The sequence below is a fragment of the Lwoffella lincolnii genome, from assembly GCF_002014765.1.
Taxonomy (GTDB): domain Bacteria; phylum Pseudomonadota; class Gammaproteobacteria; order Pseudomonadales; family Moraxellaceae; genus Psychrobacter; species Psychrobacter lincolnii.
In genome coordinates this window covers 1-57671 of record NZ_MUYT01000008.1, presented here as the reverse complement: position 1 = coordinate 57671, position 57671 = coordinate 1, and the positions used below count along the sequence as shown (strand labels likewise).

The following is a 57671-nucleotide window of genomic DNA, read 5'->3' as shown; positions in this document are numbered from 1 at the left end:
CTTGGGCAAGCAGCGGCCCTCTTGCACCTGCGGTCATTGAATTTTGGTTGTCAATAACAGGCGCGCCATTACTCATGGTCAAGTTGGTATGGTCATAAGGGCATTTCATATTTTGCATGGTGTTCTCCACTTTAGGTTTCATGACTTTAAGTTTTATCATGTTGGGTCTATCGATGTAGACAAGCTCACGTAACTTTTTTACGTAATTTTTTACATAACTTTCTCACGCACCTTTTTATTAATAAAGACTTTTCATTAATAAAAACTTTTAATAAAGCTGTTGATAAACTTGATACATGAGCAATGCCATACTTTTATTATAGTTATTTATTATGAATTTGAAAAATTTAATTATTTCATAAATTAGATTTGTTTTTTTAAACATACAAGACTCAATCCATCTGTAAAAGATTGCTCTTGCTTGGTAACAATGTAATAATAGCAACAATGTCATAACAGCGAATGTCATAACAGCGAATGTCATAACAGCGAATGTCATCAACAATATGTCTTGGTATCTAAAACATTGATGATGACTAAAATTGATGATGACCAAATAAAATATAACCGAATGCAAATAGGTAACATACTTATGGCTCAATACATTTACACCATGAACAATGTGTCAAAACTCATTCCACCCAAGCGTGAAATTCTTAAAAACATCAATTTATCCTTCTTCCCAGGAGCAAAAATTGGTGTTTTGGGTTTGAATGGGGCGGGTAAATCCACCTTATTACGCATCATGGCAGGGGTTGATACTGATTATTCAGGAGAAGCTCGTCCACAACCTGGCATTAAAGTGGGCTATCTGCCACAAGAGCCACAACTTGACCCAAATAAAGACGTGCGTGGTAATGTGGAAGATGGTGTGCGTGAAGCTTTAGATGCTTTAGACCGCCTTAATGAAATCTATGGTGAATATGCGCTGCCAGATGCCAATTTTGACAAACTGGCAGAAGAGCAAGGCAAAATGGAAGACATCATCACTGCTTGGGACGCTCACAACCTAAATACCCAACTCGAAAAAGCTGCCGATGCCTTGCGTCTACCACCTTGGGACGCAGATGTCAGCAAGTTATCAGGCGGTGAAAAACGCCGTGTTGCCCTGTGTCGTCTGCTGTTGTCTAAGCCTGATATGTTGTTGCTTGATGAGCCAACCAACCACTTAGATGCCGAAAGTGTCGCTTGGCTTGAGCATTTTTTGCATGACTATTCTGGCACAATTGTAGCGATTACCCACGATCGATATTTTTTAGATAATGTTGCCCAATGGATACTTGAGCTTGATCGTGGTCATGGTTATCCTTACCAAGGCAACTATACCGAATGGCTTGAACAAAAAAATAAACGCCTAGAAGAGCAACAAAAGCAAGAAGAAGCCTTTGCTAAAGCCTTAAAAAAAGAGTTGGAATGGGTTCGCAAAAACCAAAAAGGACAGCAAGCCAAGTCCAAATCTCGTCTGCAACGCTTTGAAGAATTGAACTCAAAAGAATTCCAGCAACGCAACGAAACTGCCGAAATTTATATTCCACCAGGACCCCGTTTGGGCAATAAAGTCATTGAAGTTAATAACATCTCAAAATCTTTTGGCGATCGTTTGTTATACGAAAACCTAAGCTTTGTTGTGCCACCGATGGCGATAGTTGGTATTATCGGTCCTAACGGAGCGGGTAAGACCACATTATTTAATATGATTACTGGCAAAGACATGCCAGACTCAGGCTCAGTTGAATTGGGTGAGAGTGTGAAAGTCGCTTATGTTGGGCAAGTGCGTGATGAGCTTGACGACAATAAAACCGTATGGGAAGAGGTTTCTGACGGTTTGGACATGATTACCGTTGGTGAATACACCACACCTAGCCGTGCTTATATTGGACGCTTTAACTTTAAAGGGCAAGACCAACAAAAACGAGTGGGGAGCTTATCAGGGGGTGAGCGTAATCGTTTGCAACTTGCCAAAACCTTAAAACAAGGGGCGAATGTCTTGTTGCTCGATGAGCCATCAAATGACCTTGATGTTGAGACTTTGCGTGCTTTAGAAGAAGCAGTGGAGGTATTTCCTGGCACGGTCATGGTGGTGTCGCATGACCGTTGGTTCTTAGACCGCATTGCCACGCACATTTTGGCATTTGAAGAAGAAGGTCCAGTTTGGTTTGATGGGAACTATTCAGAATATGAAGCCTACCGTAAGAAACAGTTGGGCGATGATGCCACGCCCAAGCGTGTGAAACATCGTAAGATTGGTAATTAATGTAAGATTGGCAATTAATCTTATTGACATGAAAAATTAATTGTCAAAATTAACTGCCAATAACCCATTAGCCATCATGTCACTCTTCAATCCATTTACCTTGACGATACACAAGGGTGAATTTGGTGGCTTTGCCTGTCTTGGAATTTTCTGAGCCGATGTATTGTTCTTGGTTTTTGCGAGACCAACGCAAAATGGTGGGGTTATCATCTGGGTCAGTGTCTGGAGCAGTGAACAGATATTGAAATTTATCTTCCATTTGTGATTGAACGCCACGCAGTTCGGCAAGTTTGGGTGGGCGGGTTTCTCGGATTTTAGGAAATTTAGATGCCGCTAAAAATAGCCCCGCTGCCCCTTCACGTAAGATAAAGTGGTCATCGTGTTTATTGGATTTAAGCTGAGGCAGGTCAATGGGGTCCATGCGTGGCGGAGCAGGTTCGCCATTTTTGAGTACTTTGCGAGTGTTGTCGCATTTTTGGCAAGCAAAATAAGGACCAAAGCGACCAGTTTTTAGTGCCATTTGTCCGTTACATTTGTCGCAGTCGATGGTGGGTGCATCGCTACCGGGGACTTCAAATTTGCCTTCTTCGAGTACATGGCCATCACAGTCAGGGTTGTTACCACAGATGTGCAACTTTAATCCGCCATCGACGATGTAGCCATTCATGGCAGTGCCACATTTGGGACAGCGTTTTTTCTCCATTAAGTCTTTGACTTCAGCGGTGTCATCGTCTGCATCTGCCAGCAGATTAAAGGCTTCGACAGGCATCAAGTTTTTTGTGCCTTTACAGCGTTCTTTTGGCGGTAGGTTGTAACCAGTACAGCCCAAAAATACGCCTGTTGAGCCAGTTCTCAGTTGCATGGGGCGACCACACAAATCACAATGCACGTCTGGCACATCGGTGGGGTCATTGGGTCTCATGCCGTTAGGCTGTTTGGCGTGTTCTAGTTTGTTTTTAAAATCGCCATAGAATTCATCAAGCACTGTTTTGTATTCTTTGTCCCCTTCGGCAACGTCATCAAGCTTGTCTTCTAACCCTGCGGTAAAGGCATAATCCATCAAATCAGGGAAACTATGAATCAAGCGATTGGTAACGATATCGCCCATTTTTTCGGCAAATAAGCGTTTGTTTTCTAGCTTGACATAGCCACGGTCTTGTATGGTGGAGATGATGGCAGCATAGGTAGATGGGCGACCGATGCCACGTTTTTCTAATTCTTTGACCAGACTGGCTTCTGTGTAGCGTGCAGGGGGCTTGGTAAAGTGCTGGCTGGGGTCAAGTTTGTCTAGTATCAGCTGTTCGCCTGCTTGGACTTCAGGCAATAAGGTGTCGTCATTTTTAGCAGGGGGTTGAATTTTAGTATGGCCGTCAAAGGTCATGGTGCGTCCACGAGCCTTGAGCTCAATGTCATCTGCTGTAACCAATAGCGTTACTGATTGGTATCTGGCAGGGGGCATTTGACACGCCACAAACTGTCGCCAAATCAGTTCATATAATCGGCTGGCATCTCGCTCCATGCCTTTTAGCTGAGTGGATTTGACTTTGACATCAGATGGGCGAATGGCCTCATGAGCTTCTTGGGCATTTTGTTTGTTGCCATAAAAGTTGGGTTTGTCGGTCAGATATTTGTCGCCAAAATTGGCTTGGATATAGTCTCTGACACCAGCTAACGCATCGGCGGATAAAAATGTTGAGTCGGTACGCATGTAGGTGATGTGACCTGCTTCGTACAGTCGTTGTGCCAGCATCATGGTTTTTTTGACCGAAAATCCCAAGCGAGTGCTGGCGGCTTGTTGTAGCGTTGAGGTGATAAAAGGGGCCGACGGCTTGGACTGTGTGGGTTTTTCTTCTCGCTCTTTAACCACGTAATCGGCTTTTTTTAGTATGGCTAACACGGCATCGGTTTGTTCTTTGTTGCCAAGTGTTAGGGGTTTACCTGCTTGTTTGATGGCTTCTAAGCGTATGGCAGTGGCATTTTTGCCAGTTTTACGATGGGTATCGGCATGGATTTGCCAATATTCTTCTGGGATAAAAGCTCTGATGTCATGCTCTCGCTCAACCACCAAACGAGTGGCAACCGATTGCACACGCCCTGCTGATAAGCCCCGAGCGATTTTTTGCCACAATAAGGGTGATACCATAAACCCAACCACCCTATCTAAGAAACGGCGAGCTTGTTGGGCATTGACACGGTCAGTGTTAAGCTTGGTGGGGTGCTTAAAGGCATTTTGAATGGCGGATTTGGTGATTTCGTTAAACACCACTCGTTGATACTTGTCATCACTGCCACCGATGACTTCTTTTAAATGCCATGCGATTGCTTCACCTTCTCTGTCTAAGTCGGTTGCCAGATAAATGGTGTCGGCATGCTTGGCGAGTGATTTGAGTTCCTTGATGACTTTGGTCTTGTTTGGCAACACTTCATAAACTGCTTGCCAGTCATGTTCAGGGTCAATGCCCATGCGTCTGACCAAGGCTTGGTGGGCTTTTTCTTCTTTGGTAAGATTTTTGCTGAGGCTGTCGTTGGCTTTAGATTGGCTGTTTTTTTTACCCCCACTGGTGGGCAAGTCTCGCACATGCCCTACGCTTGAGCAAACGATGTAGTCACTGCCCAGATATTTATTAATGGTTTTGGCTTTAGCGGGCGATTCGACAATCACCAAAGATTTGCCTTTGGCAGAAGTGGTTGGTTTTGTGCTAGATTTTTGTTTGGTATTTGTTGGCATAAGGGTCAAATTTTACCGAGTGGTCAGTTGGGTATGGGAAAAAGCTTTTAAAAGCTACCTTGGTTTTAATGATGCTGTCAACCAGAATTTTCAAGAAATTTTTTAAAATGGTCTATGGCGAACAATTTGCTTTGACTGCCATATCAGTCAAATGGCTTGACTTAAAGGGCTTGGTTTATAACCTTTGCCCAAGTTTGTAATGCTGTTTTGATGGCAAGCATGTCCGATTCGATGGCATTGGCATGATAAGTGGGGTTGCTGATGGGCTTAACATAGGCATCATCTTGCCAATACAGTACGATGTGATTGGCTTTTGTCTCAAGCCCTTTGCTATGGTTGGCAATCACATCAGGCAAATCAATGGCAGTTTTATCCAACACAAATAACTGCTGGTCATAAATTGTGTTTTTAGTTATTTGATGATTGTCATGATTGCCTGTCAGGGTATTGTCAATCAGTACTCGCCATTGTCCGTCGATGTTTTGATAACGGCTGTGTGGCAAAGTAACGCCGTCTATCAATAAACCATATTGCCCCACCATGCCCTTGCCAAGCTCGTCATTTCTCCCCCTCAGCCAGTTAGGGCAAGCGACCAATTTGGGGTTTAACCCAACTTGTCTTGCTCCCATACGCAATTTATCAAGGCGTTGTTCTACGCCACTGGGTTTTAGTGCCATGATGCTACCAACCACAAACAGCACAATGCCAATGCTGATCCACAGACCCATAAAATACCTTTCCTTTTATGGCGATGACTAAACACAATGAACGATAAACATAAACGATAAAAATGATGCACAAACATAATGACTAAAATGTGGCATCAAACAACGTGGAATCAAACGTATCAATGCCACCACGTGGTTATGGTGGCCATGTGTGTCATCATGCGTTTTAATGCGATGTTTTTTAATAGCATAACAGAAAAAGACCGCCAGTGTGATATTTGCTATAATTTTGCAAATTGTCATGGCATGTTTTAACGACAACGCCATTTTTTGTTGTTGTGTTGTGCATGTTGAAGTGTTTTATTTTTAGGCAGAGCCATTTTAGCAGAGCCATTGTATGAACCAATCCAGCAATGATATCAATGATAATGATACCAATGATGATACCAAGCCTATTTATACCAAAGTGCTGTATCCAGGCACGTTTGACCCCATTACCAATGGGCACATCGATTTGGTATTAAGAGCCAACAAACTGTTTGATGAAGTGGTGATTGCGGTGGCAGCAGGGCATCATAAACGCCCCACATTTAGCTTAGAAGAACGCATTGGATTTGTGAATACGGCGTTTGCCGAGTATGCCAATGTGTCGGTGGTGGGTTTTGAAGGGCTGTTGGTGACGTTCATGCGTGAGCAGGGAGCGACAGCGGTGTTAAGAGGGTTGCGGGCAGTGTCTGATTTTGAATATGAGTTTCAGCTTGCTAATATGAACCGTCAGCTAGATGATGAGTTTGAAGCGGTATTTTTAATGCCATCACAAGACCATTCATATTTGTCATCTACTTTGGTGCGAGAAGTGGCAAAACTTGGCGGTGATGTGAGCCAATTTGTCCCTGACTGTGTGCAAATGGCATTTGCCCAAAAGTTGCAACAATAAGCAACCTAACGCAAAATGTCTGAATAAAAAATGTCTCAACAACAAAAAGCATCTGAACAAAAAGCATGCTTTAAATCGTGTTTTATAAGAGGTCATCTATGGCATTAAAAATCACTGATGAATGTATCAACTGTGATGTCTGCGAGCCTGTCTGTCCCAATGATGCCATTTATATGGGTGAGCTGATTTATGAAATTAATCCCAATCTGTGTACCGAATGTGTTGGGCATCATGACAAACCACAATGTGCGCTGATTTGTCCTGTTGATTGTATTCCCAAAGACCCTGATTATGCTGAAACTCAAGATGAGCTGATGGCAAAATTTAAACGACTGACTGGCAAATAAAGCCGACTGGCAAATAAAGCATGACGGTGAGTGTTAAAGCCAGTATAATAGATGTCTTGGCAGACCAGACGAACGCTGTGCCGTACGATGACATCAAGCGGTAGGGAGGAAAGTCCGGGCTACATAGGGCAGAGTGCCAGCTAACGGCTGGGCGGTGTAAGCCGACGACTAGTGCAACAGAGAGCAGACCGCCCCGCCATGTCTGTGACGTAGCGGGGTAAGGGTGAAAGGGTGGGGTAAGAGCCCACCGCATGACTGGTAACAGCTCATGGCAAGGTAAACTCCACTCGTAGCAAGACCAAATAGGTGTCCGTATGGCGTTGCCCGCGTTGGACACGGGTAGGTTGCTTGAGCGTATTGGTAACGATACGCCTAGATGAATGTTCGTCCATGACAGAACCCGGCTTATCGGTTTGCCAACCAATTATTTATCATGAAACTTAATTTTGGAATTTATGCCAGTTTGGGCTTGACGGACAGGCATGGCTTGGGCATAATACCCACCTTAATTAAAAGTGAAGCGAATTTGCTCAGATTTTTGGCGATGTAGCTCAGCTGGTTAGAGCGCACGACTCATAATCGTGAGGTCGAGAGTTCAAGTCTCTCCATCGCCACCATATCAGTCAGCATATTGATTTTATTGATGATGTTATTTTATTTAAATTGATTGTGTTATTTAAACATTGTTTTATTATTGTGCCATCCTATGCGTAGGGTGGTTTTTTATGCCCATCATTTTCTATCATAAGATTTTTGATCATAAGCTTTTGGTAAGTGGCCATCGTCAATTGTTGTTGTATGCACAGCAATTGACCAGTTACTTAACATAACATACATTAATATTTAACATACAATTAATTGGCTAAATCTTAACAAGAAAATCAAAATTAATCAGTATGATAAGCAACGCTTATGATTTACTTTAATTTGCTTTTTGGGCAACAAATAAAATATAAATTAGGTCGTTATTCTCCACCAACTTTAACTTGTTCGTGCTGTGGAAAATAACCGACAGTATTCCAAAAGATAGAGTAAATTGTAAAATAAGACAATGGGCTTGTGGTGCTTGTAACGCCACGTATGACAGAAGATAGTCAATGTAGCTTAATTTGGCTTAATACAGCCAAGAGTATTTTGTGTCTGGAACGTCAGACGCTAGCGGTAGGAAGCTCCTTGCTTGAGCAAGGGAAGTACGTCACTCAACAATCAAAAGGATGATCACATATGAGTATACAGACCATTCCAGCACGTCGCCCATCATGGCGGGGTATTTTTGCAGGTCTTATTATGGGACTTGTGGTAACGATGATTATGCTTGCAATATCGCTTATCGTTGGGTCTTTTTTAAGCCTTGATTTGCGTGGTGCAGGCATTGCTGCTGGCATTTATGCCATTATCACGGCATTGATTAGTGCTTATGTGGCAGGTTTTTTTGCTGTCAAAGCATCTGCACCTGAAGCACTGTTTGGCGATGGCACAGATATTTTGCCAAAAGATGCGGCACTAACAGGCATGTTAACAGCAGCCTGTATCGTGCTGTTGACCAGTTATGGTGCGATGAACAGTGCCACCAATATTTTATCAGGGGCATCAAGTGCCGTGGCCAGTACAGCATCGGGTGCGACCAGTGTGGTAGGTTCAGTTGCAAGTGGTGTGGGTGGTTTGGCAGTGGCAGGTGGTACAGCAGCCACACAAAATAATGAAGTCAGCTCTCGCATTGAATCTGCTTATCAAAGTGCCATGGGTAAGGTTAGCCGTGAAGACATTCAAAACTGGCTTGCTAAAAATACCGAACTTGATAATACTGAGATTGATGCCACCACCAGTGTGATTGAGCAAATGGTTAATCGTGAAGTACAAAGTCTATCAGCAATGGATTTTACGAACATTGACACATGGCAGAATCTTGATGAGCATCTAAAGTCTCGTGCTGCGTCTATTGAAGAGACGCTAAAAGGTGATGAATTGATTGCCAAATTACAAGCACAAGGCTTAAGTGAAGAAAAGGCCTTGCATGTACGCCAAACGGCAGTGGAAGCTTATAACGATGTGCGTGTCAGCACAGAAGAAAAAATTAACACTGCTAAAGCAGAAGTGTCACAAGCGATTGAAACAGCAAAAGACACTGCGCGCAAAACCGCTCTTTATGGTGGCTTATTTTGGTTGATCAGCACAATTTTGACCTTTGTGATGAGCATCACAGGCGCAAAAAATGCTGCCACCAAGTATCGCTTGACGTCACCATTAGTGGCACGTCGTGAAACACATTAATGATATATTGATGATACATTGATGACAAAGCGTCATACAGTAAACGTTTGATGTCATCAGTAAATCAGTCAATGGGTAAAAAACCTTTCTAAATGAAAGGTTTTTTTATTTATGGCTAAAAAGCTTTGGTTAAATATGCTATGATACTGAGCCAATTTACCCATTGTTGATGAGATGCCATTCATGTCTGTGCAACTTCCGCCTTATCGTCCTGTTAAACACCGCAGTGGCTTAAAGGTCATGGGTGCAGCGTTCCATGCTCTTTTGATGCGTGAGCTGCAGACTCGTTTCGGTGGTTACCGCTTGGGATATCTATGGGCACCTTTGGAAGTATTGTTTCAAGTCATGGTGTATCTTGTGATATTTGGTACATTAATGCAACGGGTATTGCCAGGCATGGATTATAAACAGTTTTTGGTAGTAGGCTTAGTGCCTTTTCAAATGATGTTGCGTATTGCTAATCGCTCATTGGGGGCGGCTGATGCCAATCAAGGTCTACTTATGTATCGTCATATTCGGCATTTTGATGTAATATTTGCCCGTTCTTTTCTTGAGTTGGTCATTTATTTTTTTACATTTGTATTATTGCTTGTGATATTTGCTTTTTTTGGTGTGTCATTTAGTTTGGCAAATTTACATATGGTTTTGTTTGCTTGGTTAAGCTTATTTTTATTTTCGTTTGGTTTGGCATTGATTTTGATGATTGTGGGATTTTATGGTGGTGAAATTAGTAAAATTATTGGCTTGATATTTACAGTTCTTTATTTTGCATCTGGTATTATTTATTCTATTCATATTGTGCCAAAGCCCTATTTAAATTATTTATTGTGGAATCCATTTATTCATAATATTGAAATGATGCGTCATGCAATATCTCCAAGCTATCCTGCTTATCATATTGATATGGTGTACTTCTTAAAATGGATGATTGGTATGAACTTTACTGGTTTATTGTTATATAAAGCATGTGAAAAAGATTTGATTAGAAGTCGATAAAATCAATAGTAGTAATTTATGATAAAAGTTAATCATATCACCAAATCTTTTATGACCTCTAAAGGTCGCCATTATTTGTTTAAAGATTTGAACTTAGTTATTGAAGATAAACAAAGTGTGGGTTTGCTCGGTCGTAATGGTGCAGGTAAATCTACTTTGTTGCGCATCATTTGTGGCTTAGACAAGCCTGATAGTGGCGAGGTGTGGACAAACTCAACCATTTCGTGGCCTGTGGGCGTGGCAGGTGGTTTTCAAGGCAGTTTGACAGGGCGCCAAAATGTGATGTTTGTATGCCGTTTATATTCCAGCAGTGATTTTATTGACGAAAAAATCAACTTTGTGCGAGAGTTTGCTGATATAGGTAAGTACTTTGACATGCCTGTTAAGAGCTATTCATCGGGCATGAAGGCCCGTTTAACTTTTGGCTTAAGCTTGGCGTTTGATTTTGATTATTATATGCTAGATGAAGTGGGGGCGGTGGGTGATGCCGCCTTTAGAAAACGCAGTGAAGAGATTTTACAAGCCAGACGAGAGCAAGCTGGATTTTTGGTGGTATCACACAACTTAGGTGATATTGAACGTAATTGTGATATCGGCATTGTCCTTATGAACCAAACTGCACAGGTATTTACTGACACAAAAGAGGCCATAGAGGTGTATCAAAATCATGTCCATCAAGCCAAAAAATAAAAAAATCATCAGCTTCTCTATATTTATTGGCTTGGTGATTATTCCGTGGGTGTTCATCATCGTTTATGTATTGATGATGGCTCATCCAAGATATGTGTCCACATCTAATGTAGTGGTTAAACAAGTCAGCGAGGCACAAGTACCAATGGGTACAGGAATTGCTGCATTGCTCGGAGCGAATAATACCAGTGTCGAAGATGCCAATTATCTGACTGAGTTCATCTTATCCAATGACATGGTTAAAAAGTTAGACAGTCGTTTTCATTTTCGTGAGACATATTTTATCGATGGTTCAGATCCTATCTATGAAATTGACCCCAATGCTACCCAAGAAGAGTTGCTTGAGTACTTTAAAAGTCGAGTACATATTGATTTAGATGAACAAACTCATATACTAACTGTCAGTACCGAAGGCTTTAATCCAAAATTTGCATTGGATTTAAACCAAGCCATCTTATCGGAATCTGAGCAGTTTGTGAATGCCATCTCTCAAGATATTGCTCAAGAGCAGTTGAAATTTGCTCAAGACCAATTAGACGAAGCAAAAGAACGCCTTGATGAATCCAAACAAGCTTTACTTACTTATCAAAATGAAAACCAAATATTTGACCCACAAATTAATGCGCAAACCATCAATCAGCTGATTGGGGGGCTACAGGCACAGCTGGCAAGTTTGCGTACAGAAGAACGACAACTGCTTAGTTATCTTAATCCAGATGCCCCACAAGTGGTATCCATTCGCAGTCAAATCAGTTCTGTTGAGACACAGATTGAAGAAGAAAAAGCCAAACTAACTTCGCCTAGTACCACCAAGCTTAACCGTCAGGCAATACAGTTTGAGAGTATTAAGGCAGATGTTGAGTTTGCTGCTGAATTGTACAAAATTGCTTTGTCTTCTCTTGAAAAATCACGTCTTGAAGCCTTTAGAAAAATGAAAAATCTCATTGTTTTATCTGCTCCGCATGAAGCACAAGAAGCACGATATCCCAGACAAGCTTATATTGTTTGGATATCATTGGTCTTATTATTAATATTTTATGGGTTTGTACGCTTGCTAATGGCGGTAATACGAGACCATAGTAACTGATGAACAATAAAGTTTTAATCATACGAGCGATTGTTATGGAAACTACCTTTTCTTATTCGTTGGCATTGGCGGTTACTTGGACAGCTACTTTGATGATACTGCCATCTATTAGTGCAAATGCTACCACAGCTACTCAAATAGCAGCCACTAATAACTATACTAGTGCTAATTATGCTACTTTTGCTAACCATATGCGTCAAAATGGTCAGGTAGGTCAGTATGATGTTGCCAGTGTTGTGCCAAACACCAGCGGCGTATCAACCCAAATAGCCTCTCAAGAGGCGATTGGTGCTACCAGTTTACCATCGCAGTCAACAATCAACACGGTTTATCCTTATCAAACGGTGGGCATTGAAGACAAGGTATTTGGTGAGCAGTTGTTTCGTGGGGCATTTGCCACCACATCAGGGTCTACTTTTAATAATAGTTATGTCATCAATCCTGGTGATAATGTACAAGTGCGTATGTGGGGGGCTTATCAGTTTGCATCAACCATGACGGTTGACCCACAGGGTAACATATTTTTACCTAATGTTGGACCTGTCAAGGTGGCAGGGGTACAAAATGGTAACTTACAACAGGTAGTTAATACCGCTGTCAGTCGTATTTACCGAGCGAATGTAGGAGTATATGCATCACTTGAGCAAGCCCAACCTGTTAAGGTGTTTGTGACAGGGTTTGTCAATCAACCTGGCTATTATGGAGGATTGGCAGCAGACTCGGTGCTGTCATATCTTGATCGTGCTGGTGGCGTTGACCCCAAACGTGGTAGCTATATTGATATTCAAATTCGCCGTAATGGACAAGTTATGCAACAGGTAAATCTATATGAGTTTTTATTAGAGGGTAATTTGTTGCCATTTTCGTTCCAAGATGGTGATGTCATCACCGTGGGAGCACAAAATAAAACGTTTACAGTCTTAGGTGAAGTGCAAAATCCTTATACTTTTGAGTTTGATTTAGATAATCTAACTATCGATAATGTGCTAAATGTTGTCAAACCTAAGCCAACTGCTACTAATGTTGCCATTACTCGTAGTTCAGGCAAGGCTAAAAAGTCTGAGTACTATGGCTTAAAAGAAGCTAAAAATGTGCCTGTTTATGATGGTGATGAATTGGTGATTACGTCTGATCGTTATGTAGACAGCATTGCCGTACAAGTGGTAGGGGCTCATACGGGTAATGGGGCAATGATTCTGCCATATGGGGCTAAACTACAAGATGTTGTGCCACAATTACAACCTAATTCATTGGCTAATCTATCACATTTAACTATCTATCGTGAGTCGGTTAAACAGGAACAAAAACGGCTGTTAAATAAATCATTAGACCGCTTAGAGCAAATAACATTAGCGACTCAATCAACCACTCGAGAAGAAGCGGCTCTGAGACAAGATGATGCCAATTTGATTAAGCAGTTCATTGCTAAAGCACGTACCATAGAGCCAGATGGGCGTGTTGTGGTTGTCCCAAACTCTTGGCAGGATATTATTTTACAGCAAGGTGATGTCATCGAAATTCCTGAACAAACATCAGTAATCATGGTCAATGGTCAAGTCAGGTCGCAAGGGGCATTAACTTTTAACGCTGATTTAACAGTGGGGGATTATATTGCTAAATCTGGTGGTTTTGATGATAATGCAAATACCAAAGAGATTTTAGTCATTCACCAAAATGGTGAAAATCAAGTAGTGAATGTTGCTTATCGTATCCAACAAGGCGACCAAATCATGGTTTTACCAAAAGTAAAAACCAAACATGTGGAGATTGCTCGAGGCATTACCCAAATTATTTATCAAATGGCAGTGGCAGCTAAAGTCATCTTAAATTTGTAACATGGTGTTAGCTTATTCCTGTGATTGCCATTAGAAATGATGCCATGACTGACTATAATGTAACCCATCAGCTGAATTTACCAGCGTGTCTTGCGGTGGTTGGTGATGGTATTTTAAAAAATAATGTCCTATTGCCCATTGCGTTAAGATGTCGATTGCAACGCTGGTATCCTTGGCATATGATCAATCCAAAGCCACAAGGTTTTATTGGTTGGGGAAGAAAAAAAAGTTTCCAGAGAGCCAGTACCATTGCCAATTTGATGCAAATGCCTGTATACAGTATTGAAGATGGTTTTTTGCGCTCACTTGATGGTGGTGTTAGCAGTCGCTATGGGGCAAGCTTTGTGGTCGATGACGTAGGCATCTATTTTGATTTAACCCAATCATCTCGTCTTGAAAAGCTTATTGTCCAGCGACTGCATCAGTTTGATAAAAAGCATCAGCAATATGCTAAACAGCTTATTCGAACTGTCTGTTCCTATCAGCTATCTAAGTATAACCATACATTATCTTGCCCCAATCTTGATACTTTGGTCAATGTTCAGCATTCTGCTGGTACCGTTCGTCATATTTTGTTGATTGATCAAGTGCAAGGTGATGCCTCCGTTACTGGGGCAAGTGCTGATGCCAATAATTTTGCTAAGATGTTAACCACCGCCATACAGCGTCATTCCAATGCCCATATTTGGATAAAGGCTCACCCTGCTGGTCGTGGATACTTTGCTAATCAAAATTTACCTAAACAGGTCAGACTCATCACTGATACAGTCAATCCGATTGCCTTGTTAGAGCAGGTCAGTGATGTTTATACCGTCAGTTCACACATGGGTTTTGAAGCGTTAATGTTAGGTAAAACCGTACATTGTCATGGCATGGCGTGGTATGCAGGATGGGGGTTGACTGATGATAGCCATATTAACCAAGTGGTGTTAGCAGAAGTAATACAAAGGCGACAAAAAATATGGACGGCTTTATATACACCAAACTTATATCATCAAAGTGTGAGTGTTGAACAATTATTCTACGCTGCTTATGTAGATTACAGTGTATATGCCGACCCTGCCAGTTTTCAAGCATGTGGCATTGAGGAAGTTATGGCATGGCTAATCACCAACCGACAATGGCAATTCAAATGGCAACGTATTTCACCTCAAAAAACAACAAAAAACGTGTTGGTCTATCATGTTAGCCGATGGAAAAAGCCATTTATTCAGGATTTCTTTTGCTCTACTCAAGTGCAACTGATGTGGCATGATCGCCCCAAATTCAGCATGTTGCAAATCCCATTAATACATCAGTCAATCACTAATATAATCAGAAAATTGATAAATTTTCTGTCGTCAAAGCATATCGATGCGTTAGTGGTATGGGGTATGGAGAAACGGTTACAAGTGGCGAATATTAAACAAAATATCAAACCAAAAGATGGCCACCAACAATTAACTATTTATTGCATGGAAGATGGCTTTATCCGCTCCAATGGGCTGGGAGCAACATTGCTTGCTCCTTTATCTGTGGTGGTTGATGGTCAAGGTATTTATTACAATGCCACCACTGCTTCTGATTTAGAAGAGTTGTTAATAAATTGTAATCCATTAACACCTCACCAAACCGCAAGAGTACAGATACTTTGGCAAACATTGCTTGAGCAAAAAGTGAGCAAATACAATGTGGGGCAATCGCTTGGCAGTAAACATACTTGGGTTCAACAACTTAAACAAAGCAAGCAAAAAAAGCTGCTTATTGTTGGACAGGTAGAAGATGACTTATCCATTAAATACTGTGGCTCAGTCATTACTACCAATCAAGATTTGATAGCCAGAGTACGACAAGATAATCCCCAAGCTTATTTATTATACAAACCGCATCCTGATGTGGAGATGGGGTTGCGTATGGGAAAGGTTCATCAGGTAGAGCTGTCATTGGTAGATGCAGTAGCAACAGATGTCTCTATTAATGATTGCTTGATGTGGGTAGATGAGGTGCATACCATCAGCTCACAAACAGGATTTGAAGCGTTATTACGTGGAAAAACAGTGGTGTGTTATGGCTTGCCATTTTATGCAGGGTGGGGGTTAACGGTAGATAAAGACATCAATCAATCACCAAAATGTGCCTATCTGGCAAGGCGACAAAAAAAACGAGACAAAGCATGCAATAATACCATACTGACCATGGAGCAACTGCTATATACGGTACTGATAGATTATCCTTTATATCGACTGCCAAATGGCTACGGATTGGCACAGGTAGAGCAAGTTATTGCTTATTTGTATGCTCATAATGCCGATGCGTTGCATAAGACAGGCATCAGCACAACCACCCATAAATCACGCAATGCCATGCGCTCAGTTGCAACCCAATTGATGATATTACGCCAACGTTTGCGTTAGCTGATTACTGATTGCTGATTAAAGATATCTGAGTTGTATGTGTATTGTGTATTTTAACTGTAAATAATGCCATCTAATGATATTAATATGTGGTACAATTTCTCCTGTTCTCCTGTTCTAGGCATACGTGTATTTTTAAAATGTATGTCTGCTAATATAACTTACATGTTTCTATAACAAAAGTATCTAATGAAGACAACCGCCATGCAGGCCTTATTAACCCATCGGCATGTGCTATTATTGCAGGGTAAGATGGGCATTTTTTTTCATCGTTTTGCCAGTTTCTTGCATACCCAGCACATTCAAGTGAGCAAGGTTAATTTTAATGCAGGTGATGCGTTTTTTTATCGGCACAAACCTGCTTATGATTATACTGGTACTGTGGCAGAGTTTGGTGACTGGTTGGCTCGGTTAGTGGCAGAACAACAGATTGATGCCATTGTCTGTTTTGGCGATTGTCGTCCTCGTCATGCAGTAGCTGCCCAATTCTGTCGGCAATCTGGTGTGTCTTTTTTTGTATTTGAAGAGGGCTATTTGCGTCCTGATTATATTACCTTTGAAGCTCATGGCATCAATGGATATTCTAAACTTGATGTCAATTCGGTAAAGCAATTATCAAAAATCAAATATCCATCTCCTATCTATACAAATAATTGTTTTTATCGGCTCATCATGGCGGCCATTTTGTATTATATATTGGTGTATTTTAGGCAACAGCGTTATCCACACTATCATCATTACCGTGATATGACTGTGTGGCAAGAAGCCACTGCTTGGCTGAAGGCTTTATGGCGTAAGCTTGTGTATTATGCTCATGACAAACGTTTACAAAGATATTTAAAAAGTCAGCAAAGTCATGCGTATTTTTTGGTTACCTTGCAAGTACATAATGATTCACAAATTACTCATCACAGCGATTATGATGATGTTCATGAATTCATAAGCGAGGTGATGGCAAGTTTTGCCAGCCATGCCGATGCCAAACACAGTTTGGTGTTTAAGCACCACCCGCTAGACCGTGGGCATCGCAATTATCGGATATTTATTGATAATTTGGCTAAACAACATGGATTGATGGGTCGGGTATTTTATGGTTGTGATATGCACTTGCCAACTTTGATTAAGCACAGCATTGGTATGGTAACAGTTAATAGTACCACGGGGCTACAATCCATTTATCATAAAAAACCTACCAAATTGATGGGTAGAGCCATTTATAATATACCTAAGCTTACTGATCAGCAGTCTTTAGATAAATTTTGGCAATACCCTACTCCTCCTGATGGTAATTTTTATTTGTATTTTCGTGCATATCTTATTCAAGAAACTCAGTTAAACGGCTCATTTTATGGACGTTCTGTTTGGATGAATGACTATCTTGAATGAATATTAGCGGTGATTAAGTACAAAATCTCTCCCCAGCCATCTTTTTCCTTGTTATAATCATGCCTATTTTGTTGGGCGTTTGCCCACAGTACTTGATTAATGTACTTTATCAACAGATTAGGCAGTATCCGTGACCGCATTAGCTCATATTCGAAATTTTTCTATCATTGCCCATATTGACCACGGTAAATCCACATTAGCGGACCGTTTTATTCAGATGTGTGGGGCATTACAAGACCGTGAAATGCAGGCTCAAGTACTCGATTCCATGGACATTGAGCGTGAGCGAGGCATCACCATCAAGGCACAGTCAGTAACTTTGTATTACAATCATCCCAATGGTGAACGTTATGAGCTGAATTTTATTGATACCCCAGGGCATGTGGATTTTTCTTATGAAGTGTCACGTTCATTGGCGGCGTGTGAGGGGGCGTTGTTGGTGGTTGATGCCGCTCAAGGGGTTGAAGCTCAATCAGTCGCTACCTGCTACACGGCAGTTGAACAAGGGCTTGAAGTATTGCCTGTGCTGAACAAAATTGATTTGCCCCAAGTTGAGCCTGAGCGAGTCATTCAAGAGATTGAAGACATCATCGGTATTGAAGCCATCGATGCCCCAAGAGTGTCTGCCAAATCTGGTGTGGGGGTTGATGAACTGTTACAACGGTTGATTGACTTTATTCCATCTCCTGTGGGTGATCGTGATGCGCCTTTGCAGGCGTTGATTATTGATTCTTGGTTTGATAATTATTTGGGTGTGGTGTCGTTGGTGCGTGTGCGTCAGGGGCGGGTCAAAAAAGGCGATAAAATCTATATTAAATCGACCAAAGAAGCTCACCCTGTGACGTCCATCGGTGTGTTTACACCGAAACCGCTTGAGACTGATGTCTTAGAAGCAGGTGAAGTGGGCTTTGTGATTGCAGGCATCAAAGACATTCATGGAGCACCTGTTGGGGATACCATCACCCATGAAAAAACGCCAGATGTTGACCGTATTCCAGGGTTTAAGCAAGCCACACCTCAAGTCTATGCAGGCATGTTTCCTGTTGACTCAAGTGATTTTGAAAAATTCCGTGATGCCTTACAAAAGTTACAAATCAATGATGCGGCATTGTTTTTTGAGCCAGACACATCAGATGCTTTAGGCTTTGGGTTTCGTTGTGGCTTTTTGGGCATGTTGCACATGGAAATTATTCAGGAGCGTCTGGAACGTGAGTACGATTTGGATTTAATCACCACTGCCCCATCGGTCATTTATGAAATTAAAAAGAAAAATGGTGACATTATCCATGTGGATAACCCATCAAGATTGCCTGATACAGGGGTGATTGATGAATTTCGTGAGCCCATCGCTCGCTGTCAGATACTTGTGCCACAAGATTATTTGGGCAGTGTGCTTACTTTATGTATTGAGCGTCGTGGTGTGCAGATAGACATGAAATTTATGGGAAAACAAGTGCAACTGATTTTTGATATTCCCATGGGTGAGGTGGTCATGGATTTTTTTGACCGTTTAAAATCGGTATCTCGGGGATTTGCATCACTTGATTATGGCTTTAACCGCTATGAACCTGCCAAACTTGTGCGTGTGGATGTGCTGATAAATGGCGATAAAGTCGATGCCTTGGCGATGATTTGTCATCATGACAATGCTCGTTATCGGGGCAATCAGCTGGTTGAAAAAATGAAAGAGCTTATCCCGCGGCAAATGTTTGATGTTGCCATTCAAGCCGCCATTGGCAGTCAAATCATCTCTCGCAGTACCGTCAAGGCCATGCGAAAAGATGTGTTGGCAAAATGCTATGGTGGTGATGTGTCTCGTAAGAAAAAACTACTGTCCAAGCAAAAAGAGGGTAAAAAACGCATGAAACAAGTGGGCAGTGTGGAAATTCCCCAAGAAGCGTTTTTGGCAGTGTTAAAGGTAGATGGTTGATGGTTTGTGATGCCATACATACTTTAACCCAATGATAACATAGGCTGGTTATGGATTTTGATTTTAATCTGATATTGGTGCCTGTCACCTTAATTTTGGGGTTAATTTGGCTTGCTGATAAGCTGATTTTTAAACAACGTCAGCAAAAAGGCAAAGGCAATGAAAACTTTGCCATCACTTGGGCGTATGATTTTTTTCCTGTATTGGCGGTGGTGTTGGTGGTGCGTTCGTTCATCATTGAGCCGTTTAACATTCCATCATCATCTATGGTGCCAACGTTATACACAGGGGATTTTATTGCGGTCAATAAATACGCCTATGGAATCAGATTGCCACTTATTTACAAAAAAATCATGGCGACAGGCAACCCTGAGCATGGTGATGTGGTGGTGTTTCGCTATCCTGAACAACCCAGTATTTACTATATCAAGCGTGTGATTGGTTTGCCAGGTGATACGGTGAGTTATGACAATGGCGTGCTAAGCATCAACGGCACTGCTTTATCAACGCAAGCGGTCAGTCATCAGCCACCAACTGAGCTGACTGAACAACTGTATCCTGCAGGTCAAGACATGGGAGGTCATCAATTAACCCAAGAAGAAGCGGTTCAGTTGGGTGTATTAGAAGAAACACATACTGAATATAAAACAGAAAAACTTGGTCAGCATGGTTACCGAGTACGCTATTTAGAGGGTATTAATAGCTCACAATATGGTGAATTTTTACAGCAGGCATCGCCAGAGGTGCTTGCCAGTGGGGGTAAGAGTTGGCAAATTAGCGTACCAGAAGGGCATTATTTTGTCATGGGTGATAACCGAGACCGCAGTCAAGATGGGCGTTTTTGGGGATTTGTGCCTGATGCTAACTTAGCAGGTAAAGCCGTGTATGTCTGGATGCACAAAAAACCAGGGTTCAACTTACCAACGTTTACTCGTAATGGGCAGATTGATTAGGAAATGCTTAAGAGCGTGCTTGGCACAGGCAAACCAGCAATTGCATAAAAATGGCATAAAAGATGCAATCATAAAAGGTATCATCATATATCATATAAAGGTGCAATGGGCTGAAACATCAAGAGACTAAAATTGCAATTGACTGAGAGACACGCCACAGTGCGTATCATTGACAGCAACCGCAAATATTGATTTTAACGATATGTTTGATAAAGGGGAGAAAATGCCATGAATGCAAATTTTAATTTACAATTGCCCAGCCAACAGCAAGGAGCAAGTGTGACTGGTGTTGTGTTTGGCATCATTGCTGTTGTGGTGTTTGTTAAATTGGGCATGGCAATCATTCCTGCCCATATTGGTGATTATCAACTCACCAAAGCCTTAGCAATTGAGCTAAAAAAAGCCAATGATAACAAAGAAACCAAACAGCAATACTTAACCAATATCCAAAGACAGTTACAAATCAACGCCAACTATGATACTAAGGCTGAAGATGTGATTAAATTCATCAGCGATAAGCCAGGTAATCTAAAAATCAAAAAAGACTATACCGTGGTGAATAATTTTTTTGCCAATGTGGACATTGTGAATCATTTTGAAGGTGAAATCACCGCTGCCGATGCGTCTAATTAAGTGTCCATGGTTAGCTAAATATGATAACGCATTTGTGGTGCTGATTTTTTTATGAGTTATCAAATTTTTTTGTTATCGTTGTTTTTATGAATAAATCGCCTGATAAAATACCCAAAGAGTTTGTGAACAATCTGTCTGCTTTGATGGCAAAACTTGGTTATGAATTTGTTAATCAAGCCTTGCCATATCAGGCCTTGATGCACCGCTCTTATGATTCTGTTCATAACTATGAGCGGTTGGAGTTCTTGGGTGATGCTTTGTTGGGCATGATTATCGGCGAAGCCTTGTATCAGCGTTATCCTGAGCATAAGGAAGGCAAACTCACCCGCATGCGTGCCACTTTGGTGCGTCAAGAGACGCTGGTACAGATTGCTCATCGGTTGTGTCTGCCTAACCATTTGATTTTGGGCGTGGGTGAACGTAAAGGTGGTGGGCGTAAGCGTCCTTCTATTTTGGCAGATGTGGTTGAGTCACTGATAGGGGCGATTTATCTTGACAGTGGGGATATTCATGTGGTGCGTGCGTGCGTGCTTGAGTGGTATGGTGATTTGATTGACAGCGTCAGCGAACAAAAAGTGCTTAAAGATGCCAAGAGTCGTTTACAAGAATGGTTACAAGCCAAACAAATGCCATTGCCCATTTATGAGTTGGTAGAAACTCAAGGCAATGCACCGAATCAAGTGTTTTTGGTCAGTTGTCAAGTGGGCATTAGGGGCTGTTCAAATGTTGTACAGTCTGGTGAAAGTCGCCGTATTGCTGAGCAAAAAGCAGCTGAGCTGATGATTAACCAGCTTAACAAATTACCTAAGGCATTACTTAATTCAAATGCCAAGTCCAAAATTTTAATTTAAACTTATCTTTGTGATTGCTTATTTTATTCCCATACAAGAAACCATCAGCCAATGACTAACCAATCTCAACAAACACATCATCAAATCAATCATAACGACTTTCGTGCAGGGTATGTGGCGATTGTCGGTCGACCGAATGTGGGCAAATCGACTTTAATGAATCATTTGCTTGGGCAAAAGCTTTCCATCACGTCTCGTAAACCACAGACCACCCGTCATCGCATTCACGGCATTTTGTCAACCGACAACATGCAAGCGGTGTTTGTTGATACACCTGGTATTCATCATAACCAAGTTCGTGCCATCAATGAACGCATGAATCAAGCGGCTGTGTCGGCGTTGGTGGACGTGGATTTGGTGCTTTTTGTGGTGGACTCTGACCAGTGGCGAGAAGATGACTTGCTCACCTTACAAAAAATTGGTAATACTGACCTGCCTGTGGTATTGGTGATTAATAAAGTAGATACCTTAACCGATAAATCAGCATTATTACCACTGATGGATACTTTTCAAGAAAGCTTTGATTTTGCTGACATTGTGCCTGTCTCTGCCCTTAAAAACCAAAATACCAATCGTCTGGTACAAATCATCAAAAGCCATTTGCCTAAGTCTGCTCCCATTTATGACACCGAGCAGATTACTGACCGTTCGGAACGGTTTTTAGCAAGTGAGATTATCCGAGAAAAAATCATGCGGTCAGCAGGCGATGAAGTGCCTTATGATTTGACGGTACAGATTGACATCTTTAAAGATGAACCTGCCCATAAAGATGCCAAAACAGGCAAAATGCGTCAAGCAGTGACCTTTATTGATGCCACCATTTTTGTTGAGAGAAAAGGGCAAAAAGCCATTGTCATCGGTGATAAAGGCAGTCGCATCAAGCAAGTGGGTATTGAGGCACGCCAAGACATGGAGAAGATGTTTGACAAAAAGGTGATGCTCACCCTTTGGGTCAAAGTCAAACGTGGCTGGTCTGATGATGAAAGAGCCTTGAGTAGTTTGGGTTATTAGCATCATCACACACCATGCGTCATCAAGCACTCATCGGCTATGTGTTGCATCATAAGGCTTATCAAGAAAAGCGTGCTTTGTATCACCTATTTACCCCAACGCATGGGGTGGTACATGGTGTGGGCAAAAAAGGCATGCCTTTACTCACTCGCATGACCTTGTTTGCCACTGGCAAAGGTGGACTTAAAACGTTTAGTCAGCCACAACCACAACACAACCGCACAAACTTAGGGCAAATCACAGGGCAGAATCTGTATGGAGCGTTGTATGTCAATGAACTGCTTTGGCGAGTATTGACTGTAGAAGACCCCATGCCTATGCTGTGGTGGGCTTATGAACAGACGCTGATGTTATTGGCAAATGCTTGTCAAAACAGCCATAACAGTCAAAACAACCATAACGGTCAAAACAGCCACACACTGTTGCCATTGGCGTATATATTACGTTGTTTTGAAAGTCTGTTGTTTGCTGAATTGGGCTATGGCATCAGTTTTGTGATTGATGAAAAAGACAATGCCATTTTACCCACACAACATTATTGCTATCATGTGAATAAAGGCTGGGTGCGATTGACCAAATTTGAAGCGTCATCATCTGGCAGTTGCCAAAGAGCTTGGCTGGGTGCAGATGTCTTGAAGTTGGCAATGGTTAACGAGAAGTTAGCATATTTTCGTTTGTGTCATGTTGATGACTTTGGTCGTGATGATGTTGGTTGTGATGATGTGCCAAGTCATGCGATGATAGACGCTCAATTTGTCGAGATGTTACATGCTTGGTTTGCCTTGATACAGCCAGTGATGCCTGCTTGGACACAACTGCATCGGCAAGTGGTGGACAGTTTGTTAGATGATAAGCCTTTGCAAAGTCGCAAACTCTGGCAACAGCAACGCCGTTTTTTATCGCCCTAATTTTCTTTTATAAAATCATCTTGGTATAAAAAAAGGATTTGTTATGAACAGCCCCAATCTTGGTGTCAATATCGACCACATTGCCACCCTACGCCAAGCCCGTGGGGTGAATTACCCAGACCCTGTACAAGGTGCATTAATCTGTGAGCAAGCAGGGGCAGATGGCATCACCCTGCACTTAAGAGAAGACCGCCGTCATATCCAAGATGATGATGTCAAACGCATAAAAGATGCCATTAGCATTGCCATGAATCTTGAAATGGCGGCGACTGATGAGATGCTGATTATCGCCAAGCAAATCCAGCCCGATTGGGTGTGTCTGGTGCCAGAAAAACGAGCTGAGCTGACCACAGAAGGGGGGCTGAATGTGGTGGGGCAGTTACAGTATTTGCATGGCTATGTGGCAAATTTGCAAGCAGTCGGTTGCCAAGTGTCTTTATTTATTGATGCTGATATCGCTCAGATTGATGCTGCCGCAACCATAGGGGCAAATGCGATTGAAATTCATACAGGGGCATATGCCGAAGCAGGGCTGGCAGGTAATCAGCACTTACAGACAGCTGAATTGACTCGCATCATCAATGCAGTCAACCACAGCAGACAGATTGCCCCTAACATGTTGGTGAATGCAGGGCATGGGTTAACTCGAGATAACGTAACCGCCATCGCCCAAATTGATGGCATTAATGAGTTGAATATCGGTCATGCGTTAATCGCTGATGCGGTATTTATGGGACTTAGCCAAGCCGTACAAGCGATGAAAAAAGCGATGAATAACGCAGATAATGATGAATTTGGTTGATGCAAACTTTTAGTTCATTTAGATGCGATGGCTTAGATGGATAACTTGTGCTAACTAGCCATGTCTAAGATGTCTTGGGCGAAAGCCTGTGATAAGTAGCACCACCCCATACACCATTGCCCCCAAGGCACTGATGATAAGTACCGCAAGTAAGCGTTGCCACTGCATCGCATGGGTTGGGAAGTAGGGCATCAACAGATACAGACTGCCCACCATCGCCAATGTCGCCACAGCAAATTGAGCAAATAATTTATACCAATGACGCTCAAAACAAAACACCCCACGCCGATGTAAAAAGTAATACAACAACCCAGCATTGACAAACGATGCACCTGTGGTTGCTAACGCCAATCCACCATGTAGTGGCAGTTTGAGATGATGATAAATCGCAATGAACAGCACGCTAAACAGCATGTTGGCAAAGACTGAAGCGATGCCTATTTTGACGGGCGTTTTGGTGTCTTGACGAGCAAAAAATGCAGGGGCAAAAATCTTAATCAGCATAAAACCTAAAATACCCCCTGACAGACTTTTTAGGGCAATGGCACTCATCTTGGCATCGTGCAAGGTGAACTCACCACGCAAAAACAACGCCTGCATGAACACATCTGACAGCACCCACATGGCGACACTGGCAGGCAGCCCCACCAGCACAATCAACCGTGCTGCCCAATCCAGCGTTTTTTTAAAATTCATATCGTCTTTTTTGGCTTCGCTGGCAGACAAGCTTGGCAATATCACTGTGCCTATCGCCACACCGATTAGCCCAAGTGGAAGCTCACTCATTCGCTCAGCGGCATACAACCACGACACCGAACCACCCACCATCAAAGACGCAAACACGGTATTTAACAACAGATTTATCTGGGTTACTGACACACCAAAAATGGCAGGCAACATCAGCTTTAAGATGCGTTTGACCCCTTCGTGTTGAAAGTTAATTTTAGGGGCGACCAACAACTGTTGTTGCCAAAGTTGAGGCAGTTGGATAAGCAGTTGTAACAAGCCAGAAACGGCAACCGCATAACCCAATGCCATGATGGGGGTGGCAAACATCGGAGCAAATATCAACGCCCCTGCAATCATACATAAGTTAAGCAACACAGGGGCAAAGGCAGGAGCAGCAAAACGCCCATAACTTTGTAAAATACTGCCAGCAAACGCCGTCATGGAGATGAACAACAAATAGGGGAACGTCAACCGTAAAAGCTGACTGGCGGCAGTAAATTTATCTGGTTCAGCCACAAATCCAGGAGCAAATAAGGTAATCACCCAAGGAGCAAGCAAGATGACCACTGCCGTCAACAGGGATAATATCAACATCAACGCCCCAGACACACGGCTAATCAGCAGTTGCACTTCGATTAGGTTATATTTTTCTTTATATTCGCTGAGTACTGGCACAAAGGCTTGGCTAAATGCCCCTTCAGCAAACAAACGTCGCAAAAAATTGGGTATTTTAAAGGCAACCAAAAACGCATCCATCAAGCCACCTGCTCCAAACACACCCATCAGCACCATGTCTCTGACCAGCCCTAGGATACGTGATAACATGGTCATGGAGCTGACGACCATAGTTGAGCGGAATAAATGACTTTTTGCCATGATGACCTTTTTTGTTCAAAATTAGGTGATTATAGCATTTCTATGGGTGGTGCGATTTGGTTTCATTTGGCTGTTTATCTGAAGTTTGGGCAGCCAGCCTTTTTGCCACTTGCTGACGCAACCGCCCCCAATCAAAATGTTCCCCTGGGTCGGTTTTGCGATTGGGAGCGATGTCGCTATGTCCTGTCAGATGTCGGCGTGTGGCAGGATAGCTGTCGTATATCGCCACAATCAGCTGGGCCAGCACATCGTATTGCTTGGGGGTGAATGGTTGATAATCACTGCCTTCAAGCTCAATACCGATGCTAAAATCATTACACTGAGTTTGCCCAAGATAAGCGGAATGTCCTGCGTGCCATGCTCGCTTATCCAAATTGACAAACTGAGTCATCATGCCATCTCGTTCAATAAACACGTGGGCAGATACTTGTATGCCTTTGATGGATTTAAAATAAGGGTGGGAATCCCAATGAAGCTGATTGGTAAACAGTGCCTTGACATGATGCAGACCGTTGGCATCAGTTTGAGCAAATTCATCTGGTGGTAGGCTGATGTTGTGAATGACAATGGCTCGGATACAGGTATTGTCTGGGCGGTCGTTGTGGTTGGGGGACGGCAATTGTTTGGCGGTGCTGATGATGCCATCTTCAATATGGATAATAGACATAAGTTTTGTAATCCTAAACATGCGTTTTTTAGTTTGTCATCATTTGCTGAGCCACAATCACCTGATATCATCGCCTTGTTGGTGTCAATGATTGGTGTTAATGATTGGTGTCAAGGTAACAACAAATGTTAAGATAACAACAAAATTGTGGCAGACCACATTTAGGGCGACAGATTGGCAATCGATTGCCAAGATTGGTGTGTGATATGATACCATACAAGCAGCAAGGCACAATCACCACAGCCATACCATTATTTGTCTGACTACCCATGATGAATCATCAACACGCTTTCATATCAACACACTTTAATTTTAATATAGAAAAACCATGGCAAAGACCCATGGCAAAAAGATAGGAAAACCCATGACCAAATCAGCTGACCATACCACACAAGACTTTACCCCATCTGCTTTTATCCAAACTGCCCTAGACAATGATGTGTTAAAGTTTGGTGAGTTTACTTTAAAATCAGGGCGAGTTAGCCCTTATTTTTTTAATGCTGGACTGCTTGCCACAGGACAAGCATTAAGCCTATTGGCTCAAGGTTATGCCAATGCGTTAGCCAAAGTTACACAAGACTCAAAACAGTTGGTGATATTCGGAGCGGCATATAAAGGCATTCCGTTTGTTGCTGCCACCGCCCAAGCACTTTGGCAACACCATGGCATCAATGCCCAATGGGGATACAACCGCAAAGAAGCCAAAACGCATGGCGAAAGTGGCAATTTGGTGGGGGCGAATTTGACAGGCAAATCAGTTTGGATACTCGATGATGTCATCACCGCAGGCACAGCAATGCGTGAAGTGATGGCACTATTAGATGGCGTGGGGGCAAGTGTGGCGGGCATCATTGTCGCCCTTGACCGCAAAGAAAAAGGACAAACGGACACATCTGCCATGCTTGAGTTGCAACAACAGCTGAATGTGCCTGTACAAGCATTGGTAAGCATTGATGACTTAATAAACCACCTACAAACCCATGAACAAACTGAGCATTTACAAAAGATGCTGGCATATCGTGAGCAGTATGGCGTTTGAAGTTGGCTTTTATCGTCTCAACGTTATGGTAAAAAAAGCCCTAACCACACTTGGCTAGGGCTTTATCAGTCATTGCTTTTGGCTTATTTTTGCCAAGAAGCTATTTTTACCATAAGGTTTTACCATAAGGCTATTTTTGACAAGAGACTGAGTACTCGTTGCCATCAGTGGCAACGATGCTTAAAATGCCTATGTCGCCTTTGGTGTGCCACTCATAAGTAGAGTTGGGGTTGGTGTCATTGACAAAACGCATGCCACTGGCAGTAACGGCATTTTTTAAAGTAACGGCTTGATTGTCTAAGCCTAGCTCTGGCATGGTGATGGTCAGGTTTGCCCAGTCGCCATTGGTGGCATATTGAGCGTTGACGTTAGCGTCGTTTTCACAAGTGAAACTTTCTATTTGACCAACCGTGGTGGCAACAGGTGGCGTGGTGGCACAAGCGGCTAATAAAGCAACCGCAGGGGTGGCGATGATAAGTTTGGTTAAGTTTTTCATCATAATGACCTCAATGATTAAAGTTGTTGGTTAACGTTGTTTATGATTGACATACTCCCACCACCAAACCTAGCGGTTATGATGGGGGAATCTTTGCGACCCATAACAACCCAAGCTTAGATTGAGTTGCTACCTTTCGTCATGCCACCATCGCTGAATAGTATCGGCATGAGAGAACTCTTTATACAACACTAAGTCCTAGTGCATCAGCTAACGCTTGCTTTTTATGGTTCTTTACCATGTTTTTTACACCCAAATCTTAAAGTGCATGACTGGTAGCTTGGTTTTCGCAAATCAGTTTATGCGTGAATTTATGGTGTTTATATGGTGTCAGTCTAAATGCTGGTTGCGTACTTTTTCATGAATACGAGCAACGGCTAACTTTTTGAAATATGGGTATAATTTAGCATTGTTTTTATTTAGTGTCTATGACATCGAAAAACAACAACGCCCTGATTAGGTCGCCTGTGCTTACATCTCCACCTAAATCAAAGATTATGGGTGGAGAATTACGCACGATGAGTTAAACAAACATGGTTGTATGTTAAACCTAATTTAGGTAATTAACTGTAGCTAAATGTAATAAAAGCGTAATGCTTTTTAAAGCACTTTTATGAAGACATTTTAATAAAAGATATGATATTAAAGAACTTTTAATTTAAGCCAGTGGCTTTACGGGATAAGTTTGCATGGTAGACATGTCGATAGAATGGTAGACATGTCGATAGAAATGATATTGGCATTGGTGATGGTGGCAGGTATGGCAGGATTTATTGATGCCATTGCTGGCGGTGGTGGCTTGCTGACCATTCCTGCATTATTGCTTGCCAATGTACCGCCTGTGATGACGTTGGGAACAAACAAACTGCAAGCCACTTCAGGGGCGTTGGCAGCGTCCATCACCATGATAAAAAAAGGCATGGTGAAGCCAAAAGAGCTGACGATTGCCATCATCGCCGCCTTTATCGGCTCAAGCTTAGGCACGATGGCCGTTCAATTGTCATCGCCAGAGCGGTTAAAGACGCTCATTCCGTTTTTGATTGCTGTCATTGGCATTTATACCTTGTTTGCCCCAAGTCTTGGTGATGTCGAGCCCCAACCAAAAATCAGTGAAAGCACATGGCAACGCATCATAACGCCAATCATTGGCATGTATGACGGTTATGTCGGTCCAGGCACGGGCATGTTTTTTGCTCTTGGCAATGTGGCGTTGCGTGGACGACACATCATCGTGGCAACTGGGACGGCTAAGGTGTTGAATTTGGCAACCAACACCGCTTCATTGATGTTTTTTATTGTGGGGGGAAATGTCCTATGGAAAGTGGGGCTTGCCATGATTTTGGGGCAAAGTATCGGGGCGTATTTTGGCTCACACATGGTTGTTAAAGGTGGTGGTAAACTTATCCGCCCCGTGATTGTGCTTATGTGTTTGGCGATGCTGAGTAAATACGTCTTTTTTGACTCGTGAACATCGCTTATGAACATGGGGCGTTATCAATGCTATAATATGCCGTTTATTTAATCATAAACCCTTAAACGGTTAATTATCGGTTCTGTTATACATGAAACTTGTGGTCGTTGGTGTCAATCATAAAACTGCTCCCATTGCTTTGCGTGAAAAATTGGCGTTTGCCTCTGACGACATGCCAACAGCTTTGGCACAACTGTCTGGCATCACCGCCGCCAGCGTTATTGTCTCCACTTGCAACCGCACTGAGATTTATGCCCTTGCCAAAGAGCCAAACCACATAAGCCCCAATAACCAAACCAGCAATCAAGCCAATCAAGTGAATAGAATCAACGACGCATGGCTAACCCAAACCCTAAACGCCATCTATCAATGGTTGGCAGATTATAAAGGCATATCACTCACAAGTTTAAGCCCCTATTTGTACAGCCACAAAAATACCCAAGCCATGACCCATTGGATACGAGTCAGTGCTGGGCTAGATTCGATGATATTGGGCGAACCGCAGATATTGGGGCAGATTAAGCAAGCTGTTAGCCAATCACTTGAGCTTGGATATGTCAGCAGTGCTTTTGGTTGGCTTGCTGACCAAGTGTTTTGGGCAGCCAAAAATGTCCGCCATAACACCCAAGTTGGCTCACAAGCCGTTACCTTAGGGTTTGCCGCCGCCAAACTGGCAATGCAGATATTTCATGATGTGTCCAAATGTACCTTACTGGTGGTGGCAGCAGGGGAAATGAATCGTTTGGTTGCCAGTCATATTGCAGGTTTGGGTGTACAGCGTATCATCATTTGTAACCGCAGTGTTGACAATGCCAAGCTGTTGGCAGATGAGCTGGCAAGCATTGCCCCACATTGCCAAATAGACGCACAGCCATTGACCGCATTGGCAAATGGCTTGGCACAAGCGGACATTGTCAGCAGTTGTAGTGGCAGTATGCACACGCTCATTGATTTATCCATGACTCAACAAGCCCTAAAGATAAGGCGACATCGCCCCATTCTTATGGTCGATTTGGCTGTCCCTAGAGACATTGATGAGCGAGTCAGTTTACTTGATGACATCTACTTATATTCAGTTGATGACTTACAGCATGTCATCGCAGGTAACCTAGAACAACGTCGTCAAGCCGCTGTTGATGCTGAGATGCTGGTGTCGCAGTTGGTGCTGGACATTGAACGGCGGTTATCGGTGCGTCGTGTTGGCTCAGACATTCACACCTATCGTCAAATGGCAGAGCAACACGCTCAAACCTTACTAAAGCAAGCCCTTATCCAACTAAAGCAAAGCAACACCACCGCCGAAGACGTACTCACCGATTTTAGCCAACGCCTTACCCAAACCCTCACCCATGCCCCATCAAAACTGATGCGACACATGGCAGAACAAGGTGATGACCAACTTCTAAATGATGTCGTCAGAACCCTAAAAACGGCTTATCGCCCCCCATCATCTTAGCAAAAAACATCTAAATAACATCAAGTAAATAATATCAAGATTGAAGCCACTTGACTGAAATGCGTTGTTTTTACTGTGTTGTTTTGATTTTATTGTTTATGGCTATTTATGGGTGATTGTTTTATGGGTGATTGTTGCTTGTCAGCATTCTTAATGGTCTTATCTTGTCTTATGATGGTGGTTAATGTACCATACGATGATGGCTAAAAGTCTTTGGTTGGTGATGGGAATGGATTAATCCACACGCCACAATGTTAGAATGTTAGCTACTAATGTTAATTAATTGTCGTTAATTGATTGTCAACTGATTTGATGGGAATGAATATGAATAAAAAAGTGATGATGCTGGTGATGACTTTGGGATTATTTCAATTAACTGCATGCAGTGTTACGCATGGCATACAAATGACTGCCCAACAAATCACATCGATTCATAAAGGAGTAACCAGCGAAGGACAAATTCGCCAAATGTTTGGTGAACCTGTGGAAAAACAACGCCTTAGCAACGGTCTGACACGCTTGATTTATCGTTACGATAATAGCTCACAAATCATGAAAAGCTTGGCAGGTGCAGGTGGTACGTTGCTTGGTGGGGTGTTGGGTTATCAAGTTGGTGGTGGCTCAGGTCAAGCTTTAGCAACCGTGGCAGGGGCTGGTATCGGCGGTGCGTTATCTGAAAATGCGGTTACTGCTCGCAAACAAGAACAAATTTTGATTATTTATATCAATCAGCGTGGCGTTGTTCATGACTATGAATTTACTGAAAATAGCTCACGCAGTCAATCTTGGGGCATTGGTCAAGGTGTCAAACCTTTGTAATCTTGGATTGAGTTTGGATTGAATGAGCGTTTGAAGCAGTTAAATAAAAACCTGTGTGCTGATGGTTTGTATATTGGCATTATGTCTGGCACAAGCCTAGATGCGATGGATGCGGTGTTGGTGCAGTTCATATCTGAGCAAACTGAACAAACCAAAGCCATCGCCAGCTCATCAATCACAAGCTTGCCAACCAAATCAGCGGTTAGGCTGATTGCCAGTCATAGCATGGGTTTCCCCAAACCCTTACGGCAAGTGTTGCTTGCTTTATGTCAGCCCAATGGTTGTGTTCAACTTGCCAATAAGCTTAAGCAAATACCGCCAGTGGACATGACCATGTTCACACAAACCACGCTAACGCAAACCACACTAACACAAACCATGTTGCCAAAAAAGAAGTCATTAGGTGATTATTTGGCTGATGTTGATATCGATGCTTTAAGTGAGTTGGATTGGGCAGGGTGGGCAAGCCGAACATATGCTGAGCAGACCAGTAAGTTGGTTCAGACTTTGCTAGATAAAGCCCAAAGGCAAATCCAAGCGTATGATGGTCATGACCATAAACATAATATCAATAACGTCAATGATGGCTGTGTTGATGATGACATTGCCAATGCCGTCATGGCGATTGGTTGTCACGGGCAGACGGTACGCCACCGTCCACGACTTGGCTTTAGTACCCAATTAATGGATGCCAATGTTTTGGCAGAACGGACAGGCATCAATGTGGTGAGTGATTTTCGCCGCCGTGATATGGCGGTCGGTGGGCAAGGAGCACCGCTTGTGCCAGCCTTTCACCATGCCATGTTTGCTGATGATGAGCAGTGGCGGGTACTGGTTAACTTAGGTGGCATCGCCAATATCACCGTTTTGCCACCGCTGAAACTGGGGCAGGTTGCTTATGGCTATGACACAGGTCCTGCCAATTTGTTGTTAGATGCTTGGGTGGCTCGCCACAGTGATGTCAGTTATGATGCAGGTGGTCAGTTTGCTCAATCAGGCAAATTAATTGAACCATTGCTTAAGCAACTGCTTGCCCATGAATACTTTGCCAAACCCACTCCTAAAAGCACAGGGCGAGAAGAGTTTCATTTGCCATGGTTAGATGATGAGTTACAAACTTTTGCTCAACATTACCCCGATGTGCGATATTCTCCTGCTGATGTGCAAAATACTTTAACTGAGTTGACTGCCATCAGTGTCGCTAACGAAATCAACCGCATTCACAAGCCCAATACTCAAAATTCCAATACTCAAAAGACCAGCGTGCCATCTGATACCACGCCAGTGGCTGTCTTTGCTTGTGGTGGTGGGGCATATAATGATTATTTGCTTTTGCGTATGGCGTCGCACATACCGCAGTTGCTTGGTGGCAAAATCGTCAGTACCGAGCAGTTGGGCTTACCGCCCATATGGGTAGAAGCAACTGCCTTTGCGTGGCTTGCTAGGCAGACGCTGATGGGACAGACAGGCAATTTGCCCAGCGTTACAGGGGCAAAAAAAGCAGTGGTGTTGGGGCAAGTGTGTTTTGCGTGATTGGGTCAAGTGCATTGTCATGGCATGGGATTTTTTAAGTTTACATTCGTAAACTGATGCGTTTTTTCTGGGGGCGTGTTATGATAAAGAGCATCAGACCGCATCAGTCAATTTAACGGATAGTCAATTTAATGGACAGTCAATTTAATGGATAATGTATGAGCATCGACCACACCAATTTTAATGCAGCAGATAACCATAACATCAACACCACTGGCAACGCTCCACACCGCTTGCCACACCATCAACGTCCTGACCATCAGCGAGTGGTCATCACAGGCATGGGGGCAATCACGCCATTAGGAAATTCGGTGGCAGACACCTGGCAAGCCATGCTGGCAGGTAAAAGTGGCATTCGCCGTATTGAGCATTTTGATGTCAGCGATTTTCGTTCACAAATTGCTGGTACGGTGATTGATTTTAATGTGCATGAGTACATGACCAGCAAAGATGCCAGACGTTATGACACTTTTATGCACTATGGGTTAGCAAGCTGTGCCATGGCGTTGGCAGATGCAGGATTGCTTGACCAAACAGATGATTTTAAAACAGCTCGTTTGGTGGGGGCAGATGCTCATCGAGTGGGGGTGGTGTTTGGCTCTGGGATTGGTGGTGTTGGTACGATAGAAGACACCAGCCTAACCTTAGCTGACAAAGGTGCAAAAAAAGTCTCCCCCTTCGTCATTCCAGGTTCGATTGTCAATATGCCAGCGGGTTTGGTTGCCATTCAATTTGGTTTAAAAGGGGCAAATCTTGCCACATCGACCGCTTGCACCACATCAACCCATGCCATCGGTGTGGCAGCACGGCTAATTGCTTATGGTGATGCTGATGTGATGGTGGTGGGGGGCAGTGAAAAAGCTTCTACGCCTGTGGGTATGTCAGGGTTTGCTGCCATGCACGCCTTATCAACTCGTAATGATGAACCGACTTGTGCCAGCCGTCCGTTTGATGTTGGGAGAGATGGTTTTGTGCTGTCGGACGGAGCAGGAGCAATGGTATTAGAAAGCCTTGCCCATGCTAAGACTAGGGGAGCCGTCATCTTGGCAGAAGTGGCAGGATTTGGCATGAGTGATGATGCCAGCCACATTACCGCGCCACCAGACAATGGCGAAGGTGCTTCTCGAGCCATGATGGCAGCACTCAACGATGCGGGCATTGAACCTTATCAAATAGGTTATATCAACGCTCATGGCACGAGTACTCCAGTGGGTGATGTGGCAGAAAGTCAAGCCATCGCCAGTGTTTTTTCTCAGTGTGAACGAATGCCTGCGGTCAGTTCTACCAAATCCATGACTGGACATCTACTTGGAGCGGCAGGGGTGGTTGAAGCCATTGCCACCGTTAAAGCCTTACAAGACCAACAATTGCCACCAACCATTAACCTAGATAACCCTGATCCTAAGTGTGCTTTAGACCATATTGCCCATACCGCAAGGGCGGTACAAAACTTACAATACGCCATCTCCAACAGTTTTGGTTTTGGGGGTACAAATGGCTCTCTTGTGTTGGCAAAATGGCTTGGTGCATGACAGTCATGGAAACAACATGATTAGAAAGATGGTGATGAACATTGTTGACAGCACTGGACTGATTTTTTCGGTTGTCAGTTACCAAAAGGCAAGCTATGATAATGACGCAATCTAATCACCAATGATTAGATTGCGTTTAAAAATGTTTGTTAAACAACGTTCATAGTTAAGCTTCACAATTAAGTCATTTAAGTCATTTTAAGTGGGTGATTGGTTTATGTCGGGTTTTTCGTTTTCTACACAATTTCGTCAGCGTTGGTCACAGATTCCTGACACGGTGAGAGTTGCCATTTATCAAGAGTTAGATGACATTGTTACCTTATTGAACCCTGATGTTGATTTGGCAGATTTTAAGTTTAGCCAAAGCAATCTCACTGCCCACATCGAAGCGTTGTATTTACAAGATGCCAAGCAAAAATTGCGTGCCAGTATGACAGCGGTAATGCCAGAACCCATTAAGCTTGCTTGCCAAAGTGATGGCGAACAAGATGACTTTGGTTTGTCTGATAAGCAAAAAAAGCTGATACAGTCGCTTGAGATGAGCATTGATGATTATTTGGCAGAGACTTTATCGCTGATATCTAAAGACCTAAAAGCATGGGTAACAGAAGAAGTAAAAAGGCAAGGGTCAACTTGATTTTTTAAATCTGGGTGTCTGTTATGCCAACGGTAACAATGGCTTTATTCGGATTAAATTTTGCATGGGGTCGTAATCATGGGGTCGTAATATGGGATAGCGACAAACCATCATAAGTCATGCAAAAACATGGGATTACTTTACTAAAGTAAGTTCGGTATTTTTGAATAATAACGAATTTACCATGGCGGATAATCGGTTTGACGATGACGAGCAACGTTTCATTACCATTACCATTGGCATCAGCAATCAAGGACGTTTTTGATGTCATTCATTCATGCAACACCTTATAAATGGTGCTGGCAAGCACATCGCCAATGCCTTTAACCGCCACCAATTCTTGCTGTGATGCTCCCAGCAGTTTTTGCATACCACCAAAGTGATTTAACAAATCCCGCCGCCGTTTTTCTCCCAATCCAGGAATGGCTTCTAATACTGAACTGCTACGTCGCTTGTCTCGTTTTTTTCGGTGAGCGGTGATGGCAAAGCGGTGGGCTTCATCTCGAATGTGCATAATCAAGTGCAACGCCTTGCTGTCGGCAGGTAAATCTAATGGTGCATGGTCGATAAAGTGTAACACTTCCAGCCCTGCCTTACGCCCTTCACCCTTAGCAATCCCCACAAGCAGTGTGTCTGATAACTTGCCCAGCTCTTTTAGCACATTTTTTGCCATATTTAATTGCCCTTTGCCACCATCTATCAACAGCATGTCAGGTAGGGGGTGTTTTTTGTAACGACGGTTTAGGGCTTGGGTCATGGCGGCATAATCATCACCGCCTTGAATGCCATGAATGGCGTATTGACGATAATCTCGTTGACGCAATCCGCCAGTGTCGCAAACCACACAACTGGCAATGGTTGCTTCCCCCATGGTGTGTGAAATGTCAAAGCACTCGATGCGTTCAATGGACCGACTGCTCACTTCTGCTAAGGCTTCTTTTAAGTGAGCGAAGCGAGTATTTAGCTCCAGATAGTCGCCTAATTTGGTTTTAATGGCGTTATTAACATTGATTTTAGCCAATTCAAGCCATTCGGCACGGTGTTCTCGCACGGCAGTTTTGATAATGACTTTGCTGTTAAAATGGGTCATTAATGCTTCTTGTACCGCTGATTGGTTGGGTAAAATGTGGCTTAAAATCAGTTCTGCTGGCAGGTCATCACTGACTTGAAAATAAAATGACAACAGAAATTCAGATAAATTCTCTGCAATGTCATTTTGACTGTTCAAATCAGGAAAGTAGTTTTTACCACCAAGCACTCGCCCATTTCTGACGGTCAGCACATTGACGCAGACAATGCCCGCCTTGGTGATGATTGCCATGATGTCCGCTTCCCCTGATATGGTATAGACGGCTTGACGGGCTTGCACTTCTCTTAACATGGACAGCTGATTACGGTAGCTGGCTGCTTGCTCAAAGTTTAAGGCATTGGCGGCCGTCTCCATTTTTGTGATTAAAGTGTCATGGACATCACTGGATTCACCATTTAAAAACCGAATGGTATTTTGTACGTCATCGGCGTATTCTTCTGGGCTTACTAACCCCACACAAGGGGCTTTACAACGTTTGATTTGATATTCAAGGCAAGGGCGTTGGCGTTGACGAAAAAAAGTATTGGTGCATTGACGCATCTGAAACATTTTTTTCATCATCATCAAGGTTTCTTTAGCGGCATGAGCAGATGGAAAAGGACCAAAAAATCGCCCTTTTTGGTGATTGCCCTTGCCACGGCCGTATGCCAAACGGGGATAAGGCTTATCGGCAGAGATGAACACATACAGATAAGATTTATCATCTCTTAGCACCACATTATAAGGTGGGCGGTGTTCTTTGATGAGATTTTGCTCAAGCAATAAGGCTTCTGTCTCACCACGGGTGATGAGTGTCTCGATGTCGTGAATGCGACTGACCAATGCCCGTGTTTTAGGGTGGTCAATGGTCTTAGCAAAGTAGCTGTTGACTCGGTTTTTTAACGATTTTGCTTTGCCCACATACAAAACACCGCCATGCTTATCGAGCATTTTATAAACGCCAGGCAAATTTGGTAAGCGTTTAATCAAGTGTGTCAGATAAGCAAGGCGTGCTTTTGGAGTGGCAGTTGAAGAGACGATTGAATAAGGGGGCGTAGGTTTTGTCGGTTGTGTCATGTTTTTAAGACGTTTTTAAGATGTTGTTTTGTATGTTGGGGGTGATTTGTCTTATCCAGTATAAAGAGTTCATCTGGTTCATTTTATCTGGTGTGGGTTATCTAGTATAGGGGCATTGCCATCACTCGCCAACCAAAAAATTCACAAATCATCACACTTGTTACGTTTGCACACATTTTATTTCAAGCCATTGACGGTAATCGATGAGTGATTACGCTAGTATGGGTTTGACTTAAGTTAACAACCATTCATTAAGGACGAAACATGAGCCACATTGCTTTTTTATTACACAATCATTTTGAACAATCAGAATACGACGAAGTTAAAAATAAACTTGAGCAAAAAGGACACCAAACCACCTTAATCACAACCAACGATAGCAAGCAAGTTCAAGCCATGCAAGGCGATGTTGATAAATCCCAAACCTTTACTGCTGATTTGTTTGCTAAAGATGCAGATATTGTCAGTTATGATGCTTTGGTCTTGCCAGGTGGTACGGTTAACTCAGATACTTTACGCCATAACGATGTTGCCAAGCAATTGATTAAAGATTTTTATGCCACAAACAAGCCGTTAGCTGCCATTTGTCATGCTGCTTGGGCATTGATTGATACAGGAATTGCAAAAGGCAAAACGCTGACCGCTTATCAATCGGTGAAGACAGATTTGGTCAATGCTGGGGCGACTTTTGTCGATGAATCTGTGCAGGTAGATGGTCAAATCATCACTTCACGCAATCCCAATGACATCGATGATTTTGTTGATGCCATTGATAAAGCGTTAACGGCTTAAGCTGTCATGACATCAGTTTAATGGTATGGCATCACCATGCCTTAATGCCTATCACCAATTATTTATTTATCATCTATCATTGAAAATATCTATCACAAATATCACAAAAGAGGAATGTATGATGGGACAATCCAATCCAAACGACAACAAATTTGAACAACAAAAATCACCTTCACAAATAGCAGGGCTTGAAAACCAAGTTGAAGATAACTTGACCGATGGCACTGCTGATGACATCGCCGAAAATATGGCAGAACAAAAAGTGGATAAATAGATAACCCACTGTCATCGTCATCATGGGGCTTTATCATAATAAAGCATCGTTAACAAAAAGCCAAAAAGCACTGGTCATTCCAATGCTTTTTTGTTATCATTCGCCGTCTTTAGGCGTCTTTGTTTAGACATCTTTGGTTTAAATTATCTTTGGTTTAAGTCATCTCTAGTAATGCAGGGATGACCTGTATCTAACCTAGCATTGCAGGAGAATATCATGCTTACCAATACTGACCGTCAGCAAATCATTGCTCAATATCAACGTGGTGAAAATGACACTGGTTCACCAGAAGTGCAAGTGGCTTTGCTGTCTGCTCGCATCAATGACTTGCAAGACCATTTTAAAGAGCATAAAGCCGACCACCACAGCCGTCGTGGTTTGATTCGAATGGTTAACCAACGTCGCAAATTGCTTGACTACCTAAAGCGTAAAGATGCTGACCGCTATGCCACTTTGATTGGTCAATTGGGCTTGCGTCGTTAATTTTTTAATGATTTAAGTGGGTTATTATTTAACAAAAAACGGCAACTGATGGCTTGCCGTTTTTTGTTGGCTAATTTTTTTGACAGCAGGTTGGTCAAACATTGTGATTCCCTGTAAAATAACTGTGGCATGTGTTCATACGCTGTTTGTGTGAGTGTGTGATAAGACGGCTTCTAACGCTTGGGCGTTTGGACACAGACGGACAACCGTTAGAGGCTGCCAGTGGATTCATCGCCATGCAAACATGCCATAAACCATAAGCCATAAACAAGAAGGCAATCGCCTTAAACTCATAACCCAGCGTTGCAAGCAGAACGCATCTGATACTTTTTATTCATCATTTTAGGAAAAATTATGTCAATGTTTCATACCTTTACTCGTGAATTTCAATATGGCAATCAACAAGTTGTTTTAGAAACTGGTCGCATCGCTCGTCAAGCCAATTCTGTGTTGGTACACATGGGTGGCGTGAGTGTGTTGGTTGCAGTGGTGGTCAAAGCCGATGCCAAAGAAGGGCAGGACTTTTTTCCCTTGACTGTCAACTATCAAGAAAAAATGTACGCTGTTGGTAAAATTCCTGGTGGCTATGGCAAGCGTGAAGGTCGTCCAAGCGAGATGGAAACGTTAACATCACGCTTGATTGATCGGCCCATACGTCCTTTATTTCCAGAAGGTTATGTCAATGAAATCCAAATCACTGCCACCGTCATTTCATCTGACAAAAAGCAAGACGCTGACATCGCAGCGATGATTGGTGCGTCAGCGGCGTTGGCAATTTCTGATGCGCCGTTTAATGGTCCGATTGGTGCTGCTCGTGTGGGTTTTATTGATGGTGAATACGTGCTCAACCCAAGCCATGAACAACTCAAAACCAGTGATTTAGACCTTGTGGTGGCAGGCACAAAATCTGCTGTGTTAATGGTTGAGTCAGAAGCCAAAGAGCTGTCAGAAGACCAAATGCTCGGTGCGGTATTATACGGTCATCAACAACAACAAATTGTCATCGATAACATCGTGGCATTGGCAGAAGAGATGGGCACAACCAAGCAAATATTCACTGCCCCAGAGTTTGATAAAGCTTTGGCTGATGGCATCATCAAAGAGCGATTTGCCAGCCAAGTAGCGGAAGCTTATGGCATCTCTGATAAACAAGACCGCCATACCAAACTTGATGACATCAAGCAGGCTGCCATTGATGCTTTGGCAGGTGATGGTAACGCTGATGGTTTCGCTGATAAAGAAGCCCAAGTCAAAGAGTTGTTTGAAGAGTTAAAATACCGTACGGTGCGTGATAATATTTTGTCTGGTAAACCTCGCATTGATGGTCGTGAGTTGGATACGGTGCGGGCATTGGATATTCAAGTGGGGGTGTTGCCCTATACCCATGGCTCTGCGTTGTTTACCCGTGGTGAGACGCAAGCTTTGGTAACCACCACCTTGGGCAATAGCCGTGATGTCAATTTGGTGGACACATTGGCTGGCACTAAGCAAGACCACTTTATGCTACATTATAATTTTCCGCATTTTTCGGTGGGTGAAACAGGGCGTGAAAGTGGGCCAAAACGCCGTGAAATCGGTCATGGTCGCTTGGCTCGCCGTGGTGTGCAAGCCATGTTGCCAGACAGTGACCGCTTCCCTTATGTTATCCGTGTGGTATCAGAAATCACTGAATCTAACGGCTCATCGTCAATGGCATCTGTGTGTGGTGCATCGCTTGCGTTGATGGACGCTGGTGTGCCATTAAAAGCCCCAGTTGCTGGTATTGCCATGGGTCTGGTTAAAGAAGGTGATCGCTTTGCTGTGTTGTCAGACATCTTAGGTGATGAAGACCATTTGGGTGACATGGATTTTAAAGTGGCAGGTTCAAAAGACGGCATCACTGCCTTGCAGATGGACATTAAAATTGAGGGCATTACCGCTGATATCATGGAACAGGCGCTTAAACAAGCCCATGCAGGTCGCATTCATATCTTAAATGCGATGAATGAAGTCATTTCGACCAGCCGAAAAGAAATCAATGCTCATGCTCCTAACTATGCGGTGATGGACATCAACCCAGATAAAATTCGTGACGTGATAGGTAAGGGTGGGGCAACCATTCGTGCCTTAACCGAAAACACAGGGGCAGTGATTGACATTGAAGATGACGGTACTATCCGTATCTTTGGTGAAAACAAAGCCGCCACCAAAGCCGCCATACGTGAGATTGAAGCATTGACTGCTGAAGTGGAAGTGGGCAAAGTCTATGAAGGCACAGTAGCCCGTGTGGTGGATTTTGGGGCGTTTGTCACCATTTTGCCCAATACTGACGGTTTGGTACACATCTCACAAATCAGCGATGACCGCATCGAAAATGTCTCTGACCACCTGTCAGAGGGGCAAACGATTAAAGTCTTGGTGCAAGATGTGGATAACCGTGGGCGTATTAAATTGACCATGAAAGGCATTGAACAGGATTAAACGGATTTAACTTACTTATGCTTAATAAAGCTTGTGTTTAATCAAGCTGTCTTTTGGTAAAACCACGCCTTTGATGAGTGTGGTTTTATCATTTTTTCATATCCACATAAGTCATGTCTATTTTAATCTCATCGACTCTAAGCTCATGGTCTGGTAAAGCATTATAAGGGTCTGCCATGATGTCATCTTTTGATTGACCCAAAATGATGACCCCATAATCTTTTAACACAAATTTCACATATAATACCTGCACCCATACGATGGTCAATACCATCAAAGGCGTTGCCAATGCCACGCCTAAAATGCCCGTAAACGCCCCCATGATAAGCTGTGATGCCAATAAAGTCACAGGTGGCAAATCCACCAAACGACTCTGCACCAAAGGCGATACTGCCATACTTTCAACTTGTTGAATCACCACCAAAAGCACCATGACCCAGATAATCATGTCAGGAGTGAACAGTAAAGTGACCAATAAAATAGGCACGCCTGCTAAAAAAGGACCTAAAACAGGGATAAAATCCAATAAAAAAGTTAAAAAACCCAACGCCATTGCAAATGGTACGCCCATGACATGCAATGCCAAAGCGGTGAACACCCCAACAAAGCTCATGGTCAATAACTGTCCTAATAGCCACCGTTTTAATGCTTCGTTTGAGCGAGTCAGCAAGTATTTGCCTTTTGGACGTTTATCCTGTGGTATCATTCGTAAAAAGGCTCGACTATAGACAGATGGTGAGATGGCAAAAAATAAGCCCATCATGACAATCGCCATGAATGTGGTGATGGCCCCTAACATGCCACCAATCAAATCAGGCGTATGCTGTAACCAGCTTGCCACAGAACCTGAAAATGATGTGGGCAATAAGCTTGACATCGACTGTATCATGGCATCGATGGGTTGCTCACTGATGTCCGTGGTGTCTATGTTATTTTGTAGCCAATCATTGATGATGGGCATGTTCTCCAGATAAGCTTTAAGCTTATTTATGGCGGTGGGCAGAGCCTGTTGTAGCTCATCTAACTGTGACACAAGTTTATCACCAAATAAATACGCCATGCCCAATAAACTGGCAAACAATGACACCACCACCATGCCTACGGACAGTTTATGAGGTAACTTGGCAAATCCATCACCAATGATGGGGATTTTTTTTATCATATCAGCAAGGCTTAATATCAGCACTGCAAGCAAAATCCCTGCAAACACAATCAGCCAAACATTGGTTAAATAAACAAAACTTAACCCTAAAAGCAGTAAAAAACCCACCAACATCATCAAATGTGGTTGGGCGTTCATCAAAGAGGGGGTCAACTGTTCTTGTATGGGCGATTGTTTGCCTATTTTATGTTTGCCTGTTTCATTTTTGGTTGGTTTGGTGCTTGGTGCGTTGTTTGCCCTATGGTCATCATCAGTTGATAAGTCATCGGTTGACATGTTTTTTATCCTTTGGGTGTTTTTGCCGATAGACGATGTGCAAATCATGTGCAGACCATGTAAAGATGTCGCATGTAACACCAGAGGCATAATGCCATACAATGCCCCATACCATACAATGTCCCATACAATGCCATATCATCGGTCATTTTTTTTTGTTAGTATAAACCATTTACAGTCATCAACAGATGGGTTTTGCAAGAAACCAACCATGAAAAACTAACCATGAAAAACTTAATATAAAAAACCCAATGTAAACAACCTAACGACCATTCACACATTCACACAACAGAGGTTAACTTATGTCCAATGATAAACATCTCAAACAGCCCCAACATCTTGTGTACCTACACGGATTGAATAGCAATGAGCATGCTCAAAAAGGGCAACTGCTTGATGACTATTGCCAAAAGCATCATCAACATATCACCGTGCATCGTCCCAATTTGAATTTATCGCCTGATAAAGCCATACAAAAGCTACAAACGCTCATCAATCAATATCCAAACATAGGCATGGTTGGCAGTTCACTTGGGGGATTTTATGCCAATTTATTGGTTAATCTCACAGGAAAAAAAGCCGTCTTACTCAATCCCAGCATCGACAGTGGGAACAGCTTAAAACGCTTTTTTGCCGATGATTTTGACAGCTTGTCCAATGATTATGTGGGGCATACCACACCAGACGGTTGGCAAGTTACCAAATCAGACATTCATTGGTTGATGGCAAATCGTCCCACAACATCATCATACCCCCAAAATTTATTGGTCATCGTTAAAAAAGGCGATGAACTGCTCAATTATCAAGAGACAGTGGATTATTTTAGTCAACAAGGTGTCGATAAACACCAACTGATTATTGAAGAAGGTGGCGACCATCGAATGAGCGATTTTGACACTAAATTGGCTCAAGTGGTGCAGTTTTTGTTTGGGTAGGCTTGGGTTAAAAAAGCATCACATGGCTTTGCTAAAAGGAGAGAGACATGGGTCAATTGCCACAGTCTAATGACATCAGCGTTGAACAATATTTAACTCAATATGCCAATGATACCTATGAAAAATGGGAATTGGTGGACGGCATGGTATATGCCATGGGTGGAGCAAGTAGTCATCACGCCACAATCTGTCTCAATATCGCCAGCACCTTAAAACAAAATTTAAAAGATAAGCCGTGCAAGCCTTATATGAATGACTTGCGAGTGAATGTCAGTAACAACTATTATTATCCTGATGTGGTGGTGGATTGTGGGCAAACCCATATTAATCGCATGACCGCAGAAAAGCCTTTGCTGATAATTGAAGTGTTATCAAAATCCACAGCTTTTATAGACAGAACCAAAAAGCTTTTGGATTATCAAGAGATTATATCACTACAAGAATATGTGCTGATTGAACAAACCATGATGAAAGTCATTATCTATCGCCGTCATCAACAATGGCAGGGGCAAACGTATCAAAAAGGTGATACGGTGGCGTTTGCCAGCCTTGATTTGGTTGTGCCGATTGAAGCGATTTATGAAGACATTGTGTTTGGAGATAATCCATTAAAGGTTTTGTGAGTTTATTAGCGTTCTTATGATTTATCTTCAATAATCTATTTTTTAAACTATTTTTAATAATTTGTCTTTAATGATGATGGTTATCAAAATTTATGAGTTACACCAGCCAAAACCTAGAAGTTTTAGAAGGTCTTGAACCTGTCCGCCGTCGTCCTGGAATGTATACCGACACGACACGCCCCAATCACCTAGCCCAAGAAGTCATTGATAACTCGGTTGATGAGGCACTCGCAGGTTATGCCAAAAACATCACCGTTACCCTGCATGCTGATAATTCTCTGTCGGTGGAAGATGATGGACGGGGCATGCCCACCGACATTCACCCAGAATTTAACCAATCAGGCATTGAGCTGATACTCACCCGCTTACATGCAGGGGGTAAATTTAGCACCGATAATTATCAGGTCTCAGGTGGTCTACATGGCGTGGGCATTTCTGTGGTTAATGCCTTATCGCACAAAGTGAACGTTACCGTTTGGCGACATGGCGAAACCTTTACAATGGATTTTGCCCATGGTGAACCGACTGCCCCATTGGCGGTTGCTCCCAGTAGCAACAAGAAAAAGCGTGGCACAAGGGTGCAGTTTTGGGCAGACAGCAAATACTTTGACACCCCAAAATTTAACATCAAACAACTCAAACACCATCTAAAGGCCAAAGCTGTTCTATCGGCAGGTCTTATCATGACCTTTATCAATGAGATTGATGGTGAACGAGACATTTGGCAATTTACCGATGGTTTATCGCAATATCTATCTGAACAGTTGGCAGAAGACATCACTCTGCCAGAGTTGCCCTATGTGTTTAATCACACCGCAAAACAAGGTGAGCGAGCAGGGCTGGATTTGGCAGTGTGTTGGCTTGCTGATGGGGGCATGCCTGTTCAAGAAAGCTATGTCAATCTTATCCCCACGGCACAAGGCGGCACACACGTCAATGGCTTAAGAACAGGATTGCTAGAAGCCTTAAGAGAGTTTTGTGAATTGCATAATTTATTACCCAGAAATATCAAACTCACTGCCGAAGACATCTGGGGTGATGTGTGTTTTATCTTATCGTTAAAGTTGATAGAGCCACAATTTAGTGGACAAACCAAAGAACGCTTATCCAGCCGAGAAGCCGTGTCGATGGTACAAACCCTTATCAAAGATGGCTTTAGCCTATGGTTGAACCAAAATCCAGACATTGGCAAACAAATCGCTGAACTTGCCATCATCAAGGCGGGCAAACGCTTAAAATCTGCCAAAAAAGTAGAGCGTAAAAAAATTATCCAAGGTCCTGCTTTACCAGGAAAATTGGCGGATTGTCGGGGCAACTTACGAGATGGGGCAGAGCTGTTCTTAGTGGAAGGAGATTCGGCAGGTGGCTCAGCAAAACAAGCCAGAGACCGCCATTTTCAAGCAATTATGCCGTTACGAGGCAAAATATTAAACACTTGGGAAGTGTCGCCTGATACCGTTTTGGCAAGTGAAGAGATTCATAACATCGCCATTGCCATTGGGGTTGACCCTGATTCTGATGACTTGTCAGAATTGCGTTATGAAAAAATTTGCATCTTGGCGGACGCTGACTCAGATGGTTTGCACATCGCAACCTTGTTGTGTGCCTTGTTTGTCAAACACTTTAAAGCCGTTGTGGAAGCAGGACACCTATTTGTTGCCATGCCACCATTGTATCGGGTGGATATTGGTAAAGAGGTGGCATATGCCCTTGATAATGAAGAGTTGGAAGCCATTTTACAAAAAAATAAAGGCAAAAAAGCCCAAATCACTCGTTTTAAAGGCTTAGGAGAGATGGACGCTGAACAGCTTCGAGACACGACGATGAACCCTGATACCAGGCGGCTGGTTCAGCTTGACCTTGACGACCCCATCGCCACTGACAATGTGATGGACATGTTGCTTGCAAAAAAACGGGCAGGCGACCGTAAAATGTGGCTTGAACATAAAGGAGATTTGGCAGATATTGGGGGTTGATGGTAAACGTCATACGCCAATGTGAGTGGTGATTGCATGGCTCATACCGCATTTTTAAGACAGGCAATCTGATGATGCGGTGTGCCTTGTAGGGTTGGTTTGGTGTTGGCACAATTGGCATCTGCAATGGGACAACGAGTGCGAAACACACAACCAGAAGGTGGGTCAATCAGACTGGGTAAATCACCTTCTAATAATTGAATGGTTTTGTTGCGTTCAGCTTTTGGGTCAGGTAGTGGCACAGCTGACATCAACGCTTGGGTGTAAGGGTGCGATGGATTATCATAGACCAGTTTGTCTGTGCCAAGCTCCACTGCATTGCCCAAATACATCACCAACACACGGTCAGAGATGTGCTTGACCACGGATAAGTCGTGAGCAATGAATATTAATGCCAGCCCCATCTCTTCTTGTACTTCTTGTAGCAGGTTAATGACTTGAGCTTGGATAGATACATCTAGGGCAGACACAGGTTCATCACAGATAATCAGTTTTGGGCGTAATATCAAGGCTCTGGCAATCCCAATCCGTTGGCACTGACCTCCTGAAAACTCATGTGGGTAGCGGTTGATTTGATTGGTTAATAAGCCCACTTTTTGCATGATGGCTTTTACTTTCTCAAAGCGTTCAGCCTTGCTCATCTTGGGATAATGGGTATGAAGTGGTTCAGCGATGATGTCGCCCACCGTCATTCTGGGGTTTAATGACGCTAAAGGGTCTTGAAATATCATCTGTATGTCTTTACGCACCTCTCGCATGGCATGTTCTGACAGCCCTATCAACTCTTTACCATCAAAGCAAATACTGCCAGATTGTCCTTTAACCAGACCAATGATGGTGCGTGCCAAAGTGGATTTGCCACAGCCTGATTCACCAACCACGCCCAAGGTCTCACCTGCATTTAGGTCAAAGGATATGCTGTTGACAGCTTTTAGGGTGGCAGATTTACCAAATAGCCCCCCTTTTTGATGAATGTTAAATGTGGTTACCACATCACGCACGCTGAGCAATGCTTTAGCGGAATTGGTCGCTTGAGTATTGAGCTGAGTGTCTGTGTGGTTATCAGGGTAAGCATTAGAAGACATGAGATTCTCTGAGTTATTTTGACTGTTTAAACATGAATAATCAACAAAACCATCGGGCTATGATGCCAAAGATTGGGTAGTAATATGCTCTGGGGATAAGTGGCAGGCTCGCTGTCGGTCATTGGGCAAAAACTCCAACGGTGGTGGTACATTGATGCACTCAGGCAATGCAAAAGCACACCGCTCTGAGAAAGGACAACCGATGGGTAAGTCAAGCAAGTTGGGCGGATTACCCTCAATCGTCCCCAGTTTTTGTTCGTTATGATCAAGTCTTGGCACAGCGCCCAATAGCCCAATCGTATAAGGGTGGCTGGGGCGATAAAAAATCTCATCGGTAGGTCCATACGCCATGGTGCGTCCAGCATACATGACCAACACCCTATCGCAGATGCCAGCAACCACACCCAGGTCATGGGTAATCATAATGATGGTTGTACCAAAATCTCGCTTTAGCTCATTGAGCAGGGTCATGATTTGGGCCTGTACAGTTACGTCTAAAGCGGTGGTTGGCTCATCAGCAATCAACAGCTTAGGACGGCACAACAGTGCCATGGCAATCATCACTCGCTGACGCATACCGCCAGAAAATTCATGTGGATACATGCTGATGCGTTTTTTGGCTTCAGGGATTTTCACCGCTTCTAGCATGGTAACAGCTTCATTCCAAGCTTGTTGCTTACTCATGCCTTTATGCAATATCAACACTTCTGCCAGTTGCTCACCGATTTTCATGTAGGGGTTGAGTGATGTCATGGGGTCTTGAAATATCATGGCAATCTGATTAGAACGAATTCGGTTCAGCTCTTTTGGTTTTAGCGTTAAAAGGTCTTGACTTTCAAACTCAATTTGCCCTGATGCTTGTCCATTTTTTGCCAATAGTCCCATGATGGAAAATGCGGTTTGTGATTTGCCAGAGCCTGACTCGCCCACGATGCCAAGCGTCTCACCCTTGCGTAAGTCAAAGTTTAGCCCATTGACAGCAATGACTTGTCCTTCTTCTGTACTGAAACTGACCTTTAGGTCTTTAACGGCTAATAAACTCATGATGATGTCCTAATCGGTGTCAACGTGGTGATTAACAATATGGTGGTTAACAATGTGGTGATTAACAATGTGGTGGCTAATGATGTGTCAGTCATGCGTTAATCTTGATGTTGATTTTTAAATGGTTTGATCAGCGGTCTTTGGGATCTAGAGCATCTCTAAGACCATCGCCCAAAAAATTAAAGCAAAATAAAGTGATGACCAAAAACAATGACGGAATGATGATCATCCAAGGAGCAACTTCCATGGTCTTTGAACCATCTTGTAGTAATGCACCCCAACTGGTCATTGGCTCTTGCACCCCAAGCCCCAAAAAACTTAAAAATGACTCAAATAAAATCATCGACGGCACGAGTAAAGACGCATAGACAACCACCACCCCCAGCACATTGGGAATGATGTGTCGCATGACAATCTGCCAGTTCGACACACCACCGACATGGGCCGCTTCAATGAACTCTTTACGTTTTAGCCCCAAAGTCTGCCCACGCACGATACGAGCCACATCTAACCACGACACCAAACCAATGGCGACAAAGATTAAAATCAAATTACGCCCAAACATGGTAACCAACAAAATCACAAAAAACATAAAGGGAAAGGCATTTAAAATCTCCAATACCCGCATCAGCACCATATCCACTTTACCACCCAAATAGCCAGATACCGCCCCATACACAGTACCAAACAGCACCGCCACCAACGCCCCAGCGATGCCTACCATCAAAGAAATACGTCCACCAATGGCGGTTCTTACCAACAAATCACGTCCTAAGGCATCTGTACCAAAATAATGCTGAGTTGTCATGGACGGAGCAGATTGCATATGACTCCAATCAGTTTCAGCATAGCCAAATGGGGCAAGCATTGGCACAATCACCACAAACAAACCCACCAATAACAAAATCACCATACTGGCAACAGCCGCTTTATTGCGATAAAAGCGTCGCCAAGCATCTTGCCACAGACTGCGACTTTTTATCTCTTTTTTTAAGATTGGTTGAGTAGACGTGATGGCTTGGCTCATGGTCAGTGCTTGTCCTATTGGCTGGTGGCTGTTGATTTAACAAGTTGATTTAACAAAAGGTCAGATTGTCAAAAGGTTGGTTTATCCACAAAAAGTTAGCAAAGTTCAGTATTTGATTTTTGGGTCAATGACGGCATATAAGATGTCCACAATGGCATTAAATGTGATGGTTAATACCCCAACCAAAATGGTTAAGCTTAGCACCATGCCATAATCACGGTTTAATGCCCCATTGACAAACAACTGTCCAATTCCAGGTAAGCCAAAAATGGTTTCAATGACAATAGAGCCTGTGATGATGCCCACAAATGCAGGGCCCAAATAAGAAATGACAGGCAATAACGCAGGTTTTAAGGCGTGTTTTTTGATGATATGACTGGTTGGTAACCCCTTGGCTTTGGCGGTACGGATAAACGGACTGTTTAACACTTCAATCATAGACCCACGCATGATGCGAGCAATGCTGGCAATGTATGCCAATGACAACGCAGTAACAGGTAAAATCAAATTATGCAGCGCACCATCATTCCAACCCCCAGCAGGCAACCATTTTAGCGTGATGGCAAATAACAGCACAAGCAATGGTGCTTTGACAAAACTTGGCACAACCACCCCTGTCATTGCCAAAGTCATCAGCACATAATCCAGCCATGAATTTTGTTTTAAAGCCGCCATCACCCCCAAAATTACCCCAAGCACCACCGCAATGATAAACGCATACAAACCAATCTCCACTGACACAGGCAGCGCCTGAGCCAACAGTTCATTGACCGTGTAATCTTTGTATTTAAATGAAGGGCCAAAATCTCCCATCATCAACTGCTTAAGATAATTAAGATACTGTAGCCACAGTGGGTCATTTAAATGATATTTGGCTTCAATATTGGCAAGCACTTCTGGTGGTAAGGCACGCTCAGAGCTAAATGGACTGCCAGGAGCCAGACGCATCATAAAAAACGACACGGTAATCAACACAAACAAGGTGGGTATGGCTTCAAGCAGACGGCGAAAAATAAGTTTTAACATGATGTGTCTCGTGGCGTGGCTTGTGATGGCTGACAAATGCTGATTAACATTAAAAAAAGAGCAAAAAAATTAAAGGAGAAGAAAATCAAAAGAGCAAATCAAAAGAGCAAAAAAGTGGCTAAATGGCTTAAAAACCACCAATAAAAACCATCAGTAAAGCAACCAAGCAACCGCAAATCCATTGTGGTTGCGGTTACTGACGGTTGATTGACTAAAAGCTGATTAAGGTCATGCCAATTTAAGCCATGCCAACCAAAGCCATTAATGCTTGGCGATTGACATGTCTTTGATTTGCCAGTTGTCTAGGGCATCATTGCCTGTAAAGCCAATCACATACGGCTTAATCATACGTGGATTGATGTAGTGATAGACTTGTAGCAATGGCATGTCAGTATCTAGCTGAGCTTCTGCTTGGTTATACAGTTGGGTGCGGTCAGCATCATTCACACCTGATGCCAAGGTTTTTGTCATGATGTTATCAAAGGTTTGGCTACTGTATTTACCGTGGTTATTGGTATTGCCAGATTTTAAAATGTTTAAGAAAGTTGATGCTTCGTTATAATCACCGCACCAACCAGCACGGGCAACTTGATAATTGCCTTCACGGCGAGCATCAAGATAAGTTTTCCATTCTTGGTTGGTTAAGGTTACATCCACCGAGCCTAAAGCTTCTTTCCAAAGTGATGCCGCCGCCACAGCAATTTTTTTGTGGTTTTCACTGGTATTATATAGCAGTTCAAACGTCAAAGGGTTGCCATCACTGTAGCCAGCTTCTGCCAATAGTTTTTTGGCTTCTTGCACACGTTTGTCTTTATCCCACGTCTCCCAATCAGGTGAAAACTTCACATTGCCGTTGGTGGCAGGTGGGGTAAATTGATAAGCAGGCGTTTGACCTTGAGCCAACACTTTATCCGTGATGGTATTACGGTCAAGTGCCAATGCCAAGGCACGGCGGACACGCACGTCATTAAATGGTGGCTTAACCGTATTGAACTCATAGTAGTACGTGCATAAAGATGGCGAGATATGCACCTGACTGCCAAATTCGGCTTTGAGCTGATTAAATTGCTCAGGTGGTAATGACTTTTCAGTCATGTCAATTTCCCCTGCCTTATAGCGAGCCACGTCTGTGGTGGCTTCAGGGATTGGCAAAAAGGTTGCGGTGTCAATTTTGGTGTTATCATTATCGTAATAATTGGGGTTACGCTCTAGCACAACCTTGTCATTCACCTTCCACTCTTTGAGTTTATATGCTCCATTAACCACAATATTATTAGGGTCTGTCCATTTGGTATCAAATGTTTCTACTGTTTTTTGGTGCACTGGTGCAACAGAAGAGTGAAATAGGGCGTCAGGAAGATATGGCACAGGCTCAGATAAGCTAATCTGTAGTGTCTTATCATCAATGGCTGTTACCCCCAAACTGTCGATTTTGGCTTTACCATCGATGATGTCTTGGGCATTGATGACTTTAACATCTGCCAGATAACTGGCATAAGGTGATGCGGTTGCTGGGTCAACCACACGGCGAAAGCTATAAACAAAGTCATTGGCGGTAACAGCATCGCCATTTGACCACTTGGCATCTCGCAACTTAAATGTCCATACCTTGTTATCCTCACTGCTCCATTCACTTGCCATGCCAGGTATGGTTTTGCCATCTGGGTCGGTGGTGGTCAGACCAACCAGCATTTGACGTATCAGATTGGTTTCTGGAACACCTGAGATTTTATGTGGGTCAAGTGACTCAACTTCTGCACCGTTATTGATGGTGATGGCTTGGGTGTCTGCCAAAACATTGGGGTCAATATTGCTGGTGTCTGAAGTGGCATTGCCTTGTGTGTCGGTGGTGTTTGTGGGGCTGTTACCACAAGCGGTTAATAAAAGAGCAGAAGCAACCGCTGTGGGTAAGGCTAAGTGCATCAAAGAAGAAAGGCGGCTCATATAAATTCCTTGAGTTAAAAATGGTCAGTCCATGACAAAGCAGAGCAGACAAAGTAAATGCTAAGGTTTAACGTTGCGATGTTTAAACATTGCGATGTTTTAACGATGACTCGTTATCAGCCTTTTTTATCACAGAAGACGTCAAAAATCATTCAGTTACAAAATGTCAATGAATGCTGACATATCACAAAAATGTAACAGTATTGTGATATACTTCGCAAGCATTTTTTTAATTATTTTATCAGCAAGAATGACTTTACCAGCAAGTCCGTCAATCCTGTGTCATCAATCCATTGTTTTAAGGAGAAAATTCTTGTTGTTACCATGTTTGCCATTACCCTGTTTGTCGTTAAAGTGGCAAGGCTTGACCCAAATGCAAGGCTTGACCCACATTAAGATAAAAAAAATCAAGTTGGATAATGCCTAAAATGCCCAAAACGTTTCATAAGAACATCACAACCCGCTGGGCTTGCGTATCCTTTGTGGGCATTGGGCTGATGACAGCAGTCATGACCGCTTGTCGCCAGCCGCCACAATATGGCGATATTCAAGGCGAGACCATGGGGACAAGCTATCACATTCGTTATCAATTACCCAAAACTGCCCAAGCCACCGATGTGGACATTAAGACAGCTGTTGACCAACGCCTTGAGCAGGTCAATGCCAGCATGTCCACTTATCAGCAAGACTCCTTAATCAGCAAGTTTAACCGACTGCCTGCCAACACTCCCATGACTGTTGATGCTGATTTCATCAAGGTATTGACTGACAGCCAACAGGTGTATCAAGACTCGCAGGGAGCATTTGACCCCACAATCATGCCATTGGTTGAGTTATGGGGATTTGGCATAAGTAGGCGAATTGACAGACTACAAAACCCCCCAAGCGATGCGGACATTGCCACTGCCAAAAGCTTGCTGAATTTTCATGGTATCACCCTAAAGCAAGACCAGCTTAGCAAAAATCAAGATGGTGTGGCGTTGGATTTTTCTGCCATTGCCAAAGGTTATGGGGTTGATGTGATTGCTGATGTGTTGGCAACTGATTTTCATATTGATAATTATATGGTAGAGATAGGTGGGGAAGTTGCCACGTCAGGCATCAACGAGCAAGGGCAGGGTTGGCAGATTGGCATAGATGCGCCAATATTGCACTCATCAGTTAACAACCGACAGACTTTGGCTGCCATCAAACAGCCAGTTAATGAACAAAAACAAGGCAACATGCACCTTGCCACGTCAGGTAACTATCGCAATTCAGTGGTGTATGATAATGTGCGTCATAGTCATACCATTGACCCAACGACAGGCAAACCCATTGTTGGCGGTGCGTCATCAGTAACGGTGGTGGCTAAATCGGTGGCGTTGGCAGATGGCTGGGCAACGGCATTGACCGCCATGCCTTATGATAAAGCGTGGCAACTGGCAAATGAGCAGGGCTTGGCAGTCTTATTTGTGATACCTAAAAATGACAGCGACATCAATGCTGACAGTCATCAGCCAGATGATTGGCAAATTACCCAAACCCCTGTCATGCAAGCGTTAAGAGCAGGTGGCAAAGTGAGCAGATGATTGATGGACAGTCAGAAGGTGATGATACGTAGGAGAAAATCATGTATGTGATGATGGTGGTGGTGTTTATATTGGGTTATCTGGCGATAGCGTTAGAGCATAACATTCATGTGGATAAGGCAGCATCAGCATTGTTGACCGCAGCCATATTATGGACGCTATTGATGTTGGGGGCAGATGTTTTACTGGCAGGTGGTGATGTAGCTAGCGATGTTGCTACCATGACCAACATGGCTCACGGTGGTCATGGCGGTGCTGGTCTTGATGTCAGTGCCTTGCTCAATGTGGAGTTAAGACATCATTTGTCAGAAATTGCTGAGATTTTGTTTTTCTTAATGGGGGCAATGGTGATTGTGGAGCTGATAGATGCTCATGATGGCTTTGAAGTGATTACCAGACGCATTGCCACCACCAGTGCTGTTAGCCTACTTTGGACCATTGGCGGTTTGACTTTCTTTTTATCAGCACTGTTAGATAATTTGACAACCACCATTGTGATGGTATCGCTATTACGTAAACTGGTGGCTGACAAACAGATGCGTTGGTGGTATGTGGGCTTAGTGGTGATTTGTGCCAATGCAGGCGGTGCATGGTCGCCCATTGGTGATGTTACCACCACCATGCTGTGGATTGGGCATCAAATCAGTGCCAATCGCATCATTATGGATTTGATTTTGCCCAGCCTTGTTGCAGCCATTGTTCCTTTGGCGGTGCTGTCGATGATGCTCAGGGGCAAGCAGGTCAGTCGTCCTGCTGTTGCTGATGGCATGAGCCAAATGGCTGTTAATCATCAAGCCACTGTTAACCATCAAGCCGCTGTTAATCATCAAGCTGATTTGCATCATCAAGCTGATCGTGCCACACAATCTTATTCAGCCGATAAATCTGATGACACCATTAACGCACAAGCCCAGTTATCAACCAATAACCCCATCAGCCCTGCCATGCGTCAATCGGTATTGGCATTGGGTTTGTCGGCATTGGCATTTGTGCCTGTGTTTAAGACCATCACCCATTTACCCCCTTATATGGGCATTTTATTTGGTGTGGGGATATTGTGGATTTTTACCGAAATTAAACATCACCATCACTCTTGGGAAGTGAAAAAACGAGTTACCGTGGTGGGGGTATTGTCTCGAGTTGATATGGCAAGCATTTTATTCTTTTTGGGTATTTTGTTGGCGGTGTCTAGCCTTGCAACATCAGGGCATTTGGGGCATATGGGGGCGTGGTTGGATCAAAACTTTGGTAATTTATACGTGATTAACATACTCATTGGTCTGTTGTCATCTTTGGTGGACAATGTGCCATTAGTGGCAGGGGCAATGAAAATGTATCCTTTATTGACAACGGCAGATTTGACTGGCTTGACAGGTGCTGAATTGGTAAGGCAAAGTCAATTTGTACAAGATGGGGCATTTTGGCACTTTTTGGCATATTGTGCAGGGACTGGAGGTAGCTGTTTGATTATTGGCTCAGCGGCTGGGGTTGCTGCCATGGGTATGGAAAAAATCCCCTTTACATGGTATCTAAAACGCATCAGCGGTCTGGCGTTGTTGGGTTATCTGACTGGGGCAGGGGTTTATATGGTCATTCATGTGATGTTGTAAGCAGCTTGTGAATAAGCTTATGAAGAATCTTGTGAAGATGTGCGATGATGATTGACGAACACGCCCAAGTACAGACGTTTTAACTGTGTTTTGCTAGCTGTGCCTGTCATCAGGATTTTTGCTGCTCTTTGCAAAATTAAAACATGCTTTTGTCAAGTTTGCCATGTCATTTCTGTTATGATAAAACATAAATGACATGAAACATAAACTTGTCAGGGTGTGTTGATAAGCCAACACGCCGTATAATCTTATTTAAGACTATTTAGGAATCATCATGCTCAGTCAACTACTGCCCATTATTGCCATCACCTTTGCCGTGTTTGTGTTGTTTTTTTTGTTCATGGGCATCGGCTACATGGTTAAAAAGCAACCGTTAAAAGGGTCTTGCGGTGGTGTGGCGAACTTGATGGGTGATGAATATTGTCAATTTTGTGGCAATGACCCCAACAAATGCGACAGCCTAAACAACGATAACAACGCTTTAAACAACACCCAAAATGAGCAAACCACCAAACAAAGTCAGCAACGCCAAAAAGCAAAAGAACTTGGCAAGGCGGTATGATGGGTTTTTTATCATAGGACTGACGTAAATTTCTCCAAAAGCAATGTGCTTATCCACAGATATCATGATTCAATTAAAAAATCCCTATCTTACTGTCATCAAAGGTAAAGATAATATATCCATCTGGTCTGTGGCGGTTCTATCTTCAGATTATTTGATTATTTTGTCATTTCGTCGGTAATGATAAATGCGGTCTTGATTTATTTATTTGGCATGATAATCTACATAGTAAGTGAGCATGTAGTTCGTTTATCTAACCATTAGATATCGGCAGTAATCTAGGCATACAATTAATTGTCTTGGACACACTTTATTCTCCATTGTCATAAAACCACTGACTTATACGCAAGGCAGACTGAAAACAACACATTACCGCTATGATTTATAAAGCAGAACAATGGGACAAAAGTATTAAGAAAGATAAAGACATTAAGGAAGTAGATAGGCCTTATTCCAGTTCTAAAACTTGCTCAAACTGTGGTTTTAAAGTGGGTGAGTTACTTTTGAATATCAGAAACTGGCAATGCCCAAGTTGCAACACAATGCACGGCAGGGACATTAACGCCAGTCTCAGTATTTTAAACAACGCAACAAAAAGGTTGACTGTCTAGGTAGTTAACAAGACGGTGAGTCCCACCGTATCAGTCTGTGGAATTTATCTCATTGCACCATATTCAACGTCTTACATAAAACAGTTAAGTTAAGACAAAATTGCGAGTACGCAGTAACTTAACTGGTAA

General features: G+C 43.1%; 48 protein-coding genes, 1 tRNA gene and 1 other RNA gene (1 of these 50 running past the window's edge). 37 read left to right on the top strand and 13 right to left on the bottom strand.

What is annotated here, in order from left to right; translation table 11 throughout:
- Positions 1–118: the 5' portion of a catalase gene (locus B0682_RS06785; RefSeq protein ID WP_078307678.1), read on the bottom strand. It extends 1403 nt beyond the left edge of the window; the window shows 118 of its 1521 coding nt (coding positions 1–118); its start codon is at positions 116–118; its stop codon lies off the left edge, out of view.
- Positions 119–592: 474 nt separating this feature from the next.
- Between B0682_RS06785 and ettA the strand changes: the two genes are divergently transcribed.
- A complete protein-coding gene (gene ettA / locus B0682_RS06775) occupies positions 593–2254 on the top strand; it encodes an energy-dependent translational throttle protein EttA (RefSeq protein ID WP_078307786.1) in 1662 nt (553 codons plus the stop codon).
- A gap of 79 nt (positions 2255–2333) precedes the next feature.
- Here ettA and topA read toward each other — a convergent pair whose 3' ends face one another.
- Both topA and B0682_RS06765 read right to left on the bottom strand, forming a co-directional pair.
- Positions 2334–4982: a type I DNA topoisomerase gene (gene topA, locus B0682_RS06770; protein ID WP_078307675.1), complete on the bottom strand. Its 2649-nt coding sequence runs from the start codon at positions 4980–4982 to the stop codon at positions 2334–2336.
- Between the two features lie 161 nt (positions 4983–5143).
- Positions 5144–5710 (bottom strand): hypothetical protein, encoded by a 567-nt coding sequence (locus B0682_RS06765; RefSeq protein ID WP_078307673.1) that lies wholly within the window; start codon positions 5708–5710, stop codon positions 5144–5146.
- A gap of 337 nt (positions 5711–6047) precedes the next feature.
- Here B0682_RS06765 and coaD point away from each other — a divergent pair, with 337 nt between their 5' ends.
- From coaD to B0682_RS06675, 18 genes are all read left to right on the top strand, one after another.
- The gene (gene coaD, locus B0682_RS06760; protein ID WP_078307672.1) at positions 6048–6587 is read left to right on the top strand and encodes a pantetheine-phosphate adenylyltransferase; all 540 of its coding nucleotides are present in this window, start codon (positions 6048–6050) and stop codon (positions 6585–6587) included.
- Positions 6588–6685: 98 nt separating this feature from the next.
- On the top strand, positions 6686–6934 hold the full coding sequence (locus B0682_RS06755) for a YfhL family 4Fe-4S dicluster ferredoxin (protein ID WP_078307671.1): 249 nt from the start codon (positions 6686–6688) through the stop codon (positions 6932–6934).
- Positions 6935–6990: 56 nt separating this feature from the next.
- Positions 6991–7358, top strand: an RNA gene (gene rnpB / locus B0682_RS06750) — RNase P RNA component class A.
- A gap of 116 nt (positions 7359–7474) precedes the next feature.
- Positions 7475–7551 (top strand) — tRNA-Met (locus B0682_RS06745).
- Between the two features lie 607 nt (positions 7552–8158).
- A complete protein-coding gene (locus B0682_RS06740; protein ID WP_078307669.1) occupies positions 8159–9205 on the top strand; it encodes a hypothetical protein in 1047 nt (348 codons plus the stop codon).
- A gap of 240 nt (positions 9206–9445) precedes the next feature.
- Positions 9446–10201, top strand: coding sequence for an ABC transporter permease (locus B0682_RS06735; protein WP_240494911.1), 756 nt, complete (start codon positions 9446–9448; stop codon positions 10199–10201).
- An 18-nt stretch (positions 10202–10219) separates the two neighbouring features.
- Positions 10220–10891 carry an ABC transporter ATP-binding protein gene (locus B0682_RS06730; RefSeq protein ID WP_078307667.1) on the top strand — a complete coding sequence of 224 codons (672 nt, stop codon included), beginning with the start codon at positions 10220–10222 and terminating at the stop codon, positions 10889–10891.
- Positions 10869–11978, top strand: coding sequence for a KpsE/RkpR family capsule polysaccharide export protein (locus B0682_RS06725; protein WP_169832907.1), 1110 nt, complete (start codon positions 10869–10871; stop codon positions 11976–11978). Before B0682_RS06730 ends, B0682_RS06725 begins: the two co-directional genes overlap by 23 nt.
- Before the next feature lie 35 nt (positions 11979–12013).
- Entirely contained in the window at positions 12014–13813 is a 1800-nt protein-coding gene (locus B0682_RS06720; protein ID WP_240494910.1) for a polysaccharide biosynthesis/export family protein, read from the top strand.
- Between the two features lie 44 nt (positions 13814–13857).
- The gene (locus B0682_RS06715) at positions 13858–16206 is read left to right on the top strand and encodes a capsular polysaccharide biosynthesis protein (RefSeq protein WP_143823317.1); all 2349 of its coding nucleotides are present in this window, start codon (positions 13858–13860) and stop codon (positions 16204–16206) included.
- A 204-nt stretch (positions 16207–16410) separates the two neighbouring features.
- The gene (locus B0682_RS06710) at positions 16411–17592 is read left to right on the top strand and encodes a capsule biosynthesis protein (RefSeq protein ID WP_240494909.1); all 1182 of its coding nucleotides are present in this window, start codon (positions 16411–16413) and stop codon (positions 17590–17592) included.
- 130 nt (positions 17593–17722) lie between these two features.
- The gene (gene lepA / locus B0682_RS06705) at positions 17723–19522 is read left to right on the top strand and encodes a translation elongation factor 4 (protein WP_078307661.1); all 1800 of its coding nucleotides are present in this window, start codon (positions 17723–17725) and stop codon (positions 19520–19522) included.
- Positions 19523–19572: 50 nt separating this feature from the next.
- Complete coding sequence (gene lepB, locus B0682_RS06700; RefSeq protein WP_078307659.1) at positions 19573–20475, top strand: signal peptidase I; 903 nt, start codon at positions 19573–19575, stop codon at positions 20473–20475.
- Positions 20476–20703: 228 nt separating this feature from the next.
- Positions 20704–21108 (top strand): DUF4845 domain-containing protein, encoded by a 405-nt coding sequence (locus B0682_RS06695; protein ID WP_078307658.1) that lies wholly within the window; start codon positions 20704–20706, stop codon positions 21106–21108.
- Positions 21109–21194: 86 nt separating this feature from the next.
- Complete coding sequence (gene rnc, locus B0682_RS06690; protein ID WP_078307656.1) at positions 21195–21959, top strand: ribonuclease III; 765 nt, start codon at positions 21195–21197, stop codon at positions 21957–21959.
- A gap of 51 nt (positions 21960–22010) precedes the next feature.
- Positions 22011–22970, top strand: a complete 960-nt coding sequence (era, locus tag B0682_RS06685; protein WP_078307655.1) for a GTPase Era — start codon at positions 22011–22013, stop codon at positions 22968–22970.
- Positions 22971–22984: 14 nt separating this feature from the next.
- Complete coding sequence (gene recO, locus B0682_RS06680) at positions 22985–23878, top strand: DNA repair protein RecO (protein ID WP_078307653.1); 894 nt, start codon at positions 22985–22987, stop codon at positions 23876–23878.
- A 43-nt stretch (positions 23879–23921) separates the two neighbouring features.
- Positions 23922–24680, top strand: a complete 759-nt coding sequence (locus tag B0682_RS06675) for a pyridoxine 5'-phosphate synthase (RefSeq protein ID WP_078307652.1) — start codon at positions 23922–23924, stop codon at positions 24678–24680.
- 54 nt (positions 24681–24734) lie between these two features.
- On the opposite strand, the gene murJ is transcribed toward B0682_RS06675, so the two are convergent.
- Both murJ and ampD read right to left on the bottom strand, forming a co-directional pair.
- Entirely contained in the window at positions 24735–26285 is a 1551-nt protein-coding gene (gene murJ, locus B0682_RS06670) for a murein biosynthesis integral membrane protein MurJ (RefSeq protein ID WP_078307650.1), read from the bottom strand.
- A 40-nt stretch (positions 26286–26325) separates the two neighbouring features.
- A complete protein-coding gene (gene ampD / locus B0682_RS06665; protein ID WP_078307649.1) occupies positions 26326–26952 on the bottom strand; it encodes a 1,6-anhydro-N-acetylmuramyl-L-alanine amidase AmpD in 627 nt (208 codons plus the stop codon).
- A gap of 364 nt (positions 26953–27316) precedes the next feature.
- On the opposite strand from ampD, the gene pyrE reads away from it, so the two are divergent.
- The gene (pyrE, locus tag B0682_RS06660; protein ID WP_078307648.1) at positions 27317–27991 is read left to right on the top strand and encodes an orotate phosphoribosyltransferase; all 675 of its coding nucleotides are present in this window, start codon (positions 27317–27319) and stop codon (positions 27989–27991) included.
- 130 nt (positions 27992–28121) lie between these two features.
- Here the strand turns inward: pyrE and B0682_RS06655 are convergent, their stop codons facing one another.
- Positions 28122–28490 (bottom strand): MliC family protein, encoded by a 369-nt coding sequence (locus B0682_RS06655; RefSeq protein ID WP_078307646.1) that lies wholly within the window; start codon positions 28488–28490, stop codon positions 28122–28124.
- Positions 28491–29196: 706 nt separating this feature from the next.
- Between B0682_RS06655 and B0682_RS06650 the strand changes: the two genes are divergently transcribed.
- From B0682_RS06650 to B0682_RS06625, 6 genes are all read left to right on the top strand, one after another.
- Complete coding sequence (locus B0682_RS06650; protein ID WP_078307645.1) at positions 29197–29955, top strand: TSUP family transporter; 759 nt, start codon at positions 29197–29199, stop codon at positions 29953–29955.
- Positions 29956–30049: 94 nt separating this feature from the next.
- Positions 30050–31414, top strand: coding sequence for a glutamyl-tRNA reductase (gene hemA / locus B0682_RS06645; protein ID WP_078307643.1), 1365 nt, complete (start codon positions 30050–30052; stop codon positions 31412–31414).
- Between the two features lie 324 nt (positions 31415–31738).
- Positions 31739–32233, top strand: a complete 495-nt coding sequence (locus tag B0682_RS06640; protein WP_205760114.1) for a hypothetical protein — start codon at positions 31739–31741, stop codon at positions 32231–32233.
- Between the two features lie 18 nt (positions 32234–32251).
- A complete protein-coding gene (locus tag B0682_RS06635; protein ID WP_276206629.1) occupies positions 32252–33766 on the top strand; it encodes an anhydro-N-acetylmuramic acid kinase in 1515 nt (504 codons plus the stop codon).
- 158 nt (positions 33767–33924) lie between these two features.
- Complete coding sequence (gene fabF, locus B0682_RS06630) at positions 33925–35298, top strand: beta-ketoacyl-ACP synthase II (protein ID WP_078307641.1); 1374 nt, start codon at positions 33925–33927, stop codon at positions 35296–35298.
- A gap of 217 nt (positions 35299–35515) precedes the next feature.
- Entirely contained in the window at positions 35516–35935 is a 420-nt protein-coding gene (locus tag B0682_RS06625; protein WP_143823316.1) for a response regulator, read from the top strand.
- Between the two features lie 271 nt (positions 35936–36206).
- On the opposite strand, the gene uvrC is transcribed toward B0682_RS06625, so the two are convergent.
- On the bottom strand, positions 36207–38081 hold the full coding sequence (gene uvrC, locus B0682_RS06620; RefSeq protein ID WP_078307638.1) for an excinuclease ABC subunit UvrC: 1875 nt from the start codon (positions 38079–38081) through the stop codon (positions 36207–36209).
- A 264-nt stretch (positions 38082–38345) separates the two neighbouring features.
- On the opposite strand from uvrC, the gene B0682_RS06615 reads away from it, so the two are divergent.
- From B0682_RS06615 to pnp, 4 genes are all read left to right on the top strand, one after another.
- Positions 38346–38873: a type 1 glutamine amidotransferase domain-containing protein gene (locus B0682_RS06615; RefSeq protein ID WP_078307637.1), complete on the top strand. Its 528-nt coding sequence runs from the start codon at positions 38346–38348 to the stop codon at positions 38871–38873.
- A 118-nt stretch (positions 38874–38991) separates the two neighbouring features.
- Complete coding sequence (locus B0682_RS09515) at positions 38992–39147, top strand: hypothetical protein (RefSeq protein WP_158077877.1); 156 nt, start codon at positions 38992–38994, stop codon at positions 39145–39147.
- 213 nt (positions 39148–39360) lie between these two features.
- Positions 39361–39630, top strand: a complete 270-nt coding sequence (gene rpsO / locus B0682_RS06610) for a 30S ribosomal protein S15 (protein ID WP_078307781.1) — start codon at positions 39361–39363, stop codon at positions 39628–39630.
- Between the two features lie 354 nt (positions 39631–39984).
- Positions 39985–42090: a polyribonucleotide nucleotidyltransferase gene (gene pnp / locus B0682_RS06605; protein ID WP_078307635.1), complete on the top strand. Its 2106-nt coding sequence runs from the start codon at positions 39985–39987 to the stop codon at positions 42088–42090.
- 88 nt (positions 42091–42178) lie between these two features.
- Here pnp and B0682_RS06600 read toward each other — a convergent pair whose 3' ends face one another.
- Positions 42179–43528 (bottom strand): AI-2E family transporter, encoded by a 1350-nt coding sequence (locus B0682_RS06600; RefSeq protein WP_240494908.1) that lies wholly within the window; start codon positions 43526–43528, stop codon positions 42179–42181.
- A gap of 302 nt (positions 43529–43830) precedes the next feature.
- Between B0682_RS06600 and B0682_RS06595 the strand changes: the two genes are divergently transcribed.
- The 3 genes from B0682_RS06595 (at position 43831) to parE (ending at position 47062) form a co-directional block, all read left to right on the top strand.
- On the top strand, positions 43831–44463 hold the full coding sequence (locus B0682_RS06595; RefSeq protein WP_078307633.1) for a YqiA/YcfP family alpha/beta fold hydrolase: 633 nt from the start codon (positions 43831–43833) through the stop codon (positions 44461–44463).
- Positions 44464–44510: 47 nt separating this feature from the next.
- Positions 44511–45086: a Uma2 family endonuclease gene (locus B0682_RS06590; protein ID WP_078307631.1), complete on the top strand. Its 576-nt coding sequence runs from the start codon at positions 44511–44513 to the stop codon at positions 45084–45086.
- A 92-nt stretch (positions 45087–45178) separates the two neighbouring features.
- Complete coding sequence (parE, locus tag B0682_RS06585; protein WP_078307629.1) at positions 45179–47062, top strand: DNA topoisomerase IV subunit B; 1884 nt, start codon at positions 45179–45181, stop codon at positions 47060–47062.
- 41 nt (positions 47063–47103) lie between these two features.
- On the opposite strand, the gene oppF is transcribed toward parE, so the two are convergent.
- From oppF to B0682_RS06560, 5 genes are all read right to left on the bottom strand, one after another.
- A complete protein-coding gene (gene oppF, locus B0682_RS06580) occupies positions 47104–48147 on the bottom strand; it encodes a murein tripeptide/oligopeptide ABC transporter ATP binding protein OppF (RefSeq protein ID WP_078307628.1) in 1044 nt (347 codons plus the stop codon).
- Positions 48148–48204: 57 nt separating this feature from the next.
- Positions 48205–49191, bottom strand: coding sequence for an oligopeptide ABC transporter ATP-binding protein OppD (gene oppD / locus B0682_RS06575; protein WP_078307626.1), 987 nt, complete (start codon positions 49189–49191; stop codon positions 48205–48207).
- A 130-nt stretch (positions 49192–49321) separates the two neighbouring features.
- Positions 49322–50218 (bottom strand): oligopeptide ABC transporter permease OppC, encoded by an 897-nt coding sequence (oppC, locus tag B0682_RS06570; protein ID WP_078307624.1) that lies wholly within the window; start codon positions 50216–50218, stop codon positions 49322–49324.
- Between the two features lie 105 nt (positions 50219–50323).
- Entirely contained in the window at positions 50324–51244 is a 921-nt protein-coding gene (gene oppB, locus B0682_RS06565; RefSeq protein ID WP_078307778.1) for an oligopeptide ABC transporter permease OppB, read from the bottom strand.
- Positions 51245–51505: 261 nt separating this feature from the next.
- Positions 51506–53188 (bottom strand): ABC transporter substrate-binding protein, encoded by a 1683-nt coding sequence (locus B0682_RS06560; RefSeq protein WP_078307622.1) that lies wholly within the window; start codon positions 53186–53188, stop codon positions 51506–51508.
- Positions 53189–53616: 428 nt separating this feature from the next.
- Here B0682_RS06560 and B0682_RS06555 point away from each other — a divergent pair, with 428 nt between their 5' ends.
- The 4 genes from B0682_RS06555 (at position 53617) to B0682_RS09795 (ending at position 57542) form a co-directional block, all read left to right on the top strand.
- On the top strand, positions 53617–54759 hold the full coding sequence (locus tag B0682_RS06555) for an FAD:protein FMN transferase (protein WP_078307620.1): 1143 nt from the start codon (positions 53617–53619) through the stop codon (positions 54757–54759).
- A gap of 41 nt (positions 54760–54800) precedes the next feature.
- The gene (nhaD, locus tag B0682_RS06550) at positions 54801–56369 is read left to right on the top strand and encodes a sodium:proton antiporter NhaD (RefSeq protein WP_078307618.1); all 1569 of its coding nucleotides are present in this window, start codon (positions 54801–54803) and stop codon (positions 56367–56369) included.
- 274 nt (positions 56370–56643) lie between these two features.
- Complete coding sequence (gene nqrM / locus B0682_RS06545; RefSeq protein WP_078307616.1) at positions 56644–56931, top strand: (Na+)-NQR maturation NqrM; 288 nt, start codon at positions 56644–56646, stop codon at positions 56929–56931.
- 377 nt (positions 56932–57308) lie between these two features.
- Positions 57309–57542 (top strand): zinc ribbon domain-containing protein, encoded by a 234-nt coding sequence (locus B0682_RS09795; protein ID WP_078307615.1) that lies wholly within the window; start codon positions 57309–57311, stop codon positions 57540–57542.
- The last annotated feature ends 129 nt before the right edge of the window (positions 57543–57671 follow it).

What these genes read in the sequence shown, in the direction of transcription:
- oppD (WP_078307626.1), bottom strand. Translation starts at nt 49,191, where the DNA reads ATGAGTTTATTAGCCGTTAAAGACCTAAAGGTCAGTTTCAGTACAGAA.
- B0682_RS06765 (WP_078307673.1), bottom strand. Translation starts at nt 5,710, where the DNA reads ATGGGTCTGTGGATCAGCATTGGCATTGTGCTGTTTGTGGTTGGTAGC.
- ettA (WP_078307786.1), top strand. Translation starts at nt 593, where the DNA reads ATGGCTCAATACATTTACACCATGAACAATGTGTCAAAACTCATTCCA.
- B0682_RS06720 (WP_240494910.1), top strand. Translation starts at nt 12,014, where the DNA reads ATGGAAACTACCTTTTCTTATTCGTTGGCATTGGCGGTTACTTGGACA.
- B0682_RS06735 (WP_240494911.1), top strand. Translation starts at nt 9,446, where the DNA reads ATGGGTGCAGCGTTCCATGCTCTTTTGATGCGTGAGCTGCAGACTCGT.
- B0682_RS06615 (WP_078307637.1), top strand. Translation starts at nt 38,346, where the DNA reads ATGAGCCACATTGCTTTTTTATTACACAATCATTTTGAACAATCAGAA.
- B0682_RS06600 (WP_240494908.1), bottom strand. Translation starts at nt 43,528, where the DNA reads ATGTCAACCGATGACTTATCAACTGATGATGACCATAGGGCAAACAAC.
- coaD (WP_078307672.1), top strand. Translation starts at nt 6,048, where the DNA reads ATGAACCAATCCAGCAATGATATCAATGATAATGATACCAATGATGAT.
- oppB (WP_078307778.1), bottom strand. Translation starts at nt 51,244, where the DNA reads ATGTTAAAACTTATTTTTCGCCGTCTGCTTGAAGCCATACCCACCTTG.
- B0682_RS06590 (WP_078307631.1), top strand. Translation starts at nt 44,511, where the DNA reads ATGGGTCAATTGCCACAGTCTAATGACATCAGCGTTGAACAATATTTA.
- oppC (WP_078307624.1), bottom strand. Translation starts at nt 50,218, where the DNA reads ATGAGCCAAGCCATCACGTCTACTCAACCAATCTTAAAAAAAGAGATA.
- B0682_RS06675 (WP_078307652.1), top strand. Translation starts at nt 23,922, where the DNA reads ATGAACAGCCCCAATCTTGGTGTCAATATCGACCACATTGCCACCCTA.
- B0682_RS06625 (WP_143823316.1), top strand. Translation starts at nt 35,516, where the DNA reads ATGTCGGGTTTTTCGTTTTCTACACAATTTCGTCAGCGTTGGTCACAG.
- B0682_RS09515 (WP_158077877.1), top strand. Translation starts at nt 38,992, where the DNA reads ATGATGGGACAATCCAATCCAAACGACAACAAATTTGAACAACAAAAA.
- topA (WP_078307675.1), bottom strand. Translation starts at nt 4,982, where the DNA reads ATGCCAACAAATACCAAACAAAAATCTAGCACAAAACCAACCACTTCT.
- lepB (WP_078307659.1), top strand. Translation starts at nt 19,573, where the DNA reads ATGGATTTTGATTTTAATCTGATATTGGTGCCTGTCACCTTAATTTTG.
- B0682_RS06640 (WP_205760114.1), top strand. Translation starts at nt 31,739, where the DNA reads ATGAATAAAAAAGTGATGATGCTGGTGATGACTTTGGGATTATTTCAA.
- B0682_RS06710 (WP_240494909.1), top strand. Translation starts at nt 16,411, where the DNA reads ATGCAGGCCTTATTAACCCATCGGCATGTGCTATTATTGCAGGGTAAG.
- B0682_RS06755 (WP_078307671.1), top strand. Translation starts at nt 6,686, where the DNA reads ATGGCATTAAAAATCACTGATGAATGTATCAACTGTGATGTCTGCGAG.
- fabF (WP_078307641.1), top strand. Translation starts at nt 33,925, where the DNA reads ATGAGCATCGACCACACCAATTTTAATGCAGCAGATAACCATAACATC.
- murJ (WP_078307650.1), bottom strand. Translation starts at nt 26,285, where the DNA reads ATGGCAAAAAGTCATTTATTCCGCTCAACTATGGTCGTCAGCTCCATG.
- B0682_RS06730 (WP_078307667.1), top strand. Translation starts at nt 10,220, where the DNA reads ATGATAAAAGTTAATCATATCACCAAATCTTTTATGACCTCTAAAGGT.
- hemA (WP_078307643.1), top strand. Translation starts at nt 30,050, where the DNA reads ATGAAACTTGTGGTCGTTGGTGTCAATCATAAAACTGCTCCCATTGCT.
- B0682_RS06725 (WP_169832907.1), top strand. Translation starts at nt 10,869, where the DNA reads ATGTCCATCAAGCCAAAAAATAAAAAAATCATCAGCTTCTCTATATTT.
- oppF (WP_078307628.1), bottom strand. Translation starts at nt 48,147, where the DNA reads ATGTCTTCTAATGCTTACCCTGATAACCACACAGACACTCAGCTCAAT.
- era (WP_078307655.1), top strand. Translation starts at nt 22,011, where the DNA reads ATGACTAACCAATCTCAACAAACACATCATCAAATCAATCATAACGAC.
- rnc (WP_078307656.1), top strand. Translation starts at nt 21,195, where the DNA reads ATGAATAAATCGCCTGATAAAATACCCAAAGAGTTTGTGAACAATCTG.
- B0682_RS06695 (WP_078307658.1), top strand. Translation starts at nt 20,704, where the DNA reads ATGAATGCAAATTTTAATTTACAATTGCCCAGCCAACAGCAAGGAGCA.
- pnp (WP_078307635.1), top strand. Translation starts at nt 39,985, where the DNA reads ATGTCAATGTTTCATACCTTTACTCGTGAATTTCAATATGGCAATCAA.
- parE (WP_078307629.1), top strand. Translation starts at nt 45,179, where the DNA reads ATGAGTTACACCAGCCAAAACCTAGAAGTTTTAGAAGGTCTTGAACCT.
- recO (WP_078307653.1), top strand. Translation starts at nt 22,985, where the DNA reads ATGCGTCATCAAGCACTCATCGGCTATGTGTTGCATCATAAGGCTTAT.
- B0682_RS06595 (WP_078307633.1), top strand. Translation starts at nt 43,831, where the DNA reads ATGTCCAATGATAAACATCTCAAACAGCCCCAACATCTTGTGTACCTA.
- nqrM (WP_078307616.1), top strand. Translation starts at nt 56,644, where the DNA reads ATGCTCAGTCAACTACTGCCCATTATTGCCATCACCTTTGCCGTGTTT.
- pyrE (WP_078307648.1), top strand. Translation starts at nt 27,317, where the DNA reads ATGACCAAATCAGCTGACCATACCACACAAGACTTTACCCCATCTGCT.
- B0682_RS06650 (WP_078307645.1), top strand. Translation starts at nt 29,197, where the DNA reads ATGGTAGACATGTCGATAGAAATGATATTGGCATTGGTGATGGTGGCA.
- B0682_RS09795 (WP_078307615.1), top strand. Translation starts at nt 57,309, where the DNA reads ATGATTTATAAAGCAGAACAATGGGACAAAAGTATTAAGAAAGATAAA.
- B0682_RS06715 (WP_143823317.1), top strand. Translation starts at nt 13,858, where the DNA reads ATGACTGACTATAATGTAACCCATCAGCTGAATTTACCAGCGTGTCTT.
- ampD (WP_078307649.1), bottom strand. Translation starts at nt 26,952, where the DNA reads ATGTCTATTATCCATATTGAAGATGGCATCATCAGCACCGCCAAACAA.
- B0682_RS06740 (WP_078307669.1), top strand. Translation starts at nt 8,159, where the DNA reads ATGAGTATACAGACCATTCCAGCACGTCGCCCATCATGGCGGGGTATT.
- B0682_RS06655 (WP_078307646.1), bottom strand. Translation starts at nt 28,490, where the DNA reads ATGATGAAAAACTTAACCAAACTTATCATCGCCACCCCTGCGGTTGCT.
- B0682_RS06560 (WP_078307622.1), bottom strand. Translation starts at nt 53,188, where the DNA reads ATGAGCCGCCTTTCTTCTTTGATGCACTTAGCCTTACCCACAGCGGTT.
- B0682_RS06555 (WP_078307620.1), top strand. Translation starts at nt 53,617, where the DNA reads ATGCCCAAAACGTTTCATAAGAACATCACAACCCGCTGGGCTTGCGTA.
- nhaD (WP_078307618.1), top strand. Translation starts at nt 54,801, where the DNA reads ATGTATGTGATGATGGTGGTGGTGTTTATATTGGGTTATCTGGCGATA.
- uvrC (WP_078307638.1), bottom strand. Translation starts at nt 38,081, where the DNA reads ATGACACAACCGACAAAACCTACGCCCCCTTATTCAATCGTCTCTTCA.